The following is a 56,870-nucleotide window of genomic DNA, read 5'->3' as shown; positions in this document are numbered from 1 at the left end:
CGGCGATGGCGTTGCGCAGATGTGCGGGCGCTTCGAAACCGTAGCGACCGGGGTTGCCGATATTCAGCTTGATGATGTCGAGGCCGGCGGCCTCCAGTTCACGCGCGCGCCGGGTCAGCGCGCCGCGGATTTCATAGCGCACTTCCGCCAGGTGCGCACTGGGAATGATCGAAACCAACGCCGGCATCCTTTGATGTCCCCGCCGGCAACGTCGCCGGCCCGCCGATGCTAGCAGCGTGACGCACTGCAGCGCGAGCCGATGCGCGGTTCATCCGCGGGCAATGCAAGGGCAGGGCATAATCCACAAACCATGCAGCCAGACCGACCTCATGAGTGACGCCGCCGTAACGATCGAACGTCTGCGACGCATCGGCTGGCGTGGTGATCAACTTCCCGCAGCCGGCTTGCGCCTGGCACGCGTCGTCGCGCAGCATCGCGCCGGTTACGAATTGCACGATGGCGAAACCCTGTTCGGCGCGCAGCCGGATGGACGCTTTCTCAAACGCGGCATCGATCCGGCGGAGCGGCCGGTCGTCGGCGATTTCGTCGAAGTGGAAAGCGGTACGCCGCCGCACATCGTCACCGTGGCGCCGAGGCGCAGCGTGCTTTCTCGCGCTGCCGCGGGCGAACGTTACGAAAGGCAACTGATCGCCACCAACATCGACTACGTGCTGGTGCTCACCGGCCTCGACGGCGATTTCAATCCCGCGCGCATCGAACGCTATCTCTCGCTCACCGAGGATTCCGGCGCGCAGCCGGTCGTGTTGCTCGGCAAACTCGACACGCGCGACGACACGGAAGAACAGATCGCCGCGCTGCGCGAGCGGCTGCCGAACGGCACGCCGATCCATCCGCTCAACAGCAAAGACCCGGCGAGCGTTGCCTTGCTCGCGCAGTATCTGCAGCCGGGCGACAGCGCGGTGCTGGTGGGTTCGTCCGGTGCCGGCAAGTCGACGCTGACCAACACGCTGCTCGGCACCGCGCGCATGGCGACCGCCGAAGTGCGCAGCCACGACAGTCGCGGCCGCCACACCACGACGCATCGCGCGCTGCTGCAATTGCCCAGCGGCGGTTGCCTGATCGACACGCCGGGCATGCGCGAACTCAAACTCACCGGCGAGGAAAATCTCGATCTCTTCGCCGACATCGAACTGCTCGCCGAGCAATGTCGTTTCGCCGATTGCGGCCATGGCAGCGAACCCGGTTGCGCCGTGCAGGTGGCGCTGGATACCGGCGAGCTCACGCCGGGCCGCTGGCGCAATTATCTCAAGCTGCACGACGAGCGTGAGGAGCAGGCGGCCACACTGGAAGCGCGACTGCGCAGGCAGCGCGGCGGCCGGCCGATCGAACGGCCGCATGGTCATCGCGGACAGCGCGAACGCGACTGAGCCTTGCCGCTTCTTCGGCGGTACGGACGATACGGCGCAAAACATCTAGTATCCCGATATCGTCGCTGCGGAGCGCAGACATGCGTCGGCTGTCCTCGTTGTCTACATTTTTCTACAAGCGGGTATTTCCGTTTTTGTGGTTCGGTTTTCTGCTGATTTTTTTCGCCATCGCTTTCTGGGGAACGCAACACGCACGCGTGCCGGTCGATCCGCAGCAGATGTTGCCGATGCTGGCGATGCCGCTACTCATGGGCGCTGTGGGCTACTTCATTTTTCGCAAGCTGATCGCCGACCTCGTCGATGAGGTGTGGCTCGATGGCGACATGCTGGTCGTGAAGAATCGCGGTGAACAACGCCGCGTGTCGCTCACCGATGTAATGAACATCAACGCCACCACCATGAGCAACCCGCGCCGCATTACCGTGATGTTGCGCACCGATACGCGTTACGGGCGCAGCTTCAGTTTCATACCTGCCAGCCCGCGCGGTTTCATGAGCGTATTCCAGCCCGATCCGATCGCAGCCGAACTCATCGAGCGCGTCGATGCGCTTCGCGGCACGCGGCGATGAACATCGAGGCCATCGCGCCGGAGCTTCAGCGCTACGCGTCACTTGATCAGCGTCTGTTGGCGGCAGTTCGAGGTATCCACATTCTCGCGAGCGTCGCTTGGCCGGCCTCGCTCGAAAGCCGCATGATCGAGTCCTACAGCAAGAGCCAGTTCGCCTTGCCGGAAGTGACTTACGCGCGGCCTGATCTGTCCGCCGCGCGCACCGAACTGGCGGCGATCGAAGCCGCGGCGGGCGGCAGCGATCCGAATGACATCGATCCACTTGGTGACTACTTGCGACGCACGGCCGAGTCGTGGCGCATCGCTGCGGAAATGCTCGAAGCTGTTGGCACCGCGGGTGTGACCGCGCCGTCGATCGCGCTGTATGGACGACCCGGTGATTCGATTCCCGGCAGCCGCCACAGCAACCTGGATGCTGCGCGCTATTTCGTCGAACTCTCCGACGAACTGGGTGCCGATTTATTGGCCGACGATAGCAGCGTGAACATTCCCGCCGATGTCTTGCGCGCGGATCTGGCGCAAACCCTCGACGCGTTTTTCGGCGACGGCGTGATCAGCGTGGAAGTGGATCCCGAACTCACCGCGAAAGCGGCCGCCGGTGCCACGCGCATTCGTCTGCGCGGTGGCACCACGTTCAGTGAATACGATCGTCACCAGTTGCTCGCGCACGAGGCGTTCGTGCACTCGCTCACCGCGTTGAACGGTCGCCGACAGACCTTGCTGACATCGCTCGCGCGTACCTCGCCGCGAGTTACTGCCACGCAGGAAGGTCTGGCCGTTTTCGCAGAGCTGATGTCCGGCGCGATCGACATCACGCGGCTCAAACGCATCAGCCTGCGCATCCTGGCGATCGACATGGCGCTCAATGGCGCGGACTTCGTCGAGGTCTACAAATACTTCAGCGCCTGCGGGCAGAACGCCGCGGACAGTTTCCATTCGGCGCAACGCGTGTTTCGTGGCGTGCCGCTCGGCGGCGGCGCGGCGTTCGCCAAGGACAACGTCTATCTGGCCGGCCTGCTCACCGTGCACACGTTCTTTCGCTGGGCGATGAAGGAGCGCCGCATGGATCTGCTGCGACATCTGTTCGCCGGCAAGCTCGCGCTGCACGACGTGATCGCGCTGCAGCCGTATTTCGAATCCGGCGCGATCCTGCCGCCGCGCTGGCTGCCACCGTGGATGCAGCATGTGCACGGGCTCGCGGGCAAGCTGGCGTTCTCCGTCTTCGTCAACGGTATCCACATGCAGCGCGTGCAGGGCGAAGAGTTGTCGCTGGGTTTGTAGACGGCCGCCGCGGCGGCTTTCCCGGTCAGCGGCCGGCGTGGATGCCGGTGATACCATCGCGCTTCCCTGTTTGCGATCTGGCCATCCCATCCATGTCAAACCTTCCCGAGGAACTCAAGCAGGCGGCGCTCGACTACCACCGCCATCCTCGTCCCGGAAAAATCAGGGTCAGCGCGACCAAGCCGATGGTGACTCAGCGCGATCTCGCGCTCGCGTACTCGCCCGGCGTGGCGTATGCCTGCGAGGCGATCGTCGAAGATCCCAACGCTGCCAGCGAGCTCACCGCACGCGGCAACCTAGTCGCGGTGATCACCAACGGCACCGCGGTGCTCGGGCTCGGTGACATCGGTCCGCTCGCGGGCAAACCGGTGATGGAAGGCAAAGGCGTGCTGTTCCAGAAATTCGCCGGCATCGACGTGTTCGACATCGAAATCGACGAGCGAGACCCGGACAAGCTGGTCGACATCATCGCCTCGCTGGAGCCGACTTTCGGCGGCATCAACCTGGAAGACATCAAGGCGCCGGAATGTTTCATCGTGGAGCGCAAGCTGCGCGAGCGGATGAAGATTCCGGTATTCCACGACGACCAGCACGGCACCGCGATCATCGTCGGCGCTGCCGTGCTCAACGCGCTGGAAGTCACCGGAAAGAAGATTGCGGACGTGCGTCTGGCGACGACCGGCATGGGCGCGGCGGGCATTTCCTGCGTCAACATGCTGGTGGCGCTGGGGCTCAGGCCGGAAAACATTCTTGCGTTCGATCGTGATGGCGTGCTGCATACCGGCCGCACTGATCTCGATCCGGACAAGCAGCGCTACGCGCGCGAAACCGACAAGCGCACGCTGGCCGAGATCGTCGATGGCGCAGATATTTTCCTCGGCCTTTCCGCTGGCGGCATTCTCAAGCCGGAGATGGTCGCGACGATGGCGGCGCAGCCGATCATTTTTGCGCTGGCCAATCCGCGCCCGGAAATTACCCCGGAAGATGCCAAGGCCGTGTGCCCGGACTGCATCATGGCGACGGGTCGCTCGGATTATCCGAACCAGGTCAACAACGCGCTGTGTTTCCCGTATCTGTTCCGCGGTGCGCTCGATGTCGGTGCCACGGTGATCAACGAGGCGATGAAGCTCGCCTGCGTGCATGCCATCGCCGACCTTGCGCGGATGGAGGCGGGCGATCTCGCCAGCGCCTATGCGGGCGAAGTGCCGACGTTCGGCCCCGAGTATCTGATCCCGCGTCCGTTCGACCCACGCCTGCTGGTGATGCTGTCGTCGGCAGTGGCGCAGGCGGCGATGGATTCCGGCGTGGCGCAGCGTCCGCTGGCCGACATGGATGCGTATCGCGAGCGGCTCTCGCAATTCATCTATCGCACCAGCCTGCTGATGAAGCCGGTGTACGAGCGCGCGCGCGCCGATCGCAAACGCGTGGTGTATGGCGAGGCGGAAGAAGAGGTTGTACTGCGCGCGGTGCAGACGGTGATTGACGAAAAGCTGGCTTACCCGATTCTGATTGGCCGTCCGGATGTGATCCAGACGCGTATCGATCGGCTCGGCCTGCGCATGCGCGAAGGCGTCGATTTCGAAATAACCAACATCGACAACGACCCGCGTTTCAACGAGTACTGGCAGCAATATCACGCGCTCACCGAACGTCGCGGTGTGTCGCCCGCCGCTGCGAAAAACCTGCTGCGTTCGCGCTCCACATTGATCGCTGCGCTGATGGTCGAACGCGGCGAAGCCGATGCGCTGATCTGCGGCCTGGTCGGACGCTTCCACAAGAAGCTTGGCTATCTGCGCAGCGTGTTCGATCTCGATCCCGGCGTGCAGTGCACGTCGGCGATGACCGGCGTGATCAACGACAAGGGCGCATGGTTTTTCCTCGACACGCACGTGCAGGTCGACCCGACCGCCGAGCAGATTGCCGAAGCTACGTTGCAGGCGACGTATCGGCTCAAGCTGTTCGGCATCGAGCCGAAGGTGGCATTGCTGTCGCACTCCAACTATGGCAGCCACGACAATCCGAGCGCGGGCAAGATGCGCAAGGTGTGGCAGATCCTCAAGGCGCGCATGCCGAAGCTGGACATGGATGGCGAAATGCAGGCGGACACTGCCTGGGACGAGGCATTGCGCCTGCGCACATTTCCAAACACCACGCTCAGCGGTCGCGCCAACCTGTTCGTCATGCCCAACCTGGACGCCGCCAACATCACCTACAACATGGTGCGGGTGATGACCGACGGCGTGGCGATCGGGCCGATCCTGATGGGTCTGGACAAACCGGCGCACATCCTCACGCCGGCCTCGACGGTGCGCCGCGTGGTCAACATGACGGCCGTTGCGGTGGTCGATGCGCAGATCCGCGCGGCGCAGAGCGAACGCCGCAGCGGCTGACCCGGAATGGTGCGCCCGCGTGACAGCGGGCCGGTGAACCGGACGTCGATGCGCAGGCGCATGGCCGTTTTTTGATTGGCGGCTTCACGGCGGCCGGCTAGAATCGGGGATGGCTCGCCATTCCGGTGACGTCCGGCCTCCCGCAGACAGACACTCCTGCCTGCCCGATGCCGGTGTTCGCGCCCATGGTGCCGCCGCTTCCGTCGCATCCCCGGCGACGTGAATCCCCACACAGGCATGCGCCGCCCGGCGACGCGGAGAAGTTCATGGACCAGCTCGACGACATCCTCAACCAGGACATCGACCCCACCGAAACCCGGGAATGGATGGATTCGCTTGATGCGGTCATCAGCCACGACGGCACCGAGCGCGCGCATTTCCTGCTTGAGCGGATGGTCGATTCCACCCGTCGTTCGGGCGGCTACCTGCCGTTCGATCCGACCACCGAATATGTGAACACTATCGCCTCCGCCAACGAGGCGAAGATGCCCGGTGACGGCGCGATGGAATGGCGCATCCGCACGCTGATCCGCTGGAACGCGATGGCGATGGTGGTGCGCGCCAACCGCAAGCCGGGCGAGCTGGGTGGACACATTGCCAGTTTCGCCTCGTCGGCCACGCTGTACGACGTGGGCTTCAATCATTTCTGGCGTGCGCCCAGCGCCGACCATCCGGGTGACCTGGTGTTCCATCAGGGGCATTCGAGTCCGGGCGTGTATGCGCGTTCGTTCCTCGAAGGCCGCATCGGCGAAGAGCAGATGGATCTGTTCCGCATGGAAGTGGAAGGCAAAGGGCGGGGGCTTTCCTCGTATCCGCATCCGTGGCTGATGCCGGACTACTGGCAGGTGCCGACGGTATCGATGGGCCTGGGCCCGATCCAGGCGATCTATCAGGCGCAGTTCTTCAAATACCTCGAACATCGCGGGCTGATTCCCAAGAGCGATCGCAAGGTCTGGTGTTTCCTCGGTGACGGCGAAACGGACGAGCCGGAGTCGCTCGGTGCGATCTCGCTGGCCGGTCGCGAAGGGCTGGACAATCTGATCTTCGTGGTCAACTGCAACCTGCAGCGCCTCGATGGCCCGGTGCGCGGCAACGGCAAGATCATCCAGGAACTCGAAGGCGTGTTCCGCGGCGCCGGCTGGAATGCGATCAAGCTGGTCTGGGGCAGCTACTGGGATCCGCTCCTCGCGCGCGACACCAAGGGTGTGCTGCGCAAGCTGATGATGGAAACCGTCGACGGCGAATACCAGGCATGCAAGGCGTTTGGCGGCGCGTATACGCGCGAGCATTTCTTCGGCAAGTATCCGGAGACGCGCGAGATGGTCGCCAACCTCAGCGACGATGACATCTGGCGCCTCAACCGCGGCGGCCACGATCCGCACAAGGTGTACGCGGCGTACCACGCGGCCTCCAACACCAAGGGCATGCCCACGGTGATCCTAGCCAAGACGGTCAAGGGTTATGGCATGGGTGCGGCTGGCGAGTCGCAGAATCCGACCCATCAGCAGAAGAAGCTGGACGAAGAGGCGGTGAAGCATTTCCGCGATCGTTTCCAGATTCCGATTTCCGACGACAAGCTCAAGGACGTGCCGTACTTCCATCCCGGCAAGGACTCGGCGGAAGTGCAGTACATGCTGGAACGCCGCAAGGCGCTTGGCGGCGCGCTGCCGCAGCGTCGGCGCAAGGCCGAGGAGCAGCTCAAGGCGCCTGATCTTTCCGCGTTCGAGCAGATCACCAAAGGCACCGGCGAACGCGAGATCTCCACCACGATGGCATTGGTGCGCGGCATGAACCTGCTGCTGCGCGACAAGTCGCTCGGCCAGCGCGTCGTGCCGATCGTCGCCGACGAGGCGCGCACCTTCGGCATGGAAGGCATGTTCCGCCAGATCGGTATCTACGCCCCGTTCGGCCAGAAGTACAAGCCGCAGGATTCCGATCAGCTGCTTTACTACCGCGAAGACCAGAAGGGCCAGGTGCTGCAGCAAGGCATCAGCGAAGCCGGCGGCATGGCGTCGTGGATGGCCGCGGCCAGCAGTTACTCGAACAGCAACTACGCGATGCTGCCGTTCTTCATCTACTACTCGATGTTCGGTTTCCAGCGCATCGGCGATCTGTGCTGGGCTGCCGGCGACATGCGTTCGCGCGGCTTCCTGATCGGCGGCACCGCCGGTCGCACCACGCTCAACGGCGAAGGCCTGCAGCACGAAGACGGCCACTCGCACCTGATGTCCGGTGCGATTCCCAACGTGAAGTCGTTCGACCCGACCTTCTCGTACGAGGTCGCGGTGATCCTGCAGGACGGCACGCGCCGGATGATGCAGGAGCAGGAAGACATCTACTACTACCTCACCGTGATGAACGAAAACTACAGCCATCCGGACATGCCGGCGGGCTGCGAGGAAGGCATCATCAAGGGCATGTACCTGTTCAAGGACGGCGGCAAGGCGAAGAAGGGCGAAGCGCGCGTGCAATTGCTCGGCTCCGGCACGATTCTTCGCGAAGTGATCGCGGCAGCCGAATTGCTGGAGAAGGATTTTGGCGTCAAGTCGGATATCTGGTCGGTGCCGAGCTTCATCGAAGTGCGTCGTGACGGTTTCGATGCGGAGCGCTGGAACCGCCTGCATCCGGAAGCCGAACAGCGCGTGCCGTACATCACCGGTCTGTTGAACGATCGCCAGGGTCCGGCCATCGCCGCGACCGATTACGTGCGCGAATTCGCCGATCAGGTTCGCGCGTTCATGCCGGACACGATGCGCTACACCGTGCTCGGCACCGACGGCTTCGGCCGTTCGGACACGCGCGCGCATTTGCGCGAGTTCTTCGAAGTGGATCGTCGCTGGATCGCGCATGCCGCCGTCGCTGCGCTGGCGAAGGAAGGCAAGTTGAGCGCCAAGGATGTTAGCCGCGCGATCAAGGAATACAAGCTCGATCAGGACAAGCCGAACCCGCAAACGGTGTAATGCCTTTCAGCGACTCGACGTATGGACGTCCAAACAAAAGCCCGCCGTTCGGCGGGTTTTTGTTTGGCTTGCGTAGCCGGCTGAAACGGTCTGTCGCGATCGACCCAATCAATCGTCGTCGCCGCTGCGAAATATCTGACGCAGCAGGAAAAACGCACCAATGGTTCCGGCGACGATGGCGACGGTGGCCGCTGGATGACGACTCACCTGGCGACGCAGCCGACGGTAGTGGTAGTTCGCTTCGTCCGCGAAATCCTCGGCGGCATTGGAAAGACGGCGGCCATATTGGTTACCGCGGTTGCTGAAGCGGTCGCTCCATTTGCGGCCACGGTCATACAGGTTCTGCGCGCGACCGGCAGCGTCTCCCGCATAGTGGCGAACCTGTTCACCGGCGCGGTCGCCAGCGTCGCGGATCTGTCGCTCGATATCACGGTTGCGCATGGTAGTTCTCCTTGTCGTCAGGCTGGCAGTCTTCCAGTGCGGCCGTGAGCGACACGTAAACACGCGCATTGCGGGCTATCGTTCGTTCAGCGAACGAGTCAGCCCAGTTTGTATTCGCCGCCTTGCTGCAACGCCCGTTCATAAGCGGGACGCGCGTGAATGCGCTGCAGGAACGACGACAGCCGTGGGTAATGTTCATCGAGGCCGCCACGCGCGGCGAAGGCTTCCAGCGGAAAACTCAGCTGGATATCCGCCACGCTGAAGGCGTCACCGGCAAACCACTCACTGGCGCCGAGCTGGCCTTCCAGATAATCCAGATGCAGTTTCAGCTGCGGATCGACGAAATCGTTCTGCACCTTGTGCGCAATGCCCTTGGCCACCGGCTTGACGAAGAACGGCACCGGCGCACTTTCCACGCGCTTGAACACCAGCTTCAGCAGCAGTGGCGGCATCGCCGACCCTTCGGCGTAGTGCAGCCAGTAGGTCTGGCGCAGTCGCTCGGCCGTTCCCGCTTTCGCCAGCAGCTGGCCGTCGCCATGATGATCGGCAAGGTATTCGATGATCGCACCGGATTCCGCCAGGGTGAGGTCGCCTTCGGTGATCACCGGCGACTTGCCCAGCGGATGAACCGCGCGCAATGCCAGCGGCGCCAGCATCGTCTTCGGATCGCGCTGGTAGCATCTGAGCTCGTAAGGCACACCGAGTTCCTCGAGCAGCCATAGGATGCGCTGCGAGCGCGAGTTGTTGAGGTGATGGACGACGATCACGGCAGGCTTCCTGTTGGCGTGGCGAGCGGTGGCTGAAATTCGCGACGGATCGCGGCGCTGTGCAGTCGCCGGATGATCCAGGCAAAGAGTGCGATGAAACCCAGCGATATCACCAGGCTGAAGATGCGCATCACCGACATCATGCCGTCCATGATCTGCATGCTCTGCGCGAAATCCGCCGACTGCGCCTGAGGCGCGTCCTGCATCTGCGCCTGCATCATCTGCATCATCGGATTGATCATCCACCATTGCAGCGCGACGGAAGCCAGCTGGTAGACGCAGTCGAACACCAGCACGCCGATGAACAGCATCCGGCCCCAGTTCCTGCGCAGCAACAGCGTGATGGCTGCTACCAAATGCGTGAGCGCCAGCAGCAGAAAGAATCGGAAAAACCATTCGAAGTGACCGAACATCCAGAGCATTTGCGGAGGCATGCCGGGAGGAATGTCGGGTGCTGGCTGCTGATGCATCGCCGGCACAAACAGCATCTGCAGCATGATGTTCTGCAGGATGCCGATCAGCGCCATGAAGCCGGACAGGCCGATGAAAATCCAGGCGGTCACGGTGACGAAAGTCGAACGCTTGACCGGCATCGGTGGTGGCAAGGACATCGCGCTTCTCCATCGTGAATGGCCGAGCATGGCGCAGCAGACTCGCGCATGGCAACGTCGCCATGCGACGGCGTCAGGGATCGAGCGTCATCGTCTGCGAAAGTGCGGAGACGCCGCGTTCGTCGAACGCCTCGATCGCAACGACATAGCTCACACCCTTGTTCAACGAGCGCAGTTCGAGTGTCGTCGGCTGATCGGCAAAGCGCTGGTAGGTGAAGTGCAGCCGGTCGCGCGCAAGACCCCAGCGCACGTTGTATCCAACGGCGCCGCGCACGGGCTTCCACGCGATCCGCGCATCGCGCGTGTCCGGCAGGCGTTTTGCGGAAACCAGCACCGGCGCGGCAGGCGCAGGGCCATCGGCGTTGCCGAACACGCGCAGGTCGGAAATCGCCAGCGTGTGCGCACCGACATGGCCGTGCACGTATCGCACGTAGCGAATGTTCGCGGGTTGCGCGAGTTCGATATAGGCGTTCGGGCGGTCGCGCGTTTCGTGCGAGAGATCGGCCAGTACGTTCCAGCGTCGGCCGTCGAGTGAACCGAGCAGCTTGAACTGCGCCACGATGTCGGGCGCATCGCCGTAACGAGCGGATTTGAAATCCGCATAGTTCACCTGCACGGCGCGCACGGTGCGCGCACCGCCGAGATCGATCGTGAGCATTTCGCCGGCAACGTTGCGCGTGGCCCAGAACGTGCGCGGGTTTTCGTCGGTGGTTTCCATCGCGGTATGGCCGTCCATCGACGAGGATGCCGTCGCTTGCTTGCGATACGACAACAGCATCCAGCCGGTGAACGTGCTCTCGCCATTGCGCAGCGGACGATCCGGCATGCGCTGCGGAAAATCACCGAAGCGCGTGTCCACCCACATCTGGCCGTCGTCGTGGAAGCCGGCGGGAAACAGGTCGATGCGTCGCTCGAAACGCCAGTTCTGCCCGACCCACATCGTCCCGGTGTTCCAGAAATTTCCATGTGCGTCTTCGAATGTCGAGCCGTGGCCCGCGCCGGTGGCGAAACCGCCCGGCTTGTATCCGACCGGGTTGTACGGTGCGTAGGTGAAAGGACCAAGCGGACTCGTACCGACGTAAACGCCAGTCGCGTACACGTTGAACTCGGTGCCGGGTGCGGCATATTGCAGGTAGTAGCGATCGCCGTGACGATTCATCCAGGCGCCTTCGACAAACGGCGCAATCGACTCGTCGGTGTGATCGAGCCCGAAGCGTTCCCAGCCATGTTCGGATGGATGCAGGCTGAGCAGTGCTTCAGGCTTGCTGACGAACGCGAGTCGTTTGGCTTCGCCCTCATCGCTGCGCAGCTTCAGGTCGATCTGCGCGCCGTACAACGGAAAAACATTCGACGAGCCCCAGTAGAGATACGTCTTGCCGTCGTTGTCACGGAACAGGCCCGGGTCCCAAGGTCCGGGAGGCAGGTCGCCCGCTTTCATCTCGCTCTCGTGCCCGCTCCACACCGCGTGCGGCACCGGCGGCAGCAGGCGTGTCCAGAAATTCCAGTGGCCATGCGCGGGATCAACGGAATAAAGCAGCGGCTTCGGTTCCATCGCCGCCTGCATCAAAAACAGTTTGCCGTCGGCCACCAATGTTGCCGGTGCCACCGGTCCGTCGAACGGCCAGCGATCGGGTTTGACGAAATGCCAGTGCACCAGATCGGTCGAGCGCCAGTAGCCATCGGCCAGCGTCTGGAAAAGAAAGTACGCGTCACCGAAACGCACGATTGCCGGATCCGCGCCGGTGCGATATGACACGCCTTCGTTCATCTGCTCGTAGTTGTAGCGGTAGTCGATGTCGATCGGATTGGCGAACGTTCGACCGACAGTCGCGAGCTGCGCCGAAGTCGTCGAGGCCGCCGTGGCGATCACGATGGAGATGGCGAATCGAACGACAGGAGATGCCATGGAGAGACGGCCGAAGTGTGCGGATTTTCGAGAGTGCCGACGTAACGTGTAACGCGCAATGCGATGCCGCATGCGTCGCGCAATGAATCAGAAAATTTCCGCCACGCAACAACGCAAACTGCCGCCGGCCTTCTCGATTTCATCCAGCACGACCGAACCGATCTCGAAACCTTCAAGCGCCAGTAGTGCGCGCTGCCCGCCGGTGAGCGATGCCGCAGCCACCGCGCTCATCCACACGCGATGTTCGCCAAGCGTGATCGCGTTGCCCGCGAAGGCCTGCTTCTGCGCTGGCGAAAGATGGATCACGCGTTCGGCGTAAGCCGTGGCGATCGCCAGCGGCACCGACGGATCGCGAAAACCGTCCGCCGCGATGATCGCTGCGCGGCCGGCCAGGATCGCGAGCACCACGTTGGTGTGATATTCCGACGCGGTCAGTTCGAAACAGAACATCAGCCGCAGGCCAAAGGCCTCGAATATCGCGCGTGCGCCAGCCATGTCGCAGCGTTCGCTCAATCCGCAGAAGCCCACGCCGCGGCGATGATCGATGATCAGCGATCCGGTGAGTTCGGCGACCAGATCGTCGCGAGTGGAGAGATCTGTTTCCGTGTAACCGAGCAGGTCGCCGAAGAACGCGCGAATGTCCTCTCGCTGCGCCTCGCGCTGGCGCACGGGATGACGCATGCGACCGACGATCAGCCGCCCCGGCGCGGTGGCGAACACGTTATTGGGAAAAATCGCATCCGGTGTCGAGGGATCGCCAGGAAAAACAATCACCGGACAATCCGCGCGCAATGCCTGTGCCAGTTCCGCATGTTGCGCGAGCGCCTTCAACGGATCGACCGATCGATCCATATCCATGTAGCGGTTGTCGCGCGCCGATTCCTCTGCCAGCGAAAAATCGGCCGGCGCAATCAGGAACGCCGCGCGTGCGGTGGTGGCAACATCGGGCCTCGTTTCGAGTGCGGCAAAAGCTTTGAGAAACTCGGCGGGCGAGGTGGTGATCACGGATGTCGCGCTCAGTAACGCCAGCTTTTCAAGTCGGCGCCCGCGGGTGCATGGCCATCGATGTACGTGGTGATCGTGTCGAACAGGTCCTTGCCGCCCAGTCCCCAGCAATGCGGTGCCATCGGCTGATAGGTCACGCTGCCGCCGAAGCTCGGGTTGCGCGCGCTTTTCAGGAAGGCATCCATTTCGCGCACGCCCATGTTGAGGTTGTACGTATCGGCATCACCAACATAGATGTGCAGTTTGTCGGCGAGTTGCGGGCCCAGCGTCGGCCACTGCGTCTGCACGATGTTGCGCAGGTCGAAGTGCTGTTTCCAGTAGGCGGCCACGGAGTGATCGATTACGCCGCTGTGCTTGTCCCAGAGGCGTTGCGGATAGCCGTCCGAACCGATCGGTCCGAACGCGGCTTCCCAGATATCCCACTGGCCGCCCGAACGCGAGTGGTCGCCCACCGCCAGCTCGTACCAGTTCTCGTCCTTCATCATCGCCTCGATGTTGCCGTCGGGCTGGCGCGTGTCCGAGCGCTCCACTTTCACCCAACCCTTGTCGAGCCAGTACGCATTGGCATCGTCATAGATGTCCACCACCTGGTGGTGACGGAAGTCCAGCGAGTCGGGGCACGAGGCGAAGCTGCCACCGTAAAACTGTGGATGGAATACCTGCTGCGCCACCGCGATCCAGCCGCCGGTGGAACCGCCAGTGAGGATGCGCGCCCATGCCGCGCGTTCGACGCGAAAGCGCGTCTCCACCTGCGGCAGCAATTCCTGCTGGATCGCATCATCGAACGGGCCTTCGTTGACGGAATTCACCGCGTAGGAGTCGTCGTAATAAGGCGAGGGATGCTGCAGCGTGACCATGATGTAGCGCGGTGTGCCGTCGGCCAGCCAGTAATCGCGAAACTTCGACTTCGCAAGATCGAACCCGCCGGGCGCGTCGGTCGAGAAGTGACCTTGCTCGTAGATCACCGGATAGCGCACGTCGGGATGTTTGTCGTAATCCTTCGGCAGCAGCACGGTGGCGCCGAGGTAGATCGGATGTCCCCAGAACGCACTGAGCTTGTGGCTCTTGATACGGAAGCGTTTGACGTAATCGCTATCTTTCGGGAACGCGATCGGTGCGATGGCCTGATCGGCAACGAGCGCGATCGGCGTGCCGGACGTCGGATCGAAATGCACCTTCACGGGTTTGCCATAGAGATTGCCGGGTGAATGTTTCCAGTCCTGGCCTTCCCACTGGTCCATGTGCATCCACAACGTATGGCCGTCCGAACGCTTGAACTGCGTGTAGACATTGACGAAGGGCTGCATCCAGTAATCGCCGGCGGGCAAGTCACGCAGGCTGGCCAGCGGTGCGCCGAAATCGCTGGCGTCGAGGGCGGCCGCTTGTCCCGGTTTCAATGCCGTCACGTCGTGGCCGAACAACGGTACGCCGGTGATGTCGGTCTGCTCGATCGGTGTCTTGTCGTTGCCGCGGCTGATCGCCACGTAGACGCGTCCGGTGATCGGCTGCGCGTGCGCGGCGGACGCGAAACTTACCGTGATGTGTGGGCCATCGACGGTACCGGCGGCGAATAACGGAGTGATGGAAAGCGCGGCGACGATTGTCGCGGCACCGGCATGGCGAAGGATGCGAAGGGGAATGCTCATCCACGCATACTAGCGAGCGGTGCCGATGCGCGACTACTGCCGCGTACGAATGCCCAAATGGTTCGGCCGTCCAGCCGGCCGTCGCATCAAAGCGAATCGCTGGCTGGCTCGGCGGACTCCGCCGGCTCCATCTGCAGCCGCTGCCGACGCCGCAGGCTGGGGAACATCGCCATCCACAGACCCACCACGATCAACGTGCCGACGCCGCCGAGCACGGTGGCGTTCACCGCGCCCATCCACGCGGCCAGCATGCCCGACTCGAATTCGCCGAGCTGGTTGGAGGTGTTGATGAAGATCGCATTGACCGCGCTGACCCGGCCGCGCATGTCATCCGGCGTATCCAGCTGCACCAGTGCGCCGCGGATCACCATGCTGACCATGTCGAAAGCGCCGAGCGCGAACAACGCAATCAGCGAAAGCCACAGCGTGGTCGAGACCGCGAATACCAGCGTGGCCACACCGAAACCCGCCACCGCGGCAAACATGATCGGCCCCACGTGTTTCTGCAGATTGTTGCGCGCCAGCCACAGCGACATCAGCAGCGCTCCGACCGCAGGCGCAGCGCGCAGCAGGCCCAGTCCCCACGGTCCGGTATGCAGAATGTCCTTGGCGAACACCGGCAACAACGCCGTAGCGCCGCCGAGAAGCACGGCGAAAAGATCCAGCGAGATGACGCCGAGCACATCGGGCCGACGGCGGATGAAATGCACGCCGGCGAATACGGTTTTCAGCGTGGCCGGCTCGCGGCGTATCACCGGCCGCGTATAGCGCAGCCGCATCAGCAGCACGATCGACACCAGATAAAGCACCGCCGCGACCGAATACACGACGCCGGGTCCCGCGACATAAAGGAACCCGCCGAGCGCAGGACCCATGATCATCGCCGCCTGCCCGGCCGAACTGTTCACCGCCATCGCGCGCGACAGGATGTTCGCAGGTACCAGCGACGGCAGCATCGATTGCAGCGCGGGAAATTCGAACGCCTTCGCCACGCCGAGCACGAACACCAGCAGCAGGATGCCGATTTCATGGATGCCATGCGCAAGGCTCATCGCGGCCAGTAGTGCGATCGCCACCCACTCCACGATCTGGCCGATCAACACGATGCGCCGGCGTTCGAACTGGTCAGCGACATGACCGGCCGGCAGCGCCAGCACGACCGATGGCACGAACTGCACCAGGCCGATGAGGCCGAGGTCGAATGCGCGACCGGTGATGGCGTAGATCTGCCAGCCAACCGCGACGGAGAGCATCTGGAAACCGAAACTCGATGCGATCCGGGCAAACCAGAAAGCGACAAAAGCGCGATGTTGCAGCAGCGAATCCGCTGGCTGCGCAGGAGACGGGGGCATGAGGCGTCCTTCGAAGGCAGCCATTATCCCGTGACCGGCACGTGAGGCAAAGGCCACGGGACGTTCAGCTGCGAGACGGCGAAAATTGACGCGCTCTTGCCGGATGCGCCGATACGGTCAAGTCCAACGCACATCGGAGTGCAAGTTCATGGGTCGTCTCGCAGAACACGTCTATACCGATCAGACAAGCATCCGTCAGATCAAGTCGCTGATCGAGGAACTGCCCGCCAACGGGCATGTGGTGTTGCTGATGAAAGATGGGAGCAGTTGGGATGGCATCGTTTGCACGCGCCCCAACGTGCAGCTCTTTCGAGATCCCGACGAGCGCGAGGGCATCAATGCCGAAGTGCAGCTGGAGCGCCCCGACGTTCCGGAATGGCGCTACAAGATATGGCTCGACGAAATTGCGCGCGTCGAACATCTCGATTCGGCGATGGCCGGCGAGAACTGAAGTCACGCGAGATCGTCGACCAACTGTTGCGGAGTTGTTCCCGCAATGGACCGTGAAGGCAACGCATTCAATCCAAACATTGGTCGCAGCCAGCGCGTGCGGCGGATCACGAATTCGTGCAGCACCGCGCAGCCGCCAATGGTGCCCAGCAGGATAAGTGTGGGCTCGGCAATCGGCCCCAAGCCCAGCGGTAGCCATTGCCAGGCGAAGAACAACAACAGGCTCTGGTGCAGTACGTACCACGGGTACACCGCGTCGCACGCATACGGCAGCCAGCGGAACGGACGATCGAGCAGTGCGTGTCCCCAGCCGAGGATTGCCGTGATCGCGATCCATGTGTAGCTGTAGTGCAGCCAGACCGTGAGCAGCTTGACGACGATCAAGGCCGCGCGCGCATGAAAAAACTGGCCCCCGAACCGATCGAGGCACAGATACCCCGCGAAACAAGCCAGCGCCAGCGGCAGGGTGGCGTGTCGCAGACGCGACAGTTCTGCCCACACGCCGCTGTCGGTACCCACCAGATAGCCGTACAAAAACATCGTTGCGTACAGCGCCAGCGCATACCAGTCGCCGACCAGCGCATGCGTTTCCGGATAACGCCACGACATCAGCACGCCATACGCGAACAGCGGCAGCACCGGATGCACGAGCAGGCTCGTGCCGCGCAACCGCACGCAACCCGCGCGCAGGCGCTGGCCGAGGCGTGATTCCAGCAGCGGCAACAACGGCAACAGCAGCATCGTGAAAAGCCACAGATAGGGCAGGTACCACAAATGCGCCCAGGTCAATCCGTAGTCCCTGTAGCCATGTGTCCAGTAGTGCAGCAGGAACCTTCCGAAGCCCGGCGCGATCATGTGGTCGGTCAGCCCAGCCACATAAGACTGGATCGGGATCACCACCAGCATGCCGAACACCAACGGCAGCAACAGGCGCAGCGTGCGCTTCCACGCCAGCCCGGCCAGCCCGATCCTGCCGCGCATGAAATGCACTGCCAGGCCGGAGATCAGGAAAAGCAGTTCCATCCGCCAGCGATTCACGAACAGCATCGGGTACTGCAACCACGTCGCGAGGTAGTGGCTATGCAATGGTAGGCCTTGCCAATCAGCCACAGGTGCCACGTAGAGCATGCCGGCGTGATAGAGAATCAGCAGGCCAAAGGCGAGTACGCGTAGCGCGTCGATATCATGGCGGCGAGTCATGCTGGAAGCTCCGGAGAAAGTGCCGTCATGCTGGTGCGCTTTCGTCACGCCCTCCTGCGTCAAGTGACTGATGGGTGGGTGATAGTGACGAACGGTGGGCAGCCGGGACGAAGCCCGGAGCAATCTGCAGCGATGCCCGTAGAATCGCCGCATGACGAATCACGTGACGTTCGACTACCGGAACTTTCAGCGCTGGCGCCGGCCGATCGAGGTCGGCTTCTGGATCGTTCTCTATGCCGTCAACACGATTTTCAACAGTCTGACTTCGCGCGTCGATCATCCAGGTATCGCGGCATGGATGCCGTGGTCGTGGGAAATCAGCAGTGCGGTGACGATGCTCTTGCTGGTGCCGGTGATCATCGCGGCGATGGATCGCTGGCCGCTGCGCGACTGGCGTCGAAATCTGCCGACCCATTTGCTGGCCAGCGTTGTCGTAAGCCTTGCCCATGTCGTCGGCATGATTGGTTTGCGCGAATTGGCGTATGCAGCAGCCGGTCTTCGCTACGACTTCGGCGCGTGGTGGTTCAACTTCGGCTACGAATATCTCAAGGACGTGCGCACCTATTTCGGGGTGATCGCCACGGTGGCGCTGTATCGCCTGTGGCTGATGCGCTGGCAGGGCGAGGCGCGTCTGCTTGGCGAACCGGACGAAGGTCCCGCGGTGGAGCCGATCGAGCGACCGGAGCGTTTCCTGGTGCGCAAGCTCGGTCGCGAATTCCTGATCAACGCCAGCGACATCGAATGGCTGCAGGCGTCCGGCAATTACGTGAACCTGCATGTGCGTGGTCGCGATTACCCGTTGCGCGCGACGATGGCGGGGATCGAGGAACGACTCGATCCGGCGCGCTTCGTGCGCGTGCATCGCAGCTATTTCGTCAACCTCGACTATCTCGCCGAGATCGAACCGATGGACAGCGGCGACGCCCGCCTCACGTTGCGCGATGGCGCCAGCATCGCCTGCAGTCGTCGTTATCGCGCGGCGTTGCGCGAAAGGTTTGGCGCGCCGGATTGACCAGCGCGACTTGCGCTGCGGGCGTGGCTCGTTCCAAGCTAGCTCTCCGTTTCCTCCGGATATGTCGCCGATGAACAACGTCCGCCGTCACCCCGTCGTTTTCGCCCTGATCGGCGTGCTCGCGCTCGTCGGTTGTTCGCAGCAAGGCAGTGCGCCTGCGCCCACCGCGGCACAGCAGCAGGTGAAAGTCAGCGACGCCGACGCGACGCGCGACCTAGATACCTATCGACAACTGCTGCGCATCCATAACGACGAGATGGCCGTGTCACTTGGAAAGGACATCGTCAGTCATTACCCGACCAGCGCGGCCGCGAAGGAAGTGCAGCAGACATTGCCGGACATCGAAAAGCGTTATACCGAAAACAGCGAAAAGAACCGGCTCGCCGCGATGTGGATCTACCAGGTGTCGCCGATGGCGGGCGGCACACAATCCACTGCCACCATCTACGCGCCGGGCAGCGATCGCGTGCAACTGGTTTTGCGTCGCCACACGAGCTGGGGACAAAGTGCGTTTCTTTATGGCAATGGCAAGTTCGTCTGTCGCGGCAGCGGTTGCGCAATCGCCGCCACCGTCGACGGCAAGCCGACGCACATCAAGGTGTTCGCGCCGCCGACCGGCGAGCCGGCCTTGATGATGCGCGACGACAGCGCCTTCATCGCGATGCTCAAGCATGCAAAAAAGATCAGCATGGACGTCACCCTGGTCAACGGCGAAAAGAAGGAAACGTTGGTTTACGAAGTGGGCGGCTTCGATCCGGCCAAGTGGGCGCCGGTCGGCAAGGGCAAGGGCAACGCAGGCAAGGGCAAGAAGAAATAGTTGGAAACCGAGCGGGTCGACGCAGGTTTCAGTGTTCTGTTTGGAGGGAGGGCGTGGGACATCGGATGTCGCTGACGTGTTACCGAAGATGTCTTATGCAGGAGAGAACACCATGTCGATGAAATCACTGATGCCGTGCTGTGCGCTGCTCGCGGTCATGCTGGCTGGATGTTCCGATATTCCGGTCGCACAACGTGAAGCCCAGCGTCAGGCCGCCTATGCCAAGGCAGCGGGCCCCTCTGTGCGCAGCTTCCGTTTTTTCAACACCCTCTACTCGTGGGAGCCGCTGGGCAACGGGCAATTGGCCGTCTATACAAGGCCAAACGAAGCATGGCTGCTCGATCTCGGTGGCGGCTGTCCGAACCTGGATTTCGCCAATGCGATCGGACTGACCTCGCAGCTCAACCAGGTGTCGGTCGGATTCGACAAAGTGCTGACGGGACGCCCAGACCGCGGCAACTACCCGTGCACGATCACCGCGATCCGTCCCGTCGATGTGTCGCGACTGAAGCTCGAGCAACAGGCGCAGCGCAAGATCAATGCGGAGCAGCGCGAAGCGGCGAAGAGTCCAGCAGCGCAGTAGTTACCGCATTCGCGTCGGGCCCAACGCGACGCCGTGCGATCAGCGAAGCAACAGCCGCTCGGTGATGCGTGCCAGCGGCTTTTCCAGCGCGTTCTGCAGTTTTGCCGGCAGGTCCAGCGGCTTCAGCAGCATCTTCACCGTCATCTCGGCGGGAATGTGTCGACGCAACAACCCCTGCGCGCGATCGCTGATGCGCCGGAAGGCTTTCTCGTCGCCAACCTGATGCGGATAGCACTGATTGAACACGTGGCGCAGCGCGATGTCGCTGTCCTCGCTCTTGATCTCGTTGACCCGTCGCAGGATCGCGCGGAACACGCGGTAGCGGCCGAAGCCCTCGCGTTCGCGATACAGCCGGTAGTGCTGGTAGAAGTGCTTGAAGTGGCGGACTTCGTCGCTCTTGATGTGGTTGGTGAGCTGCTTCAGCACCGGCTCGTCGGTGATGTCGTTCAACGCGCGATACAGGCTCGCAGTGCCGGTTTCCACCACGCAACGCGCGGCCAGTTCCAGCCCGCGGCATGATTCGAGTTGCTCGGCCGTGCACACGGCGCCGTATTCGGTCCAGAAGGCTTTGAAGCCGGCCTCCCAGTCGAACTCCGGCCATACCGTGCGCACATAAGTGGACAGCGCGCGACCGTGCTGCAATTCCTCGTGTTCCCAGTGCTGGCTGAGCCAGGTCTGCAACTCCTGGTCGCCGGCGAAGTGATCGACAAGGTTCTGCGTGTACAGATCCGAGCCGCTCTCGACGAACGACGAGCTGCACAAGAGAAAAAACAGATCCTCGTTATGCCGGATGCGTGCGAGGTCGATGCGCGTGAAGTCGAGGCTCTCGAGCGTCCAGGGCAGTGAATCGGCGTAGCTCAACGTGGGCTTCCCGTGCTGATGCGAACAATGGTTTTGTCGTGACATGACAAATGGATGACCGACAGCATAAAGCCTCGGCCTCGCATTGGATTAACACCGGCCCACCTAGGATGAGTGGTTGTCACCACCGTCGCGACCGCGTCGCGCATCTTTCTTCACCTTCGCCTGGAGCTCCGCATGATTCCCACCCTGAGCTATGCCGCCGCCGCTGCCCGCGCGCCGCTGGCACCGTACCGTTTCGAACGCCGCGAGCCGCGCGACAAGGACGTGGTCATCGAAATTCTTTTCTGTGGCGTGTGCCATTCCGACCTGCACACCGTTCGCGACGAATGGGGCAAGGGGAGCTATCCGATCGTGCCGGGCCACGAGATCGTCGGTCGTGTCACGCGGGTCGGCAAAGACGTGAAGAAGTTCAAGGCCGGCGATCTTGCGGGCGTGGGTTGCATGGTCGATTCCTGCCGCGAATGTGCCAATTGCAAGGACGATCTTGAACAGTTCTGCATGAAGGGCGCCACGTTTACTTATGCCGGCAAGGACCGCCACGACGACACGCCGACGCAGGGCGGCTATTCGAGCCAGATCGTGGTGGACGAGGCTTTCGTGCTGAGCATTTCCGACAAGCTCGACCTCGCCGCCGTGGCACCGCTGCTGTGCGCGGGCATCACGACGTATTCGCCGCTCAAGCACTGGAAAGTGGGCAAGGGCAGCAAGGTTGGCGTGGTTGGCCTGGGCGGGCTCGGTCACATGGCGCTGAAGCTGGCGCATGCTTTTGGTGCGACGGTAGTGCAGTTCACCACGTCCGAATCCAAGCGCGCCGATGCGTTGCGTCTGGGCGCGGATGAAGTCGTGCTCTCCAACGACGAGGCACAGATGCAGGCGCATGCGGGCACGTTCGATTTCATCCTCGATACGGTGTCCGCGCCGCATGACGTGAATGCGTTCCTGCAGATGATCAAGCGTGACGGCACTATGGTGCTGGTCGGTGTGCCCGATGTACCGCCGACGATTCCGGCCGGCTCGCTGATCTTCGGTCGCAAATCGCTGGCCGGCTCGCTGATCGGCGGCATTGCCGAGACGCAGGAGATGCTCGATTTCTGCGCCGAGCACGGCATCGTGTCCGACATCGAGAAAATCGACATCAAGGACATCAACGAAGCTTACGAGCGGATGCTGAAAAGCGACGTCAAGTATCGCTTCGTGATCGACATGGCGTCGTTGAACAAGGCCGCCTGATTCAGTTGCGCCTGACGTAAAGGCGGTGGTGCGCGCGACTCAGCGCACCACCGTCACCGGCACGTGCGAACGCGCCAGTACATCACTGGAAACGGAACCCACCAGCCAGCGCGCGAGTGCGCCGCGTTCGGTATGGCCGATCGCCACGTGATCGATGTTGTGCTGCTGTACTTGCGCCAGCAACACGTCGCCCGGGCTTCCGTGAGTGAGCTCGATATCCACCAGCGCATCAGCGTCGGGCACCATGGCGCGGAGTTCGTCGAGCAGTTCGCGGGATCGGTTGGCGCCGTTGTCGGTCATCATCAGCGCCACGGCATCGGCACCGCCTTCGGTCACTTGCAGCACCGACACCACGCGTACCCGACCGCCACCGCAACGTGCGAGATCGACGGCAAACTGAAACGCACGTCGGGAAGATTCCGATCCGTCATACCCCACCAGCGAATACTTGATCATCGTCGAATCCTGCTGCACGCGGTGCGGCGATTATGCTGCCAGTCGATCCGGCAATTGCTACGAATGCGTTCAGCGGTGCACGTCATGGCAACGGCGTTCGATGTGATAGCCGGCATGGTTGTCCTGGTTGTTTTTCTGCACGCGGTTGCCAACGTAGCCACCGGCAACGGCGCCGCCCACGGTCGCCAGCGTCTTGCCTTTGCCGCCGCCGACCTGATGACCCAGCAATCCGCCAGCCACGGCGCCGATGGCGGTGCCTGCGATGCGATGATTGTCCCGCGGTCGATCCTGCACGCGCACGTCGTGGCATACCTGACGAACGTGGTGGTAGTTCTGCGCATGGATCGCGCTCGTTCCGGATGCCAGCAACAGCACGGCGAAGGCAGCGTTGCAGATCGTTCGATGCGTCATGGTCGGCTCCAAATGAATGTGGAGGCAGTGTTGCCAGCGATCCGTGAGACGCAGGTAAAGGCAGCTGACGACCTCGCCGGTTTGCAAACTTCTGGCTGAACGGATGGCGTATCTGACGCCGCTTGTGCACATCTTCCTCACGCCATCGTGCCCATTCTGAACGAGCTTTCGGACCGCGCCTCACAAGGCGCCTGGTGATCCGCAGCATCCAACTGAACAGGGAGAAATCAACATGATCAAACGCACTCTTGGAATGGCGGCTCTGGTACTTGCGTGTGCAACCGCAACGACCGTATTGCCGGTGTCCACCGCGCAAGCCAAGGACGCCGCAGTGAAGTGTCACATGCGCTTCAACCTCGCTGGCTGGTCGCTTATCTACAAGCATGCCGAAGGCAGCGGCACCATTCGCTGCGACAACGGCCAAATGGGCCGGGTCAAGATCACGGTGGTCGGTGGCGGCATCACGGCCGGCAAGTACCGCATCAATGACGGCAAGGGCGAGATCAGCAACGTGCACGGTCTGCGTGAGGTCTACGGCGACTATGCGCAGGCTGGCGCCGAGGCAGGCGTGGTCAAGAGCTCGAACGCGCAAGTGCTGAGCAAGGGCACTGTGTCGCTGGCTCTGGCTGGCACCGGCGAAGGCATCAACCTCGGTGTGTCGGCGGGCAAGTTCACCATCAGCCCACGCTGATGTCCGCCTGACATCACTTGCATGCACACGCGAAGGGCGCCCTATGGCGTCCTTCGTTTTTTGCGTACGCGTAAACTTCGCCGGTTCAAATCCTCTTTCGATGTTGGAAAACCGATGCGCCACTTTTCTTTCCCGCCGGCGTCGCACTCGCCGGTCGATCCGATGAAGGCTCGGTGATGCCCACGATCATGCGAACACAGACATCGCCGACACGTCGTTTCGCTTTATGGAGCGTCGGTCCTTGGATCCTCTTCCTGCTCGCCGCACTCGCATGCCTGCAATATTTCCAGCATGGTGAACGCGTGTATCTGGTCGGCGCAGTCGTGGTCATGCTGATCAGCGGCGGTGCCATCCTGCGACTGGCCTGGGCGAGACCGAGCCTGCAAATCCTGGCGGTGCTGCTGGCGATCTGGTCATTGGCGACAGCTGTGCTGATGTTTAGTCAGTGGCATGGATTCGCACTGGCCCGACAGCAAGCCCTCACGGAACCGCAGTTCAGCGAACTGGCCGTCTGGCTGGTCGATCGCGCACAGCGGACGTGGGAAGTGGGACTGGGGCTGAAAATCGTCGCGATACCCCTTCTGTTGTGGCTGGCCTGGCAATTGGGGCGGCCGGCCGTGCGTGCACAGTTCAAGGCCAGACGCTGACAACTTGGCGCGCGTGCAGACGTAGAATGGGGAACGTAGTCCACAACGAGGTGCAGGGATGAAGCGCTGGCTGATCGTTAGTTTGTGTCTGGCCTGGTCAGTGGCGGCACTTGCCGCTGAGAACGAATCGGCAGACAAGCAGTTGCAATCGAGCATGCTGGTCACTGGCTCGATCGTACTGGCACCCAACGGCACTACGCAAAGTTACACACTCGATCATCGCGACAAGCTTCCATCGTTCGTCGCCGATCTGATCGACAAGGGTGCGCATGTATGGCGCTTCGAGCCGATTCTGCTTGATGGCAAGCCGGTGGCAGCGAAAGCCGACATGAGCCTGCGCATCGTTGCCCGTCGCATCGACAAGGACCACATCTCGGTTCGAATCGCCGGCGCACAATTTGGTCAGGAGGCGGGGCCCGGCGCTGCTGGTGAAGCCATCAGCATGAAGAGACGCACTCCGATCGTGTATCCGCAGATGGCCCAAAGAGATCATGTATCCGGAGTCGTCTATTTGCTGCTGCGCGTAGGACGAGATGGTTTGGTGTCCGATGCCGTAACGCAGCAGGTCAACCTGCGAGCGATAGGTGGTGCAGGGGAAATGAACCGCTGGCGCCGAACGCTTGCCGACGCGGCGCTTCGCTCCGCGCGCAACTGGACCTTCAACACGCCGACGCATGGCAAGCATGCCGGCGACAAGTACTGGCTCGCGCGGGTGCCGATTAATTTCAATTTAAACGTCATGGGCGCGCCAAAGCATTCCGACTACGGCGAATGGGATACCTACGTTCCCGGTCCGATCGAACCGGTCATGTGGCCCGATCCTGATGGCATGATTTCCAGCAATATTGATGCGCAACCCGAAGATGGCTTGTATCAGCCCGATCGTGCTTTGCGTCTGGTCACGCCATTGAACGGCGCATAAAGCGTCATTCGATATCAATCGGCGAAAAGCTGCACCTAACCGGGGCGTGCGGAACGAGGACATTCAGCACCGGTTGGCGCGCTTGCAGGTATCGCTGTGCGACCTGATTCCGGAATCCACGCCATGCGTCATCGGTTGTTTCACTTCGTTGCACTGTCGACGTTGCTCGCGTTGCCTTGCGCACACGCGCAGGACCTGGCCGGAACCTGCCACGCCAGCAGCAGCTACGACGTGACGTTGCGGCCGGATAGTTTGTTGTTCGATCGCGCGATGCCTGCGCCGTTCCACGTAGAGATTCAGCACGGCACGTTGCGCACCGACGGCGCGAATGTTCGCCTGAGTGCGGAAGACCAGGATCGCCTCGCGTTGTTCGAACGCGAACTTCGCGCACTGGCGCCGCGCGCTCGACACGTCGCACAGAACGGTGTGGACATGGCCGTGCAGGCGATGCGCGCCGAAGCGAGCAGCGTTGGCATGAGCGATGAAACGCGCGCCGAATTCGAGCGTCGCCTGAATGCGCACGCGGTCGAGATCAAGCAGCGCATCGCGACCAGCCAGAGCACGCACGACTGGCAAGGCGATGCCACCGATCAGTATGCCAACCAGATCGCGGCCGATCTCGTGCCACTGATTGCCGGCGACATGGGCCAGCAAGCAGTGAATGCTGCGTTGAGCGGCGACATGCAGGCGGCATCGGATTTGCGCGATCGCGCCGGCACCCTCGCGTCACAACTCGAGCCGCACCTGCAGCGACGCATGCAGGCGCTGCGACCGCAGATCGAAGCGCTGTGCCCATCGATCCGGCAGCTTGCCGATCTGCAGCAGGATGTTCGAGGCAGCAACGGGCAGCCGTTGAATCTGCTGCAAGTCGATCCCTGAAAGCGGTTGCGCGGCGCTATCGGCAATCCAGTCATGTATCGCCACGGGTTTATGTTCTGCTAAGTCGGCAAGGACGACGATGACCACCGGTTCGCTTGATTGCCAGGAGGCCAGCCATGCCGCCACGCGCACCAAAATCCATCTGCAACGATCTGATACGTCGAAGCATCGATCTGCGCAACCTCTACCGGCACGCCGCTGCCGCATGCGAGCCGGGATTGCGAATGGTGCTGGGAGAAAATGTCCAGACGCTCGATTCGCTCGTGGCCGACATGCAGGCGCAAGTTGTCGCTGCGGGCGGCAAACCTCGACTACGCGGTACGAGCCTCGGGCTCGTAAAACAGCAGGTCTCGGATTTGCTGACGCGCGTCGCGACGAAGCGCGACAACGCTTGGGTGCAGGCGCTGGCGTATCACGAGAGCAGTTTGTTACATGCGTTTGAAGACGCCATTGCCGCTGCGCCGGCCGATTCAGCGCTGACCTTGCGCCGGCAGTTGCCACGCTTGCGCAACATCCATCTGGACATGCACAACCTTGGCGGCACCGCGAGGTCTTGAACAAGCCCATGTCGCCGACTGCATCCGACGTGCTGTCGTTCTGGTTCGCGAAGGAGAACGAGGCGCGCTGGTATGTGGCGGACGCCGCATTCGATCACGAGATTCAACGACGTTTCGGCGATCTTGCGAAGGAAGCTGCCGATGGTAGGCTCGATGATTGGGCGTCAACACCCGAGTCCTGGCTCGCGCTGCTGATCCTGCTCGATCAATTCAGTCGCAACCTGTATCGAAACGACGCGCGCGCCTGGGCGCAGGATGTCAAGGCGCAACGCCTTGCCTTGTCGGGTATTGCCAAGGGTAACGACCAAGCGCTGCCAGCCTTGCAGCGAGTTTTCGCCTACATGGCGCTGGAACATGCCGAGAATTTTTCCCTGCAGCAACGTTCGGTCGAGTTGTTCGAGGCATTGCGAAAAAGCGTGCCGCTCGACCTGCGTCACCGCCTGGACGAATTCCTTGCTTACGCGAAAAAGCATCGAGACGTGATCCAACGCTTCGGTCGTTTTCCGCATCGCAATGCCGCACTTGGCCGTCCGAACACCGGCGAAGAAGCGGACTATCTGGCGAAGCCAGGCTCCAGCTTCTGAGCTGTGCGTGTGCTGGACGATCGTATTATGTCGTCCGATCCCTTCGATTCGGCGCAGGCGATGTAAATATTTCAGCGCTTGAATCCCGCGTGTGCAACGGTGTGCGCCGACACCATCACAGGGATGATCAGGAAATCCGTTGCCTCAACGCGGACGACTGATGCCAAACCTGGTGGCGTATTTGATTGCCCGCGCTGGCACGATTCAGCAACGGTCATCCGAGACCGTATCGCTTGACGACCGGGCCTTCGACAAAACCCGAAGACCTTATAAAGCGATCTCTCGAAAAATCACTGACAAGGAGCACGTCATGCGCATCGCATTCATCGCTGGATTATTCGTTTTCGCTACAGCCGCCGCGCAGGCATCGAGCACGTTGCGCGTTGGGAGTCACGTACTGAGCGCCGGTGACAGCGCCGAACGCGTAAGCGAATTGCTGGGCAGGCCATCGTCCAAATCCCATCAGCACAGTTCCCGTTCCAGCCGCAGCGGGCACAGTCGTCGCAGTCGCACCGCAGACAACAACGGGCAAGCCGGCGAGCAATGGCGCTACCGGCGCGATGGTCATTCCACCGTGGTCACCATCGTCGACGGCCGTGTGACAGACATCGAAGATCGCCGACTCTGAGCGATGCGCAGCATGGGCCATGACCAATGGCGGGACATGACCACTGGCCCATGCTGCATTCGCGCGATGGGTTAAACCTTGGGAGCAGGGACCGCATCTCAGCGGTTGTGGACGTTTCGTCCGGACTCAGGGGTACATCATGCGCAACCGCATCACAGTACTGGTTCTCGCCATCGGCCTTGCATTGAGCGCCAGCGCATCCGCCGACGGCATTCACGTCGACAGCGATCACTGCGGCTTCGACACCAACTACGACGTGCAGGCCACATCTCACGGTATCGCGTTCACTCGAGCCGATGGCCGGCCAGCGAATGTCTTCATGCACGACGGACGGCTACAAGTTGATGGTCACGCACTGAACGTTTCCAGCGTGGACGCCGAGCGGCTGCGCAGCTACGAGGAAAACGTGCGCACGCTGCTACCGGAGATGGCCGGCGTGGCGCAGGAGGCGATGGGTATCGCCTTCGATTCGCTCACCACCGTGGCCGCGACGCTCGGCGGCGATGCGAGCGAACGCGACGCGCTGGTCAGGCGCCTCAACCAGACGCATCGCGAAGCAATGGTCAAGCTCGACGCCGGCATCAGTGGCGATCACTGGAACGAACGCGGTTTCGAGCAGGCCATCGAAACGCAGGTCGAAAGCGCCGCCGACGAACTCGCGACCTCGGTCAGTTCGGGTGTGCTGGCATCGCTGATCACCGGCAAAAGTAGTGAGCTTGAAGCGCGCGCCAATTCGCTCGATGCGTCGATCGACAAGGAAATGAAGGATCGCTCCGGCAAACTCGAAGCGCGCGCGAAACTTCTATGTCCGCGCATGACCGAGCTGGAGTCGTTGCAGCAGCAATTCGATTTTCGCCTGGCTGACGGATCGCGACTGCAACTGCTGACGCGCGAACATCACGATGCAAAGCATGACGACGGCGACAACCAAGTGGCCCAGCACTGAAGAGCCATCCAGCGACTGCGTAACGATCAACGCGACCGGCAGTTTGCGGGCCGCGTTTTTTTATCTGCGCACACCCGTCATGGCCAGGTGACCGCTTTACGATTGTCGCTGGAGACGCGGTCGATCAGTTCGTTGTACGGATCGATGCCTGCATCAAATGGTTTGCCATCGACCGTCACCGTGATCGTGCTGTCACCTTTCGGCAGCAACCGCTTTTCGAGATACAGCGGGGCGCCATCCTTGCCGATACTTGCAGGTGCGGCGAACACGCCGACCTCGATCGGGATGTCCGGAACAGCTTCGGTTTCCTTGCCGGTGCCGTCGACATGGATCTTGCCGACGTGCACCTTCATCGTCACTTCGTATTTGCCGTTCGGCAATTTCTTCGCGGTCGCCTCGGTGATGCGGTTGTCGAACAGGGTAATCCGCCAGAAGAAATCATCCAGCAGACCTTTCCACTTCGGATCGGTGCCTTTTGCGAGCGCTTCCATGAATTCCTGCGATGTCGTATACGGCGGCTGCTGGAAACCCTTGTCGAGAAGGAACTGTTTCAGCACCGCGTCGAGCGTGTGTTCACCGATGTAATCCTGCAGTGCGTAGAAGATCACCGAACCCTTGTTGTAGTGGATGTACTGCTGGTTTTCTACTTTCGCCAGCGGCTCCTCGGCAAGGTTCTCGGTCGCGCGTCCCGTCAGGTAATTGTCCAGCTCATACTTGAGGAACTTGCGCATCTGCGTCGCGCCGTACTTCTGCTTCATCACCATCAGCGCCGAGTACTGCGCCAGCGATTCGCTGAGCATGGTTGAGCCCTGCATGTTGGCACCGATCACGCGGTGCGCCCACCACTGATGCGCCACCTCGTGCGCGGTAACGTAATAGACGTAATCCACCTTCGTCGGATCGCGCAGGTCGGCGATGAAGCCGATCGATTCGGAAAACGGAATCGTGTTCGCGAACGACTGCGCGAAGCTCGCGTAGTTTGGAAATTCCAGGATGCGCAACTGGTGGAACTGGTAAGGCGTGTAGTTGGCGTCGTCGTAGTCCAGCGCGTCCTTTGCGCCCTCGATCATCCGGTCCACGTTCCACACGTGCGCCGGGTTGTAATACACCGAAATATCCACGCCCTTCCACAGCTCGTGCTTCACGGCGTAACGCGCCGAAACATACGAGAAGAACGGCAGCATCGGCTGGTCCATCGTGTAGTGGAAATAATGCCGGCCGTTGGCCGTCCATTCCTTCTGCAGATAGCCCGGCGCAATCGCGATCTGGTCGGCGGCGGTGGAGACCGTGGTGTCGAAGCTGATCCAGTCCGCGTCGTTGCTGATGTACGTGTTGGCGCGCGCTGCTTCGTCGCCAAGCTTGGGCATGCGCACTGCCTCGCCCTTCAGTCCATATTTCCGCCGATCGTTGCGATCGGTGATCTGCGCGTCGGCCTGATAGCCGAACTGCGGCATCACGGAGCTGTTGAAGAAGGTGCCATTGCCGGCCAGGAAGTTTCCTTCCGGACTGTTGGTGAATCCCTTCGGGGCGTACGACAGATCGAAATCGAAGCTCATCGAGGCGCCGGGCGCCAGCGGCGTCTTCAGGCGATAGATGGTGTAGCCGAGGCGCTTGTCCTCGCTCACGGTGTCGTGCGCGGGGAAGTCGAGCGACTTCACCGTGAAGTCATCGACGAAGTTCACATGCAGCTCGCTGATCGGTTCCGCGTGCTTGTTGGTCAGCGTGTAGTGGCCGCGAATCTCGAGCGTGCGCCGGTACGGATCGATGTCCACATTGGCCTGCACCGCGGTGATGCGTGGTTGCGGGAGGTCCTTGTACTTCGCGTATTTCTTTTCGTAGTCCGCACGCTTGATGGTCTTCGCCGTGCTGTTCTCGAAATGGTTGAGCACGTTGGTGTTGTAGTAGATCCACACGCCGCTGCCGATGAAAGCGATCAGGCCGAGCGTCAGGGCGATCTTCGCCGGAGCGTGCATGCGTGCTTTCGCTTCACGCAGACGCTCACGCCATGACTGTCCGGTGCCACGCACCCAGAACAATGCGGCCAGCACCAGCAGCACCGCCGCGCAGCTGGCCCAGTAGAAGTCGAACCACAAGGTGGCTTTCAGGAAATGGCCGAAGCCATTCATGTCCGAATACGGCGCATCGGGTGCATTGCCGTAGTTGTAGAGATTCTGTTCCCAGTGCATCAGGCCGAAACCGATGATGCTCAGCACCAGCCATACGATAGTCAGCAGATAACCAAGAAACTTGTTGTTCGACATGACCTGCAGAAACAGTGCAAGGACGGCGAGCAAAACGAACGGAATCGCATCCAATGCCAACGATCCGATATACAGGCCCGGCTCGATATGCGTGTAGCCGTGGCTGAGCTGCCAGCCAATGCCGACAAGCGCGCCGACCATCAGGAACACCGCGATGACGGCAATGAGCGTCAGCAGTTTGGCGGTCAGCAGTACCCAGTTCGGTAGTGGGAACGCGTCGCTCACTTCCGCCGAGCGGAGGCTCCGCTCACGCCAGACCAGTTCGCCAGCGTAAAACGCAAGAATGATGTAGAGCACCCACTGAAAGCCGCCGCGGATCAGCTCCAGCATCTGATGGCTGACTGGGTAGGTCGCTGTGCCGTATATCTGTCCCGATGTGGCGAGCAATACGAAAAGGTTGAGCAAGCCCAATCCCAACATGATCAGAAACGGCGCACCGCGCAATACCGTACCGGTATCGAAGGCAATCAAGGTGCGGAGTTGTAAAAGATGCGCGCGAAGATCATCACCCAGATGCACTTTGATTGATTTCGCCGTGGACTGATTCGCCTGATGAAGTTGCGGTGGATCGGCGCGGTGAGCCTTTCGCCGGTTCAACTGAAGGCCTTCGCGGTTGGCACGAAACAACGCGAACGAGGCGCCTAACATGACCAGCGCCAATCCAATCCAGAGCAGGCGATTGAAAAGCAATAATCCGCTCAGGGACGGCAGCTGCTGATTGCTCTGGCTAGCCGTCCAATAGCGGGTGACCACCCCTGCAGTGCGTCCACCAAACGGATCGATGATCGCGGCCAGCGTCAGGTTGTTTACATCACGCGTCAGCGCTCCAGCCACTGTGAAGAGCACAACGAAGGCGATGACACCGACGTATGCGGCCAGTAGCGAGCGAGTCGTGACCGCCAGCAAGAACAACAACGCAGAAAGAAACAGCATGCCCGGAACGACGAACACGCCGAAGCCCCACAGATAGCCTTGCACGCTTGCGGAGCCAAGCCGTGCCGGATCGATCCAGGGCATCGATCCTCCCAGCGCGATGCCAAGTGCCCAAACCAGCGCGATCAGCAGCACGGCAACATAGCCTGCCGCAAAACGTCCCCACAGATACGCACCTTTGGTGACCGGGGTGGCGAAATACAGTTCGGCCGTGCGCTGTTCGAAATCACGCAGTGCGGCGCCACAGATGAACACCGGTATCAGGATGATGCCGAAGATGCAGAACGAGGCAAGCAGCCGAGCAATCACGAACGGCGCATTGCGCAAAACATTGCCTGACGAGCCGCCCAAAATCACGGCATCAGTGCTAGTGAGCGCAAAGGCCAGCGAGCCAAACAGCAGAATGGCAATCCAGAACAGCGGCGCCTTCCACTGCTGGCGTAATTCAAATCGGAATATTTCAAAAAACATCATGTCCACCCTGTTGAAGACGGCCGGTCGAAGGCGCTCGGCGAGATGCCTGTTTGATCAGGCGGCCTTTGTCGTGGCCTGCATGCGCAGGCGGCCGAAATAGACGTCTTCCAGATCGGGTGCGACTGATTCGAAACCTTCCTCCGGCTTCGTGTCTGACAAAACATGCAGCAAGGTGCGGCCGCCGGAAAGGCGGGTGGAAAGAATGTTCATGCGCGCGCGATAGCCGTCCAATTGCATCTTGTCGATCGTGCGTCGCCACACGCGGCCGTCGAGGCTGCGGATCGCCTCCAGCGGTTCGCCGCTCAGCAGCACTTGCCCCTGGCCGATGATCGCCATGCGCGGGCACAGATCGGTAACGTCCTCGACGATGTGCGTGGAGAGGATCACCACCACGCGCTCGCCGATTTCCGCGAGCAGGTTGAGGAAGCGATTGCGCTCTTCCGGATCGAGGCCAGCGGTGGGCTCATCCACGATCACCAGCCGCGGGTCGCCGATCAGCGCCTGCGCGATGCCGAAGCGCTGGCGCATGCCGCCGGAAAACGTGCCGAGCTTGCGCTTGCGCACGTCCCACAGGTTTACCTGGCGCAGCAGCGCTTCGACCAATTCGCGTCGTTCGCTCGTCACCGTGACGCCCTTGAGCACGGCAAAGTGATTGAGCATCGCCTCGGCCGACACCTTCGGATACACGCCGAATTCCTGTGGCAGATAACCGAGCAGCCGACGCGTGGCCTGCTTGTCGGCCAGCAGATCCATCTCGCCGAGTTTGATCGTGCCTTCGTCCGGATCCTGCAGCGTCGCGATCGTGCGCATCAGCGACGACTTGCCTGCGCCATTCGGCCCGAGCAGGCCGAACATGCCATTGGGGATGTCCAGCGACACACCGCGCAGCGCCCGCACACCATTGGCGTAGGTTTTCGACAGATCGTGGATCGTCAGCATGATTCGTCCCTGTGCCGCGCGTGCGGCGTTGCGTTGATGGCTCAGATTAGGGGAGGGCCACGCGATTCGCGTGCGCTCAAGGTCATGCATACGCTAGCGCATGGACGCATTGACGCAAGCCAGTTCTTGCACCGCTCCATCGGATGACGCGCGATGGACGGCCGTCATCCGATGAAGGTCGAAGCACGCGTGAGCTGCGGCCCGATGACGGCCCTTGCCGGAATGACGATCAGGAAGCGGCTCATGCGCATCGAAACGGCCAGCAATGAAAACGTATTAGTGCCGGAGCGGGCGCCCGTTCGCTATGATGAAGGCCTTGTCCGCGACCGCCATCCCCGAGCGGTACGCCGCCGCCATCTGGAGCCAACATGGCCGATCTGAAAGAAGCCCGCGTCCCCGACATCGGCCACGACGATGTGCCCGTCATCGAAATTCTGGTCAAGGTCGGTGACCGAGTCGAAAAAGAGCAGAGCCTGATCACGCTCGAATCGGACAAGGCGACGATGGAAGTGCCCGCGCCGTTCGCCGGCACGGTGAAGGAACTGAAATTGAAGGTGGGCGACACGGTGTCCGAGGGCGCGGTGATCGCGCTGATCGACGCCGATGGCGCTGCCGCGGCACCCGCACCCGCCGCAGAAAAGGCTGCTCCCGCGCCGGCGCCCGCGCCCGTTGCGGCCGAGGCCAGCGAGCCGGCGAAGTCGGCGCCTGCGGCCAGCGGCGGCGTGGTCATCAAGGAAGCGCACGTGCCGGACATCGGCAGCAGCGACGTGCCGGTCATCGAGATTCTGGTCAAGGTCGGCGACACCGTGGCGAAAGATCAGAGCCTGATCACGCTGGAGTCGGACAAGGCGACCATGGAAGTGCCCGCGCCCTTCGGCGGCGTGGTGAAAGAGATCAAGGTGAAGATTGGCGATGAACTCTCCGAAGGCGCGGTGATCGCGCTGATCGAAACCAGCGACGGTGTTGCCGCTGCACCGGCTCCCGCGCCCGCATCAGCACCAGCGCCCGCTGCGGCGGCGGTGTCGGAAAAGCCCGCGCCGATCGGTGGCCGCGCCGTGCTTCCCGGCAATGTGCCCGAAGGCGATGCGTTGCCGCAGGCGCGTCCGCCCGTCGATGCACGACTGGTGATGCCCGGCGATGCGCCTTACGCGAGTCCGGCGATTCGTGCGTTCGCGCGCGAACTCGGCGTCGATGTCGCGCAGGTGAAAGGCAGCGGTCGTGGCGGCCGCATCCAGCGCGAGGACATCAGCGCGTACGTGAAACACGCGCTTGCTTCCGGTGCGCGACCGGTCGGCGGCGGCGCGTCGGCTTCGCTCGGCGGGCTCAACCTGTTGCCATGGCCGAAAGTGGATTTCGCCAAGTTCGGCGACATCGAAGAGAAGCCGCTCTCGCGCATCCAGAAGATTTCCGGGGCCAACCTCGCGCGCAACTGGGCGATGATCCCGCACGTCACGCAGAACGACGAGGCCGACATCACCGAGCTCGAAGCCTTCCGCAAGAAACTCGGCGAAGAGAACAAGGATCTGAAAGTCACACCGCTGGTGTTCCAGATCAAGGCCGTCGTCGCTGCGCTGAAGGCGTTCCCGCAGTTCAACGCCTCGCTCGACGAGTCGGGCGAAAAATTGATCCTGAAGAAATATTTCCACATCGGCATCGCGGTCGACACACCCGATGGCCTGGTGGTGCCGGTGCTGCGCGACTGCGACAAGAAAGGCCTGCTGGACCTCGCGCGTGAACTCGGCGAAATCTCCAAGAAGGCGCGCGACAAGAAGCTCGGTCCGGCGGAAATGTCCGGCGGCTGTTTCTCGATCAGCTCGCTCGGCGGTATCGGCGGCACCGGCTTCACGCCGATCGTCAACGCGCCGGAAGTGGCCATCCTCGGCGTCTCCAAGGCGGCGATGAAGCCGGTATGGAACGGCAAGGAATTCGCGCCGCGCCTGATGCTGCCGCTGTCGCTGTCGTACGACCATCGCGTGATCGATGGCGCGCTGGCGGCACGCTTCGCCGCGTTCCTCGCCACGCAGCTGGGCGATATCCGCCGGTTGCTGCTCTGACGTTTCACACCTCTTCCTTCGGGAAGAGGGCTGCAGCGAGGCCTCGGTGCCCACCGATCCTCGCCACTGAATTCCAGGCGCCGCGCGTGCCGCGAGCCGACCCATCAAAGGACTCCCCATGGCCAGCACCATCGAAATCAAGGTTCCCGACATCGGCGGCCACGACAGCGTGCCCGTCATCGAAGTGCTGGTGAAAGCCGGCGACACCGTGGCGAAGGAACAAAGCCTGATCACGCTCGAGTCGGACAAGGCGACGATGGAGATTCCATCCAGCGCTGCCGGCGTGATCAAGGAGCTCAAGCTCAAGGTCGGCGACGAAGTGTCCGAAGGCACACTGATCGCGATTCTCGAAACCAGCGAGGAAGCCGCAGCGCCTGCGCCCGCCGCCAAAGCCGAGGCACCGAAAGCTGCTGCGCCTGCACCGGCGCCAGCGGCCCCTGCGGCCCCCGCGCCGAAAGCCGCCGGCACCTCCGGCCGCAAGGCGGATATCGAGTGCAGGCTGGTCGTGCTCGGCTCCGGTCCCGGCGGCTACACGGCGGCGTTCCGCGCTGCCGACCTCGGCGTCGATACCGTGCTGGTCGAGCGTTACACCAGCCTCGGCGGCGTCTGCCTCAACGTCGGCTGCATTCCGTCGAAGGCGCTGTTGCACGCCGCCGCCGTGATCGACGAAGCCGCCTCGATGGCCGCGCACGGCGTCACCTTCGGCGCGCCGAAGATCGACATCGACAAGTTGCGCAGCTTCAAGACCAAGGTGGTCAACCAGCTCACCGGTGGCCTCGCCGGCATGGCCAAACAACGCAAGGTGCGCACTGTCGAAGGCGTCGGCGCGTTCGTGTCGCCGAACGAAATGGAAGTCCAGACCAAGGACGGCGTGAAGCTGATCCGTTTCGACAACGCGATCATCGCCGCCGGTTCGCAGTCGGTGAAACTGCCCTCGTTCCCGTGGGACGACGAGCGCATCGTCGATTCCACCGGCGCCCTGGAACTCAAGGACGTGCCGAACAAATTGCTGGTCGTCGGCGGCGGCATCATCGGCCTGGAAATGGCGACGGTGTATGCCGCGCTGGGCAGCGAAGTGACCGTGGTCGAATTCATGGACCAGCTGATTCCCGGCGCGGATGCCGACCTGATCAAACCGCTGTCGCAGCGCCTCGGCAGGCGACTCAAGGGCATTCACCTCAAGACCAAGGTGGTGGATGCCAAGACCACCAAGAAAGGCATCGAGGTTCGCTACGAAGGTGACAGCATTCCCGAGACCACGCTGTTCGATCGCGTGCTGGTGTCGGTCGGCCGCTCGCCCAACGGTGGCAAGATCGGCGCGGACAAGGCCGGCGTCGCGGTGACCGATCGCGGCTTCATCAACGTCGATACGCAGATGCGCACCAATGTGCCGCACATCTTCGCCATCGGTGACCTGGTCGGCCAACCGATGCTGGCGCACAAGGCCACGCACGAGGCGAAGGTCGCGGCCGAAGTGGTCGCCGGCCACAAGAGCCATTTCGACGCGCGGGTGATTCCTTCGGTGGCGTACACCGATCCGGAAATCGCCTGGGTCGGTGTGACCGAGCGCGAGGCGAAGGAGAAAGGCCTGAAAATCGGCGTGGGCAAATTCCCGTGGGCGGCGAGCGGTCGCGCGATCGGCATCGATCGCACCGAAGGCTTCACCAAGCTGATCTTCGACGAAGAGACGCATCGCATCGTCGGTGGCGGCATCGTCGGCGTGCACGCGGGCGATCTGATTTCCGAACTCGCGCTGGCGATCGAGATGGGCAGCGAGGCGGCGGACATCGGCCTCACCATTCACCCGCATCCCACGCTCAGCGAATCGATCGGCATGGCGGCGGAAGTGTACGAAGGCACCATCACCGACCTGTACATGCCAAAGAAAAAATAATCCCATCGGCCACCTCGCGTGGCCGATGTTGTTTTTGATCGGCGCTTTTGTGTGCAGCTCAGGGACGAACCGGGAAGGTCGCAGCGGACGCCTGCTCCGATGAGCTGCATCGGCGTTGCCACGCTGTCGACCAGGGGAATCCCGATGAAGATAAGAACCAGGCTTGCTGTTGCAACGTTCTTGCTGACCTCGTTGGGGGCAACGGCGAATGCCCAATCCGAGATCGGTCGCGGCGATCGCTACTCCGGCCACACCTGGGCATCGCGTTCGCCGGTGCTCGCGCAACACGGCATGGCGGCGACCGAACAGCCGCTGGCTTCGCAGGTGGCCATCGACATCCTCAAGAAAGGCGGCAGCGCGGTGGACGCGGCCATCGCCGCGAACGCCACGCTCGGGTTGATGGAGCCGGTGTTGAACGGCGTCGGCGGCGATTGCTTCGTGATCGTGTGGGATCCGAAAACGCACAAGCTCTACGGTTACAACGGCTCCGGCCCGTCGGCCAAGGGTCGCGATCTTGCCAAGATGAAAGCGGAAGTCAACGCTGCGTACATCAAGGCCCGACGCAAACCACAGGATCACATTCCCGCCGTCGGCTCATTGCCGATCACCGTCCCCGGCACCGTCGACGCGTGGGGCGCGCTGCACGATCGCTTCGGGAAACTTTCGCTGGCGGATGATCTGGCGCCGACGATCAGCTATGCGAACAACGGCTTCCCCGTCACGCAACTGGTGGCCGACTACTGGCAGGGCAACATGAAAGCGTTCGATCGCCTGCACGGCCTGATCGAGGAAAGCGCCAACGCGCGCGCCACCTATCTCATCAACGGCCACGCGCCGGCCGAAGGCGATGTGTTCCGCAATCCCGATCTCGCGCGCACGCTCAAGGCGGTGGCGCAAGGCGGTCGCGACGCGTTCTACAAAGGCGCGATCGCCCACACCATCGACGCGTATTTCAGGCGCATCGGCGGCGATCTGCGCTACGAGGATTTCGCCGGTTATCACGGCGAGTGGGTCACGCCGCAATCGGTGAACTATCACGGCTACGACATCTACGAATTGCCGCCGAACGGGCAGGGCTTCGCCGCGCTCGAAATGCTGCAGCTGTTGAAAGGCTTTGACCTGAAGAAGATGGGCGTGGGCAGTGCCGATGCGCTGACCGTCATGCTCGAGGCCAAACGCCTGGCGTATGAGGACCTGGCCAAGTTCTACGCCGATCCGCGCTTCGTCGACGTGCCGATGAAAGGCTTGCTCTCCGACGCGTATGCGGACCAGCGGCGCAAACTGATCCACACCGATCGCGCCAATCCCGATCTCGGCCCCGGCGATCCGCAACTCTTCAACGGCGATACCACCTATTTCACCACCGCCGACAAGGACGGCATGATGGTCTCGATCATCCAGTCCAACTATCGCGGCATGGGCTCGGGCCTGGTCGCCGACCACCTGGGCTTCATGTTCCAGGATCGTGGCGAGCTCTATTCGCTCAAGGATGGCGCCGCCAATGTGTACGCCGCCGGCAAGCGTCCGTTCCACACCATCATCCCCGGCTTCGTGATGAAAGACGGCCAGCCGTGGATGTCGTTCGGCCTGATGGGCGGCGACATGCAGCCGCAGGGGCACATCCAGGTGCTGACCAACATGATCGACTACGGCATGAACGTACAGGACGCCGGCGACGCCGCGCGCTGGCGCCACTACGGCAACGCCGAACCCACCGGCGAAAAATCGCAGGGCATCGGCACGGTGGAAATGGAATCCGGTTTCGATCCCGCGGTGAAGGCCGAGTTGGCGAAACGCGGCTACAAGATCGTGCCGGGCACCGGCAACTTCGGTGGCTACGAAGCGATCATGTTCGACGCCGCCCAACACGTGTACTGGGGTGCCACCGAAATGCGCAAGGACGGCGAAGTCGTCGGGTATTGATCAACGCAGGGACATTGCGACATGGAAAAATCGAGAGCATTGCTGGCAATTCTGTTTCTTTGTTGCGTGTCCGTGTCACCGCTCGGTGCATCGGATGCGGACGACGCGCAACTTGCAAAGCGCTGTCCGGAATTCATGGCCTGGCAAAGCGCGCATCCGGAATTTTCGAACAAGGTCGAGCTGCAGCGCCTGAAGACAAGACCGCCGACGAAGCCGAAACTTCGTGCGCAGTTGCTGCGGATGGTCAAGGCTGACCAATCGGTTCGGGACGCCTGGATAAAAGTCGGCATGACCACGGGTCCGGCAAGTCAGGATGCAATCAAGAACCTGCAGGCGGTCGACGCGGCCAATCTGAAAAAATTCAAGCCGATCATTCTTCGACAGGGATTTCCCGGCCCCGCGCAAGTCGGTGTGGATGGCGTGGAGGCTGCATTCCTGCTGGTGCAGCATGCGGATCGTGATCCGGCATTCCAGTCTCGGGTGCTGCCGCAGCTGGCCGCGCTGCATAAGCGAGGCTTGATCAGCGGGCAGGATCTAGGCCTGCTGACCGATCGTACCTTGCGAGCCAGAGACAAGCCGCAACGCTATGGCACCCAGTATCGATCCGACAATGCGCACCCGGAAATGCGGATGCAGCCAGTCGAAGACATCGCTTCCCTCGACGCGCGTCGCGCATCCATGGGAATGCCTCCGGTCAAAGCCTATGCGTGCGTGCTATCCGTGATGTATCACAAGCCGGTGGTCACCGAGCCCTGAAGTGAAGCGTGCGGCACAATGCAACGATCGATGCGAACGCCGTATCAGTACGGCGTGCCGCTCAGTCGCTCGCGTCGCAACGCACGCGCATGCCAGAAGAATTCGTCGAGGAAGCGATCGAGCACGCGCGTGATGTGGTCGTCCAGCGCTACGCCATCTTCGTCGAGCGCCTTGCCGATGCGCGGGATCGCACACTCGCTGGGGATCGCCGACATGCCCAGTTCCGCCAGGGTTGCACGCAACGCCATCGCAGCGCGCACGCCGCCGTACTGGCCGGCGGAGTAGCAGACGATGCCGGACGGACGCCAGAAATATTCCTCGAGAAAATGATCGAGCAGATTTTTCATCGCGGGCGGAATGCCATGGTTGTATTCGCCGCTGACGATGAGAAAGCCATCGACGCGGCGATACAGCGTGGCGAGTTTCTCCAGCACAGTCGGCGCGGTTCCCGTCGCGTATTCCTTGTACATGCGATCAAGCAGCGGCAGTTGCACTTCCATCGGATCGACCAGCACGGCCTCGTGGCCGCGCGCTTCGAGTGCACGCATCACCATGCGCGCTGCGCGAATGCCGAGACGGTCGTGGCGCACCGAGCCGAGCAATACGGCGATCGACAACGGCTGGGTTTCGCTGGTCATGTTCGATTCCATGGATGAGGTCCGCGACATCTTGCCGGGTCGAGACTACTCTCCATCTTCCTTGCGAAACACGGAGTCGCCATGTCATTGAACGTTTGCGTTGCCGGCGCCACCGGCTGGGCCGGATCCGAACTCTCGCGTGGCATCGCCGCGGCCGATGATCTTTCACTCGTCGCCGCGGTAGCGCGCAAGCACGCCGGACAGCATCTCGGTGACGTACTCGGTGAGTCGCGCCTGCGCGCAATGATTTTCGCCAGCGCGTCCGAAGCGTTGGCGCAAGGCTGCGACGTGTTCGTCGAATACACGAAACCTGAGAGCGCCAAGGCAAACATCCTCGCTGCGCTGGAGCGCGGTGCGCATGTCGTGGTCGGCACGTCGGGCTTGAGCGACGGTGATTACGCGCAGATCGACGCGTTCGCGCGCGAGCGCCAGCGTGGCGTGCTTGCCTGCGGCAACTTCGCTTTGACCATGGTGCTGCTGCAGAAATTCGCCGAGATGGCGGCGAAATACATTCCGCACTGGGAAATCATCGACTACGCGTACCAAGGCAAACCCGATGCGCCCAGCGGCACCGTCAATGAACTCGCCGGGCGATTGGGCAAGGTGCGTGCACCGCAACTCGATGTCGCGATTGACAGCATCGTCGGCGTACGCGAAACGCGTGGCGGCAGCGTGCACGGTACGCAAGTGCACGCGGTGCGCTTGCCGGGTTTCGTGCTCGGCGCCGAAGTCATCTTCGGCATGCCGGACCAGACGCTCACGCTGCGCCATAGCGCAGGCGGCAGCGCAAAGCCTTATGTCGATGGTGCGTTGCTGGCGATACGCAAGGTGTCCGGCCTGATCGGCGTGCATCGCGGACTGGACGCGGTGCTCGATCTCTAGGAAGCGCCGTCGGCGCGAGGCGTTTTCGACAGCGCGCCCTCGATCACTGCCTGCGCCTGCGAAAGCTGCGATTGGGTTTCGTTCATCGTCGAAATCATCTGTCGCAGCATGCTGTCGAACTCCACCGGGTCTACCGGCACGTCGAGTTCGAGCTCGGTCTGCAGCGCGACTTCGCGCGGTGCATTGAGTGCCACGGTGCTGTCGTGTGACATCCAGTTCGACGCATCGCGTTGCGCGGCGTAGGCCGATGAATAATGGCGCAGGTCATCCGCCTTCATCCACGTGGCCGACTGGTTGGCGATCGCCACATCCCAGGCCTGCGTGTTGAATGTCGGCCAGCTCATGCTCAACATGAACTGTTTTTTCATTGCCTGGATATGCTGGTTGATCGTGGCGTTCGGCAAGCCGGCGCGGATGTCCTCGCTGATCATCTCGTTGAACTGCTGAAGCGGCTTGAGTTTCGTCGCGTTGGTCTCACGCGCATGTTGCAGGTCGACGAGATTCGCACGCAATTCCGCTTCGATCTGCTGGCTGGCCGTAGCTGCCGCGGATGTGTGTTGCACACGCGTGATCCACGCCTCCAGACCAAGCGCGGTAAGGATGCTGAGCACGATCATCAGGTAGTCCTTGGCGAAATCCCTGAAGTTCGCCAGTGGACGTTTGGGTACTTCGAAATGCATGGATCACCCCGCTGCGAGAGCCACGAACGCGGAGCGTACTCGATCCGCATTCGCGCGGCAGCGGACGATCAGTGTTTTCTTGCGGACGGCCGAACGCGCGCCAGCAATCCGGTAAAAACGATGCACGCCACGAACGGGAGCAGCAGATGCCACGAAGCAACGATCGGTTGCGACAGAGCAAACATCGGGCTCAGCCAGTTGCTTCCATAAAGCATCGTCACCACGATCAAACCGACGACCAACGCGATGCCCGGCAGGACGATGAGAGCGAGCTCAATGCGCGCATCGGATGACGCCCGTCGAACCGGCCCGACCTGCACCGCAAGTTGTCGCGCGAAATCCGGCGGCAGATTTTCCTCCGGTGCCTGTCGCAGCGCGCGCGCGAGCATGCGATAGCGTTGCGTGCGCGCATCGTCGTGGTGCGGATCGAGATGCAGTCGCTCGCGCCGCATCGCGGTTTCCTGCGCCAGCCACTCGCGTTCTCGCGCGGCGTCGTCGAAAGGCTGCACGGGTTCGTCGTTCATGTCGTGGATCATGCTGCAACTCCGGTTCCGGTTTCGAGTGCGCCACGCAAGCGCAACCGTGAGCGAAACAAGTGGCTCTTGATGGTGCCGCCGGCCAGCCCGGTGACGCGACTGATCTCGGGAATCGGCATTTCCTCGAGATAATACAAAGTCAGCAACGTGCGCTGCACCGGCGGCAGCGATTCGATGGCCGCATGCAGATGGCGCACGGCTTCCTCATCGGCACACGCGGTTTCGAGATCGAATCCGTCGCCGATGGTTTCGATCAACGCCTCGTCCATGTCGCCATCGGCCGACTCCATCAACGGAATGCGTTTGTGCTGCAGGTGGCGCAGCGCGATGGTGTACGCGATGCGACCGATCCAGGATTTCAGCGCGCTCTCGTAGCGATATTGATGCAGGCATTGATGCACGCGCAGAAAAGTTTCCTGGCAAAGATCGCGCGCGTCTTCCGGATGACGCACCATGCGCTGGATGATGTGCCAGCACAGACCCTGATATTCGCGCACCAGCCGCTCGAACGCGCCCGGCCGATTGGCCAGCACGGCGTCGACCAGTTCGCGGTCGGGGCTGCTGCGGATGTCATCCATGCTGCAAGGGATACGCGCAGGTGCCATCCGGTTGCAAGTGTGTTTGCAACCGTCCAGGTGCGATCGGTATCTACAGCCTTGACGACTATCCGTCCCGATGAAACACCGCGAGGAATCGATCCATGGAAAAAGGCATTCTGGTACCCATCTTCCTGTTCGCATGCATCGTCTACGCGATCAAGATCGTGGTGGATGCACTGATGCGGCGGCGCATGCTCAACAGCGGCACCACGCCGGAGCAGGTCAGCGCGCTGCTGCTGGCGGAAGATCAACGCCGAAATCAGTCGTCCTTGCGCTGGGGCATCGTGCTGGTTGCGCTGGCCATCGGCTTCGGCATCATCCAGTGGACCGGCTGGACCGAACTCAATGCCGGCATGATCGCCGTGCTGGCCGGTGTCACCGGCCTGGGCAACCTGGCCTTCTACGCGATTGCTCGCCGTTTCGGCTGAGTGATAACGCAAGCCGCGCATCGACTTGTCGAGCGTGGCGCTATGCCCGAGAGTTCGAACACCTCGTTGGCAGGAACGTTACTTTGAATTCCAGATTGCTGTTGGCTCTGCTCTTGTCGTTCACATGCTTCAGTTCGACGTGCGCGATCGCGCAGACGTCGTCATTCCGGTTTCTGGAAAAATCGGGACCGTACGAGGTAGGTCTCAAAGTGGTCGATCGATATGATCACTCGCGCAGTTTTCCTGTGTCACCGGGAAACGATGTGAAGGCGCCGGCGAAGAAAGGTGCGCGTCCGTTACAGACCTTGATTTGGTATCCCTCCGTTGCGAGCACGTCTGCGCCAATGACGGTGGGCGACTATGCCCAACTCGCCGATACCGAGATCAATTTCGATGTGCCGGACCACACCAACAGATGGCGTTCGATCTTGGCCTCCTCGTCGAATACCTCGCTGCGTGCCGTACGCAATGCGCAGGCGATACGCGGCCACTTCCCCATCGTCATCTATGCGCCGGGCGATTCGTCGGTGTCGTGGGACAACGCCGATCTCTGCGAATACCTTGCCAGCCATGGCTATGTGGTCTTGGCCAGTGCGTCGATGGGCGCATCGACGCGCGACATGACGGACGACCTCGAAGGCATCAACACCGAAGCGCGCGACATATCCTTCCTCATCGATGACGCCGGAAAGTTGCCTGATGCCGATAGTTCGAAAGTGGCCGTGGCCGCGTGGAGCTGGGGCGGATTGTCGAGTCTGTTTGCCGCAGCGCGCGATCACCGTATCGGCGCGCTGGTGAATCTCGAAGGCAGCATCCGCTATTACCCCGGACTGGTGCAGAGGGTCGCCGATGTAAAGCCCGATCGAATGACCTTGCCGATGATGTTCTTCACTCGCGGTGATCTAAGTCTCGAGGATTGGGACGGTTTCAACGACGACGGCAAGATCGGGCCAAACGTTCTCAACCAATGGATTCACGGCGATCTGTTGACCGTGCACATGCTGGGCATGTCACACCCCGAGTTCAGCGCCATGACGGAACGCAAGCACGATGCCAAACACTTTGCGGAAAACCAGCAGGCTGATTACGACAGGAACGACGTCAATACGAGCTATGCGTGGGTTGCGCGCTATACCGTGAAATTCCTGGACGCGTATCTGAAACACGATAACGCGGCGGCCGCTTTTCTGAAGAAAACACCGGCGGAAAACGGTGTGCCGAAACACTTCATGGCCATAAGCTTTCGCGCCGCAAAAAGGGAAGTGTCGCCGCCCCATGCGAGTACGGTGTCAGGCCACTGACGAGCTGCGCGTGGAAGACCTGTCGTACGCAGATATATATAGTGTCGGCATAGACGTCTGCGACCGATCGTCGTCAACGCCACAGGAAAACGACATGCACGCTCATGGCAGCTTTGAAGTGAAGATGACCGCGCAACATGCGGAAGAAAACGTGGGCGATGCGAGCATTGGCCACATGGCGCTGGACAAGCGCTATCACGGCGATCTCGATGCCAAGGGCTTGGGCCAGATGCTCGCCACGCGAACGGCTGTCGATGGCTCCGCCGGTTACGTCGCGATGGAGCGAGTCAGCGGCACGCTGGGTGGTCGCCACGGCGCGTTCAATCTCTTGCACAGCGGCACGATGACACGTGGCGCGCCAAGCCTGAGCATCAGCGTGGTGCCCGATTCCGGTACGGAAGAGCTGGAAGGTCTTGCCGGCACGCTCACGATCACGATCGCCGATGGCAAGCACTTCTACGATCTGGAATACACGCTGTCCGACGCGGGTTGAGCACACGCGCTGCTGCGCGCTTTGCCAGGACACGCAGTGCCCGAGAAGTCGCGACTTCAGAGCCTGCAGCAACATGCGGCGGTAGTGCATCGACGCCGCCGTCGGTCATGTTTGCGACGCCGCGTGCGCATGCTACGGTTTCGCCGAGGGGCCTGCCGGCCCGATTTCCGGGGGAACGGAAGCCATGTCATCACCGACCGTCAGCGTCGACGCCGTCATCAAGCGCTTTGCCGGGCACACCGCCGTCAACCGTCTTTCGCTGGAGGTTTCTCCCGGCGGCATCTTCGGATTGCTCGGCCCCAACGGCGCGGGCAAGTCCACCACGATCCGTCTGATCATGGGCATCCTGGAACCGGACGAGGGCACGATTTCGCTGTTCGGTTCGCGCGAAGGCAGCCGCAAGCTGTCCGCGCGCATCGGCTATCTGCCAGAAGAGCGCGGGCTGTACAAGAAGATGAAAGTGCTCGATCACCTGATCTTTCTTGGCGAGACCAAGGGCATCAGCCGGTCGGATGCACGCAAGCGCGCGCACGCTTGGCTGGAACGGCTCGGTCTCAGCGATTGGGCGTTGAAGAAAGTCGAGGACCTGTCCAAGGGCATGCAACAGAAGGTGCAGTTTGCCGGCGCGCTGCTGCACGACCCCGAGCTGGTGATTCTCGATGAACCGTTTTCCGGTCTCGATCCGGTCAACGCGCAGGGCATGAAGGACATCGTGGTGGAACTGGCGGCGGCCGGTCGCACCGTGCTGTTTTCCACCCACGTGATGGAGCAGGCCGAGCGCATGTGCGATCGCATCGCGATCATCGCGCGTGGCGAAAAAGTGGTGAGCGGCACGGTGGCGCAAGTGAAGGCGGACTTTGGTGGCCGCCATGTCGCGCTCGGTTTCACGCACGACAAGCAGCGCGCGGAGAAGATCCTCGCCGACCGTTCGCTCGTTGCCAGCATGGACGACTACGGCGCGTCCGCGGAACTGCAGATGGCCGAAGGCGCCGACCCCGAGCAACTGCTGGCACTGCTGGTGCGCGAGGGCGTGGGACTGCGCCGGTTCGAGATCGTGGAGCCGTCGTTGAATGCCATCTTCATCGCCAAGGTGGGCGCCACTGCCGCCACGGCGGTGGCGAATCCCGGAGTCGCCGCATGAACAAGATCCTTGCCGTGGTCCGTCGCGAGTTCGTCGAACGCGTTCGCACCCGGGCCTTTCTGATTTCCACCATCATGTTGCCCGTGTTCATCGTGCTGATGACGGTGTTGCCTGCGCTGATGATGAGCGGCTCTGAGCACACCAGCCGCATCGCGGTCGTGGATGGCAGCACCGGTGGCCTGGGCGCCAAGGTGAGCCGGGCATTGCTCGGCGAGAAGCTCACGGATGCGCCGGACGCGCAGGCGCGCTACAGCGTGCAGGTGTTTCCGGCGTCCGGTGGTCAGGTGGCCGACGTGCGCGATTCGCTGATCGCCAAAACCGGTTTCTCCCGGCGCGGTCATGCCGATGCATGGAACGGTGTGCTGGTACTCACCGACGAATCGCTTCAAGACGGCAAGGTCCCCTATTACGGCGATGACGTGGGCGCCACCCAATCGATGTCGAAGATCCAGCGCACGCTGTCGCAGGTGCTGGCGACCGTGCGGTTGGGCAAGTCCGGCGTCGATCCGGGCGTGGTGGTGCATGCGATGGCTCCGGCCGACCTGCAGACCACCAAGGTGTCCGACGGCAAACTCACCGGTCAAAGTGGTGAGGAGTCCTTCGCCGTGGCGTACTTCATGGGCTTCATCCTCTATCTGTCGATCCTGATCTACGGCCAGCAGACGATGACCTCGGTGATCGAGGAGAAAACCTCGCGCATCATGGAGGTGCTGGCCTCGTCGCTCACGCCGTTCCAGATGCTGCTCGGCAAGGTGCTGGGCGTTGGCTCGGCGGGCCTTGCGCAAATGGCGATCTGGGGCGGCTCGGTGTTCGTCGTGGGCAGTCAGCGCGCGCATCTTGCCAGCCTGTTCGGCATGAGCAGCGATGCGATGCAGGGCTTTCCGGTACCGACGATGGCACCGGATCTGCTGGTGGTTTTCCTGCTGTATTTCATGCTCGGGTTTCTGCTTTACGGCGCGCTGTATGCGGCGATCGGCGCGATGTGCAACACGATCCAGGAGACCCAGCAGTACGCGGTGTTCATCACCATCGTCATCATGATCGGCTTCTTTGCCGTGTTCAGCCTGATCAAGGATCCGACCGGCGACCTGGGCAGGACCATGTCGTTCATCCCGTTCTTCGCGCCGTTCGTGATGCCGGTGCGCTGGTCGATGACCTCGGTGCCACCGATGGAACTGGCGCTGTCGCTGGGCCTGATGGTGGCTACGTTGCTGGCCTGCGTGTGGCTGGCCGGACGCATCTACCGCACCGGCATCCTGATGTACGGCAAGAAGCCGTCGTGGAAGGAAGTGCTGCGCTGGATCCGCGCCTGATCACAATGATCGCGCGGCGTCGGTGGCCTTACTTCGCCGGTGCGTCGAACAGGTCGCTCTGGGCGCGATAGCTGTCCTGATCAACGAATCCCGACAGGCCGACGCCGACGAGGCGATAGCGGCTGTCGGCCGGTCGCTCGACACGCTCTCGCAACGCGCACGCGATGTCGCCTAGATCGTTTGCGGATGACGGCCGTTGCGACGGTGTGTAGCTGCGCGTGAGCGTGTGGAAATCCGAGGTTTTCAGTTTGAGCACGACCGTGCGCGCGATTCTCCCGGTCTCCCGCTGATGACCGGCCCAGGCTTTTTCCGCCAGTCGACGGATATGCGGCTCGAGTTCTTCCAGCAGCAGGTCGCTTTCAAACGTGTCCTCCGCTGATACCTGCAGGGTGAGTCGTTCGGATTGCACCGCATGATCATCGATGCCGTGCGAAAGCTCGTGCAGCCGGCGACCCCAGCGTCCGAATCGCTGTTCCAGTTCGGCCAGCAGCAAACCGCGCAGATCGCCCACGGTGGCGATGCCGAGTACCGCGAGCTTCGCTTCCATCACCTTGCCGACACCCGGCAGTCGGCCGACAGGCAGCGGCGTGAGAAACGCTTCGACCTGATGCGGACGAACCACGTACAAGCCGTCGGGCTTGTTGAAATCCGAGGCGATCTTCGCGAGAAATTTGTTCGGCGCCACGCCGGCCGATGCGGTGAGATGGGTCTCTTCGCGGATCGCGTTGCGGATCGCCTCGGCGGTGGCGGTGGCCGAAGGCAAGCCGGTCTTGGTTTCGGAGACGTCGAGATACGCTTCGTCCAGCGACAACGGCTCGATCAGATCGGTATGCCGCTCGAAGATCTCGCGCACCTGCCGTGACACCGCCTTGTAACGCACGAAATCCGGCGGCACGAAAATCAGTTGCGGGCACAATCGCTCGGCGCGTATGGCGGGCATCGCCGAACGCACGCCAAACACGCGCGCCTCGTAGCTCGCCGCGCACACCACCGATCGCGCACCGCGCCACGCCACCGCCACCGGCTTGCCGCGCAACGACGGATCGTCACGCTGCTCAACCGACGCGTAAAACGCATCCATGTCGATGTGGAGAATCTTGCGGGACACAGAAATCACAAAGCGATTGAGATGACGAAGCTTCGATTCTAGAGCCTGCGCCCGCCTGCGTTGCGCAATGGGCACAGGCATCCCTCGCTACGCGTCGTCGTTATCAGCCCGTACGTAAACCCAGGCACGCCGACCGGAGGCAAGCGTGACGTCGACGCGCCGATAGTCGTCGACCTCGTACGCGTCCGCTTGCGCCAGCTCGTCTTGCGTGATGCGCAACGCAGCGCCTTTCACTGCATGAGTCGGGTCGCCCGTGTGATGGACGACAGGGTGGTTCGTGATACCGCTGGTGGCGATGACTTGCGCGTCGCGAATCTCAAGCAACGTGCATTGGTAGCCATGAAGCTCATCCGGCTCGCCCTGCAACAGACGTCCGAACGTGACGCGTTGCACGGACTCGCTCTGCAGCGTGCCGTAGGAAAACAGGCAGATTTCGGTTGCCGATGATTCCAGCATCAGAAGTCTCCGAGGGCCGATTCGATGTCTCGCACGCGGGAGCCGTCCAGCTGCGCGACAATCACTGTCGCAAGGCGTTCTGCAGCTTGTGGGCGCACACCGAAATGCAGGAACGGTTCGATCAGCTCCAGCTCCATGATCAGAAATTCGCCCGCGCAGATCACGCCGTCGACGCGCACGTAGACTTGATCGCGATGGCCGATCTCGGCGACCGCGGCCAGTGCGCGTTCGGCGGCAGCGAGCGTGGCGGCGCTCGGCGCTATCGGTTCCACGCTTCCGCCGTACTCGGTCTGCACGCGGTAGTCACCGGACGCCGGTCGCTTGATGACGGCGTGACTGAATTCGCCGCCGAAATACAGCAGCGACCATTCGCCGTCGCTGACGACTTCCGGCACGAACGGCTGCACGAGGTAGTCGTGTTCGAGTGGCAACGGGGCGACTGAGCGAGCGAAGTCTTCTTCGCCAGCAACACCGCGCACCGTGTGCCACGCGCCGCCGCTGATGGTGGGCTTGATCACGACCTGCTGCCCGGCCATTGCTGCCAGCACGTCGGACAGTTGGTGTGCCGTGGCGAGTTGCGTAGGAATGGTCGCGACGCCGTGCTGCGCAAGCTCGAACAGGTAGCGCTTGTCGGCGTTCCAGCGCAGCAGCCGACTGTCGTTGATGGTGGACACGCCGAGTTCATCGAGCCGATCCAGCCAGCGCATGAACAACGCGTAGTGCTTGAAGTAATCCCAGACGGTGCGGATGAGCACGGCATCGAAGCTCGACCAGTCGACGTCGGGATCATTCCAGACACAGACGATCGGTTCGATGCCGAGGCGTTCCAGCGATGCGACAAGGCCGACATCGTCGGGCTGGACGCACGGGTAATCCGCGGATGTGGCAAGGGCGAGCCGACGAGCGGCAACGTGGGCAGACATGACGACACCTCCAATCATCGGAAAGGGCGCCCTTGCCATGGAGCCGCATGCCGAGCGTGGCGGACGGGTGTCCGCTGCAGCACCCCTCGGCAGCGTGTCGCAGCGAACATCGCTGCGCAGTCATCGGCAGCCAGATGCACTGCCGATGACAGTGTTCCAGCACGGCGGATGGTTGTCACTAGCCCGAAGGTCCTGGTTTTCTCTTCGAACGATGAGTCGCGAGCATGCGCGCGCGACGGGCCTCGCCATCGTTCAAGCAACCGCTGCGGCGGTCGCCGATATTTCTTCACTCGTCGTCAATGCGTATCGCAATGGATTGCTTTTTTCGACGTCGCAGAATTTCGAAAACCAGGAACGCAGCGCTGGTCAGCACAAACGGCAGCGCGGTGTAGGTCAGTCGATAGCACATCATCGCGGCGAGCAGATCGGCGCGTGCTTCCGGCGGAAACGACGCCAGCATGATCGTTTCGAACACACCGAGCCCGCCGGGCGAATGACTGACGATGCCCGCGACCACCGCGCCCACGTAGATCGGCAGGAAATCCACGAACGGTGGCGCCGCACTCGCCGGCAGCAACACGTAGAGCGCGCTCATCGCCGCCAGCATTTCCACGCCGCCGATCAGCATCTGCGCGCCGGCCATGCCCGCGCTCGGCCAGGCCAGCGTCCAGCGCCCCAGGACAAGCGTGCGCGGACGAGCGAGCCACACCAGCAGCGCGATCAGCAGCAGCAGCAGCGCGCCACCGGGCCAGCGACCCCAACCTTGCGTGATCACCGGTTGCCAACACAGCGCGCCGGCAACCACCGTGACAAACCCGAGCCCGACACCAAGACCGGCCAGACCCACGATGCGTGCGACGTCCGCTGCGGCCAAACCTTTCGATGCATAGATGCGATAGCGCACCGCGCTGCCGGTCACTGCCTGAAAACCCAGTGCGTTCGAAATGCCGTGCGTCAGCACGCCGGCAAACGCAGCCATCCGAGCCGACACGCGATCGCGCGCAACCACCCGCACCGCCAGCACATCGAACAGCGCCAGCATGCCGAAACTGACCACCATCGCGAGCAACGATTCACCGATGCGCGACGCCGGCAACTGCATCCAAGCCGTCACCACGTCGCGCCACGTGATGTGCCTGATATAGCGATGCGTCACCCATACCGCGATCCCGATCGCCACCAGTGAGGCAATCCACGACAGGATTTTCCATCGCCGCGGCGGATCGTTCGCGACAGCGGGCGCAAGAGGAGAAGACATGCGCGAATGGTCAGGGCTGTGTGCGGGATTGTCCAGAATCGCTAGGCGGGACTGGCCGTGAAGGCATGGCAATGGCAAGGTAGCGGGCATGCTGACCGAACCTGCCAATGCTTATGCCCGTCGCCTGAATACCTGGGACGCCGCGATGATCGTCATCGGCGGCGTGATCGGGGCCGGCATCTTCATCACGCCGGCCACGGTGGCCCAGAACACATCGTCGGGTACGCAGGTGCTGGTGCTGTGGGCGATCGGCGGATTGCTCACGCTGGCCGGCGTGCTTTGCTACGCCGAACTCGGCGCGCGGCGGCCGCAGGCGGGCGGCATCTATGTGTATCTGCGCGAAGCGTTCGGTTTGCTGCCGGCGTTCCTGTTCGGCTGGACCATGGCGCTGATCAACTACCCCGGCAGCGTGGCCGCGGTGGCAACCAAGTTCGCGGTGTATTTCTGCCGGGCGCTGGGCATGAGCCGGCTCTACGAAACACCGATGGCCGTGGGCGCGATCGTGTTCATCGTCGGCATCAACCTGTTCGGCATCCGTGCCGGCGCGTGGATGCAGAACATCTTCACTGTGCTCAAGATGGTGGCGATTGCGTTGCTGGTGATCACTGGCTTGATCGTTGCGCACGAGCACCTCGGCCTTCCGCTCGTTCCAGAGGTGGCGCATCCGGTGTCGTCATGGGCATTCGCCGGCGCGCTGCTGCCGGTGCTGTTCGCGTACGGTGGTTTTCATTACCTCAACGATTTGGCCGGCGAAGTGCGCAACCCGCAACGCACCTTGCCGCGGGCGCTGGGCATGGGCATGGCCGGCGTGGTGGTGTGCTATCTGCTGGTCAACTTTGCATATCTCGCCGGGCTCGGTCACGCCGGCCTTGCAGCGAGCCTCGCGCCCGCAGCGGATTTGATGCAGCGTTTGTTCGGCGTGCATGGCGCCACCGTGATCGAGGTCGGCATCGCATGTTCCACTTTCGGTTATTGCAGCATCGCGATCGCCGGCGGCGCACGCGTATTGCAGACGATGGGCGCGGACGGCGTGTTCTTCCGCGCGACGGCTCGCGTCGACACACGCACGCGCGCACCACAGATCGCACTCGTCGTCCTCGGTGGCTGGGCGGTGGTGCTGACGTTATCGGGCACGTTCAACCAGTTGCTCAACTACACCACCGTCGGCGAATGGCTGGGGCATGTGTTCGGTATCGCCACGCTGTTCTGGTATCGCAAGCATTTCATCGATCAGCCGGCGCCGTATCGCGTGCCGTTCTATCCCTTGCTGCCGCTGGTATTCGTGATCACGGTGTTCGGCGTGATCGTCGCCAGCGCCATCCACGATCCCGGCGACGCCGGCATGAGCCTGTTGATCATCGCGATAGGCTTGCCGGTGTACTACGGCTGGCGCGCGTGGACGCGTCGTCATCCGAACGTGCCGATCCAATGAAAGTCGCAGCATGAATGGGGAGTTCTGCATGAAATATCGCGCGCACTTGTCTGGCCTTGTCCTGATCGCCCTTTGTGGTTGCAGCGCCGCAACGACACCCGGCGTCACCGATCTCTCCGCGAAACCCGACGCGGCGATTCACGTCGAACTCGATCAGGTGCAGCGCAGCGATGTGGTGGAGAAAACTGCCGACGGCATCGCCCAGGGACGTTACGCATTCCAGCCCGGCGCGCATCCGCAGATCGTTATCGCCCCCGCGAACGCAGCATGGGACTGGACGAAACAGGGCGAGCTGCATCTGCGCGTGCAGAACGCGATGCCGTGGGCGGTGACGTTGACGATCGAGATAGACGGTGCCGATGCGCAGCACGCGTTGCAGGCGACGGTGGGTGTCCCTGCCGGTCCGCCGCAAACCGTGGTTGTTCCACTGCACGCAACATCATCACGCACGCAAGGCATGCAGGTCGGACCGACGACGCCGTTCGACGATCATGGTCAATCGATGTTGCTTGCCACCACGGTGAAGGGCGCGCTGGATTTGCACGCGGTGCATGCGATCCGCCTCGGCATGCCGGCGCCGCAGGCTGCGCAGACTTTGCTGCTCGGTCGTATCGATGCAGTGCAGGGCGATCCGATCACGCGCGAGGCGTACACCGGCATCGTCGATCAATACGGTCAATACACCCACGGCAACTGGCCAGAGCGCATCGCATCGGATACCGCGTTGAAGTCCGCTCACGCCGGCGAGCAGATGGCGCTGGCGGCAGCGCCTTCGAACCCGGGCGAACTCGACGTGTACGGCGGGCACACGGATATCCAGGGCTTGCAGAAAACCGGCTGGTTCCACACACAGAAACTCGATGGTCACTGGCGCCTGGTCACCCCCGAGGGCCACGCATTTTTCTCGCTCGGCGTCAACGCCATCGTGTCCGACGACAGCCGCACGTACGTCGAAGGTCGCGGCTTCATGTTCAACGATCTCCCGCCCGACAGCGGCGAATGGACGTCCTTCTACGGCACTGGCGACAGCCGTCAACCGGGCCGGGCCGCCAGCAGCAACATGGGCTACAACCATGGCCGCTGGTTCGATTTCTACGGCGCCAACCTCTATCGCGTCGATGGCAAGAACTGGTTGGCGACATGGCGCCAGCGCACGCTCGATCGTCTGCAACACTGGGGCTTCAACACCATCGGCAACTGGAGCGACAGTGCGCTCGCCAAGGCACATCGCCTGCCGTACACGCGGCTGCTCAACATCAATGGCCATTTCGGCAGCGTCTCCAGCGGCTACGATTATTGGGGTCGCATGCCCGATCCCTTCGATCCCGGTTTTGCTCCCGCCGCCGAAGCGGCCGCGACGAAAGCGAGCGCGGAATTTCGCGATGATCCATGGCTGCTCGGCTACTTCGTCGACAACGAACTGGCGTGGGCAGGCCAGGGTCCGCAAGGACACTGGGGACTTGCCGTCGGCACGCTGCGCGGCGACGCGAAGAGCCCGGCCAAGCAGGCGTTCATCGCCGCGCTGCGCGCCAAATACGCGACGCCGGAAAAACTCGCGGCCGCGTGGGGCATCGCGCTCAAGTCATGGGATGCGTTGAACGCCACCAACTTCGCCGCACCCGCCCCCAATGAGGCGCATCCCGCCATCGCCACCGACTACAGCGCGTGGTTGAGCCAGTATGCGGAAACCTATTTCCGCGTGGCGGCCGACGCCATCCATCGGCACGACACGCATCATCTTTTTCTCGGCGGTCGCTTCGCAGTGAAGACGCCCGAAGCCATCGCCGCCTGCGCGAAGTATTGCGACGTGGTGAGCTTCAACGTCTACGCAGACCTCCCGCAGCACGGTTACGATGCCGCGGCGATGCACGCCTTGAACAAACCGGTGATGATCACCGAATTCCATTTCGGCTCGAACGATCGCGGTCCGTTCGGCAATGGCGTCGTGTCAGTGGAAAACGAACAGCAGCGCGGCGTGGCCTATGCGCGATACGTCAACGCCGCCGTCAACGATCCCGACATCGTCGGCACCCACTGGTTCAACTACTCCGACCAACCTGTCACGGGGCGCATACTCGACGGCGAAAATTCGCACATCGGTCTGGTTGGCATCACCGACATTCCGTTTGCTGGGTTTGTTGAAGCGGTACGTCGGGCGAATCGGAGTGCGGGTGGCGCGGCAGCGGATAAATGACCTGCCGGCTCAAGCCAATGCGCGCAGCGATTGCGCGTAGCGAAATACAAGGTGTGGAACGAGACATATACGACGAAAGCAATAGAGACGGAAAAGCGATCCACCAACGCGCTGTTTTTGTCTTCGGGCAAATTGCTTCGACACCAGGCATTCGAAGGCTCCCCATTCGGACGCCTGACGCTTGAGTCAAGCGGCGGCGAAGCCGTCCGCCTTGAACGCATTGTTAGCCATGCGCGTCAGGCGCTGCAAAAAACCATATCAGAGACCCTACTAAAAGTAGTGGCGGCGCGAGAAGCGCGCCAATGGCGTGACCACGATCGATTCCTTGAACTGAAGCCCAGTCATGGTATTGGTCGACTTGAAGCATTGCGTATGAGCTCATAACAGGAATAAGTGAGGCAATCCGCAAATAGTTTGGAAGTTTATCGAAGTCTTGGTAAGCCCATAAAACAAGCGCTCCACCACAGATAAGCAGCGCGACTCCGGCCCGAAAAATGATGTCTCGTGTTCTTTGGCTTATGGCGCTCATGAGGGCTAACGCTGGAGTTAAGCGGCGGCGTAGCTGTCCGCCTCGAATGAGTTGTTAGGCATACTGCACATGGGCCGAATTAGATGCCAGCTCCTTCTTCGTCGAGGAAATGGAACTTTCCGTCCTGATGTCTCTCCCAGTAATCAACCTCAACGCGCAATGTCTTCATGGTGAGATCTAGAGCTTGTAGTGCGTCAACGCCGTGCATTCCGAACGCCTTAACTCTAGAGTCCGTGCGAAGCTCATAGGGACAATACCAAGTCTCATCTTCGATCTTAACGGGCAATCCAACCCGCAACGATGCCGCTTCTCGCTCGCCGGTGCTCCGTACAAAGAACATGATTCGCTCGGCGATGACTTGTTCGATTTCCATTCTAGAAGCCATATTCAATCTTGTGCCTAACGCTGGAGTTAAGCGGCGGCGAAGCCGTCCGCCTTGAACGAGATGTTAGCTGCCTGCCTTGAGGTTTGGAGACTGGTGAGAAAAATACTGGCCGTAAGCGCCGCGAGACACGAACTCAGATGGCGTCAAG

55 protein-coding genes and 1 riboswitch (1 of these 56 cut by a window edge) are annotated in these 56,870 nt (G+C 62.0%); of the genes, 32 read left to right on the top strand and 23 right to left on the bottom strand.

Translation table 11 applies throughout. The features are described 5' to 3' along the window. On the bottom strand, window positions 1-187 hold the beginning of the coding sequence (locus tag GSQ73_RS01990) for an aminotransferase class I/II-fold pyridoxal phosphate-dependent enzyme (protein ID WP_174236041.1). The gene continues 1,070 nt to the left of window position 1, outside the view; the window shows 187 of its 1,257 coding nt (coding positions 1-187); the start codon lies at window positions 185-187; the stop codon falls past the left edge of the window. A gap of 142 nt (window positions 188-329) precedes the next feature. Between GSQ73_RS01990 and rsgA the strand changes: the two genes are divergently transcribed. From rsgA to aceE, 5 genes are all read left to right on the top strand, one after another. Then, window positions 330-1,388 carry a ribosome small subunit-dependent GTPase A gene (rsgA, locus tag GSQ73_RS01985; protein ID WP_158880482.1) on the top strand — a complete coding sequence of 353 codons (1,059 nt, stop codon included), beginning with the start codon at window positions 330-332 and terminating at the stop codon, window positions 1,386-1,388. Window positions 1,389-1,468: 80 nt separating this feature from the next. Then, entirely contained in the window at window positions 1,469-1,957 is a 489-nt protein-coding gene (locus tag GSQ73_RS01980; RefSeq protein ID WP_158880480.1) for a hypothetical protein, read from the top strand. Further along, window positions 1,954-3,237 carry a flavohemoglobin expression-modulating QEGLA motif protein gene (locus tag GSQ73_RS01975; RefSeq protein ID WP_158880478.1) on the top strand — a complete coding sequence of 428 codons (1,284 nt, stop codon included), beginning with the start codon at window positions 1,954-1,956 and terminating at the stop codon, window positions 3,235-3,237. Before GSQ73_RS01980 ends, GSQ73_RS01975 begins: the two co-directional genes overlap by 4 nt. 92 nt (window positions 3,238-3,329) lie before the next feature. Beyond that, a complete protein-coding gene (locus GSQ73_RS01970; protein WP_158880476.1) occupies window positions 3,330-5,627 on the top strand; it encodes an NADP-dependent malic enzyme in 2,298 nt (765 codons plus the stop codon). A gap of 266 nt (window positions 5,628-5,893) precedes the next feature. Continuing rightward, entirely contained in the window at window positions 5,894-8,587 is a 2,694-nt protein-coding gene (gene aceE, locus GSQ73_RS01965) for a pyruvate dehydrogenase (acetyl-transferring), homodimeric type (RefSeq protein ID WP_158880474.1), read from the top strand. A gap of 108 nt (window positions 8,588-8,695) precedes the next feature. Here the strand turns inward: aceE and GSQ73_RS01960 are convergent, their stop codons facing one another. The 7 genes from GSQ73_RS01960 to GSQ73_RS01930 all read right to left on the bottom strand — a co-directional run bounded on the left by GSQ73_RS01960 (window position 8,696) and on the right by GSQ73_RS01930 (window position 16,315). Further along, entirely contained in the window at window positions 8,696-9,028 is a 333-nt protein-coding gene (locus GSQ73_RS01960) for a hypothetical protein (RefSeq protein ID WP_158880472.1), read from the bottom strand. 98 nt (window positions 9,029-9,126) lie between these two features. Next, window positions 9,127-9,795, bottom strand: a complete 669-nt coding sequence (locus tag GSQ73_RS01955; protein ID WP_158880470.1) for a glutathione S-transferase — start codon at window positions 9,793-9,795, stop codon at window positions 9,127-9,129. Continuing rightward, window positions 9,792-10,406, bottom strand: a complete 615-nt coding sequence (locus GSQ73_RS01950) for a hypothetical protein (protein WP_158880468.1) — start codon at window positions 10,404-10,406, stop codon at window positions 9,792-9,794. The genes GSQ73_RS01955 and GSQ73_RS01950 overlap by 4 nt, the downstream gene beginning before the upstream one ends. Window positions 10,407-10,479: 73 nt before the next feature. Then, entirely contained in the window at window positions 10,480-12,312 is a 1,833-nt protein-coding gene (locus GSQ73_RS01945; protein ID WP_158880466.1) for a family 43 glycosylhydrolase, read from the bottom strand. Between the two features lie 87 nt (window positions 12,313-12,399). Next, the gene (locus GSQ73_RS01940; protein ID WP_158880463.1) at window positions 12,400-13,317 is read right to left on the bottom strand and encodes an arginine deiminase-related protein; all 918 of its coding nucleotides are present in this window, start codon (window positions 13,315-13,317) and stop codon (window positions 12,400-12,402) included. 11 nt (window positions 13,318-13,328) lie between these two features. After that, window positions 13,329-14,963 carry an alpha/beta hydrolase-fold protein gene (locus GSQ73_RS01935; protein ID WP_158880461.1) on the bottom strand — a complete coding sequence of 545 codons (1,635 nt, stop codon included), beginning with the start codon at window positions 14,961-14,963 and terminating at the stop codon, window positions 13,329-13,331. Window positions 14,964-15,049: 86 nt separating this feature from the next. Beyond that, a complete protein-coding gene (locus GSQ73_RS01930) occupies window positions 15,050-16,315 on the bottom strand; it encodes an MFS transporter (RefSeq protein WP_158880459.1) in 1,266 nt (421 codons plus the stop codon). A 148-nt stretch (window positions 16,316-16,463) separates the two neighbouring features. Here GSQ73_RS01930 and GSQ73_RS01925 point away from each other — a divergent pair, with 148 nt between their 5' ends. Then, window positions 16,464-16,766 carry a DUF3247 family protein gene (locus GSQ73_RS01925; protein ID WP_158880457.1) on the top strand — a complete coding sequence of 101 codons (303 nt, stop codon included), beginning with the start codon at window positions 16,464-16,466 and terminating at the stop codon, window positions 16,764-16,766. 2 nt (window positions 16,767-16,768) lie between these two features. Here the strand turns inward: GSQ73_RS01925 and GSQ73_RS01920 are convergent, their stop codons facing one another. After that, complete coding sequence (locus tag GSQ73_RS01920) at window positions 16,769-17,965, bottom strand: acyltransferase (RefSeq protein ID WP_158880455.1); 1,197 nt, start codon at window positions 17,963-17,965, stop codon at window positions 16,769-16,771. Window positions 17,966-18,116: 151 nt separating this feature from the next. Here GSQ73_RS01920 and GSQ73_RS01915 point away from each other — a divergent pair, with 151 nt between their 5' ends. The 3 genes from GSQ73_RS01915 (at window position 18,117) to GSQ73_RS01905 (ending at window position 20,377) form a co-directional block, all read left to right on the top strand. Then, a complete protein-coding gene (locus tag GSQ73_RS01915) occupies window positions 18,117-18,977 on the top strand; it encodes a LytTR family DNA-binding domain-containing protein (protein WP_158880453.1) in 861 nt (286 codons plus the stop codon). Between the two features lie 70 nt (window positions 18,978-19,047). After that, window positions 19,048-19,794, top strand: coding sequence for a hypothetical protein (locus GSQ73_RS01910; protein ID WP_158880451.1), 747 nt, complete (start codon window positions 19,048-19,050; stop codon window positions 19,792-19,794). Between the two features lie 112 nt (window positions 19,795-19,906). Continuing rightward, window positions 19,907-20,377, top strand: a complete 471-nt coding sequence (locus tag GSQ73_RS01905; protein ID WP_158880449.1) for a DUF6491 family protein — start codon at window positions 19,907-19,909, stop codon at window positions 20,375-20,377. 39 nt (window positions 20,378-20,416) lie between these two features. Here GSQ73_RS01905 and GSQ73_RS01900 read toward each other — a convergent pair whose 3' ends face one another. Next, window positions 20,417-21,238: a ferritin-like domain-containing protein gene (locus GSQ73_RS01900; RefSeq protein WP_158880447.1), complete on the bottom strand. Its 822-nt coding sequence runs from the start codon at window positions 21,236-21,238 to the stop codon at window positions 20,417-20,419. A 177-nt stretch (window positions 21,239-21,415) separates the two neighbouring features. Between GSQ73_RS01900 and GSQ73_RS01895 the strand changes: the two genes are divergently transcribed. Beyond that, window positions 21,416-22,471, top strand: coding sequence for an NAD(P)-dependent alcohol dehydrogenase (locus GSQ73_RS01895; RefSeq protein WP_158880445.1), 1,056 nt, complete (start codon window positions 21,416-21,418; stop codon window positions 22,469-22,471). Between the two features lie 39 nt (window positions 22,472-22,510). Here the strand turns inward: GSQ73_RS01895 and GSQ73_RS01890 are convergent, their stop codons facing one another. Next, a complete protein-coding gene (locus GSQ73_RS01890) occupies window positions 22,511-22,927 on the bottom strand; it encodes a universal stress protein (protein ID WP_158880443.1) in 417 nt (138 codons plus the stop codon). 69 nt (window positions 22,928-22,996) lie between these two features. Next, window positions 22,997-23,338 carry a glycine zipper 2TM domain-containing protein gene (locus GSQ73_RS18095; RefSeq protein ID WP_158880441.1) on the bottom strand — a complete coding sequence of 114 codons (342 nt, stop codon included), beginning with the start codon at window positions 23,336-23,338 and terminating at the stop codon, window positions 22,997-22,999. 232 nt (window positions 23,339-23,570) lie between these two features. Here GSQ73_RS18095 and GSQ73_RS01880 point away from each other — a divergent pair, with 232 nt between their 5' ends. The 8 genes from GSQ73_RS01880 (at window position 23,571) to GSQ73_RS01845 (ending at window position 29,192) form a co-directional block, all read left to right on the top strand. Continuing rightward, window positions 23,571-24,029, top strand: a complete 459-nt coding sequence (locus GSQ73_RS01880; protein WP_158880439.1) for a hypothetical protein — start codon at window positions 23,571-23,573, stop codon at window positions 24,027-24,029. A gap of 176 nt (window positions 24,030-24,205) precedes the next feature. Continuing rightward, window positions 24,206-24,676, top strand: a complete 471-nt coding sequence (locus GSQ73_RS01875; RefSeq protein WP_158880437.1) for a hypothetical protein — start codon at window positions 24,206-24,208, stop codon at window positions 24,674-24,676. A gap of 58 nt (window positions 24,677-24,734) precedes the next feature. Next, a complete protein-coding gene (locus GSQ73_RS01870) occupies window positions 24,735-25,598 on the top strand; it encodes an energy transducer TonB (RefSeq protein WP_158880435.1) in 864 nt (287 codons plus the stop codon). Window positions 25,599-25,721: 123 nt separating this feature from the next. After that, window positions 25,722-26,477 carry a DUF2884 family protein gene (locus GSQ73_RS01865; protein ID WP_158880433.1) on the top strand — a complete coding sequence of 252 codons (756 nt, stop codon included), beginning with the start codon at window positions 25,722-25,724 and terminating at the stop codon, window positions 26,475-26,477. 116 nt (window positions 26,478-26,593) lie between these two features. Continuing rightward, window positions 26,594-27,034, top strand: coding sequence for a PA2169 family four-helix-bundle protein (locus GSQ73_RS01860; protein ID WP_158880431.1), 441 nt, complete (start codon window positions 26,594-26,596; stop codon window positions 27,032-27,034). Between the two features lie 8 nt (window positions 27,035-27,042). Next, window positions 27,043-27,618, top strand: coding sequence for a DUF924 family protein (locus tag GSQ73_RS01855; protein ID WP_158880429.1), 576 nt, complete (start codon window positions 27,043-27,045; stop codon window positions 27,616-27,618). A gap of 310 nt (window positions 27,619-27,928) precedes the next feature. Then, on the top strand, window positions 27,929-28,246 hold the full coding sequence (locus GSQ73_RS01850; protein WP_158880427.1) for a DUF2845 domain-containing protein: 318 nt from the start codon (window positions 27,929-27,931) through the stop codon (window positions 28,244-28,246). A 139-nt stretch (window positions 28,247-28,385) separates the two neighbouring features. Beyond that, window positions 28,386-29,192: a DUF2884 family protein gene (locus tag GSQ73_RS01845; RefSeq protein ID WP_158880425.1), complete on the top strand. Its 807-nt coding sequence runs from the start codon at window positions 28,386-28,388 to the stop codon at window positions 29,190-29,192. A 77-nt stretch (window positions 29,193-29,269) separates the two neighbouring features. Here the strand turns inward: GSQ73_RS01845 and GSQ73_RS01840 are convergent, their stop codons facing one another. Beyond that, window positions 29,270-32,857: a M1 family aminopeptidase gene (locus GSQ73_RS01840; protein ID WP_158880423.1), complete on the bottom strand. Its 3,588-nt coding sequence runs from the start codon at window positions 32,855-32,857 to the stop codon at window positions 29,270-29,272. Window positions 32,858-32,914: 57 nt separating this feature from the next. Continuing rightward, on the bottom strand, window positions 32,915-33,799 hold the full coding sequence (locus tag GSQ73_RS01835) for an ABC transporter ATP-binding protein (protein WP_158880421.1): 885 nt from the start codon (window positions 33,797-33,799) through the stop codon (window positions 32,915-32,917). A gap of 153 nt (window positions 33,800-33,952) precedes the next feature. Here GSQ73_RS01835 and GSQ73_RS01830 point away from each other — a divergent pair, with 153 nt between their 5' ends. The 5 genes from GSQ73_RS01830 (at window position 33,953) to GSQ73_RS01810 (ending at window position 40,426) form a co-directional block, all read left to right on the top strand. Next, the gene (locus tag GSQ73_RS01830) at window positions 33,953-34,180 is read left to right on the top strand and encodes a hypothetical protein (RefSeq protein WP_158880419.1); all 228 of its coding nucleotides are present in this window, start codon (window positions 33,953-33,955) and stop codon (window positions 34,178-34,180) included. Then, a complete protein-coding gene (gene aceF / locus GSQ73_RS01825; RefSeq protein WP_158880417.1) occupies window positions 34,168-35,853 on the top strand; it encodes a dihydrolipoyllysine-residue acetyltransferase in 1,686 nt (561 codons plus the stop codon). The genes GSQ73_RS01830 and aceF overlap by 13 nt, the downstream gene beginning before the upstream one ends. A gap of 118 nt (window positions 35,854-35,971) precedes the next feature. After that, window positions 35,972-37,747, top strand: a complete 1,776-nt coding sequence (lpdA, locus tag GSQ73_RS01820) for a dihydrolipoyl dehydrogenase (protein ID WP_158880415.1) — start codon at window positions 35,972-35,974, stop codon at window positions 37,745-37,747. A 144-nt stretch (window positions 37,748-37,891) separates the two neighbouring features. Beyond that, window positions 37,892-39,670, top strand: a complete 1,779-nt coding sequence (gene ggt / locus GSQ73_RS01815; RefSeq protein WP_158880413.1) for a gamma-glutamyltransferase — start codon at window positions 37,892-37,894, stop codon at window positions 39,668-39,670. A 21-nt stretch (window positions 39,671-39,691) separates the two neighbouring features. Further along, entirely contained in the window at window positions 39,692-40,426 is a 735-nt protein-coding gene (locus GSQ73_RS01810; protein WP_158880411.1) for a DUF6624 domain-containing protein, read from the top strand. Window positions 40,427-40,470: 44 nt separating this feature from the next. Here the strand turns inward: GSQ73_RS01810 and GSQ73_RS01805 are convergent, their stop codons facing one another. After that, complete coding sequence (locus GSQ73_RS01805; RefSeq protein ID WP_158880409.1) at window positions 40,471-41,064, bottom strand: NADPH-dependent FMN reductase; 594 nt, start codon at window positions 41,062-41,064, stop codon at window positions 40,471-40,473. An 81-nt stretch (window positions 41,065-41,145) separates the two neighbouring features. Between GSQ73_RS01805 and dapB the strand changes: the two genes are divergently transcribed. Continuing rightward, a complete protein-coding gene (gene dapB, locus GSQ73_RS01800; RefSeq protein WP_158880407.1) occupies window positions 41,146-41,946 on the top strand; it encodes a 4-hydroxy-tetrahydrodipicolinate reductase in 801 nt (266 codons plus the stop codon). Here dapB and GSQ73_RS01795 read toward each other — a convergent pair. The 3 genes from GSQ73_RS01795 to GSQ73_RS01785 form a co-directional block, all read right to left on the bottom strand. Further along, on the bottom strand, window positions 41,943-42,626 hold the full coding sequence (locus GSQ73_RS01795) for a hypothetical protein (protein ID WP_158880405.1): 684 nt from the start codon (window positions 42,624-42,626) through the stop codon (window positions 41,943-41,945). The two genes, dapB and GSQ73_RS01795, sit on opposite strands and share 4 nt — an antisense overlap. Window positions 42,627-42,694: 68 nt before the next feature. Beyond that, window positions 42,695-43,150: a hypothetical protein gene (locus tag GSQ73_RS01790; RefSeq protein WP_158880403.1), complete on the bottom strand. Its 456-nt coding sequence runs from the start codon at window positions 43,148-43,150 to the stop codon at window positions 42,695-42,697. 8 nt (window positions 43,151-43,158) lie between these two features. After that, entirely contained in the window at window positions 43,159-43,740 is a 582-nt protein-coding gene (locus GSQ73_RS01785) for a sigma-70 family RNA polymerase sigma factor (protein ID WP_158880401.1), read from the bottom strand. Between the two features lie 122 nt (window positions 43,741-43,862). Here GSQ73_RS01785 and GSQ73_RS01780 point away from each other — a divergent pair, with 122 nt between their 5' ends. The 5 genes from GSQ73_RS01780 (at window position 43,863) to GSQ73_RS01760 (ending at window position 48,437) form a co-directional block, all read left to right on the top strand. Then, window positions 43,863-44,189, top strand: coding sequence for a DUF6249 domain-containing protein (locus tag GSQ73_RS01780; protein WP_158880399.1), 327 nt, complete (start codon window positions 43,863-43,865; stop codon window positions 44,187-44,189). A gap of 263 nt (window positions 44,190-44,452) precedes the next feature. Then, on the top strand, window positions 44,453-45,490 hold the full coding sequence (locus GSQ73_RS01775; RefSeq protein WP_158880397.1) for a hypothetical protein: 1,038 nt from the start codon (window positions 44,453-44,455) through the stop codon (window positions 45,488-45,490). A gap of 94 nt (window positions 45,491-45,584) precedes the next feature. Further along, window positions 45,585-45,983 (top strand): DUF3224 domain-containing protein, encoded by a 399-nt coding sequence (locus GSQ73_RS01770; protein WP_158880395.1) that lies wholly within the window; start codon window positions 45,585-45,587, stop codon window positions 45,981-45,983. Window positions 45,984-46,167: 184 nt separating this feature from the next. After that, window positions 46,168-47,124, top strand: coding sequence for an ATP-binding cassette domain-containing protein (locus tag GSQ73_RS01765; RefSeq protein WP_158880393.1), 957 nt, complete (start codon window positions 46,168-46,170; stop codon window positions 47,122-47,124). Next, window positions 47,121-48,437, top strand: a complete 1,317-nt coding sequence (locus GSQ73_RS01760; protein WP_158880391.1) for an ABC transporter permease — start codon at window positions 47,121-47,123, stop codon at window positions 48,435-48,437. The genes GSQ73_RS01765 and GSQ73_RS01760 overlap by 4 nt, the downstream gene beginning before the upstream one ends. A 28-nt stretch (window positions 48,438-48,465) precedes the next feature. Here the strand turns inward: GSQ73_RS01760 and dinB are convergent, their stop codons facing one another. The 4 genes from dinB to GSQ73_RS01740 form a co-directional block, all read right to left on the bottom strand. Then, window positions 48,466-49,551 (bottom strand): DNA polymerase IV, encoded by a 1,086-nt coding sequence (dinB, locus tag GSQ73_RS01755; protein ID WP_158881659.1) that lies wholly within the window; start codon window positions 49,549-49,551, stop codon window positions 48,466-48,468. Window positions 49,552-49,632: 81 nt separating this feature from the next. Beyond that, window positions 49,633-50,001 carry a gamma-glutamylcyclotransferase family protein gene (locus tag GSQ73_RS01750; protein ID WP_158880389.1) on the bottom strand — a complete coding sequence of 123 codons (369 nt, stop codon included), beginning with the start codon at window positions 49,999-50,001 and terminating at the stop codon, window positions 49,633-49,635. Then, on the bottom strand, window positions 50,001-50,924 hold the full coding sequence (locus GSQ73_RS01745) for a hypothetical protein (RefSeq protein WP_158880387.1): 924 nt from the start codon (window positions 50,922-50,924) through the stop codon (window positions 50,001-50,003). Before GSQ73_RS01745 ends, GSQ73_RS01750 begins: the two co-directional genes overlap by 1 nt. Window positions 50,925-50,941: 17 nt before the next feature. Next, window positions 50,942-51,018, bottom strand: a riboswitch (S-adenosyl-L-homocysteine riboswitch). A 192-nt stretch (window positions 51,019-51,210) separates the two neighbouring features. Next, window positions 51,211-52,182 (bottom strand): UPF0104 family protein, encoded by a 972-nt coding sequence (locus tag GSQ73_RS01740; RefSeq protein ID WP_254063236.1) that lies wholly within the window; start codon window positions 52,180-52,182, stop codon window positions 51,211-51,213. Window positions 52,183-52,270: 88 nt separating this feature from the next. Here GSQ73_RS01740 and GSQ73_RS01735 point away from each other — a divergent pair, with 88 nt between their 5' ends. From GSQ73_RS01735 to GSQ73_RS01725, 3 genes are read left to right on the top strand one after another with little or no spacing between them, the layout of a single operon-like run. Further along, window positions 52,271-53,614, top strand: a complete 1,344-nt coding sequence (locus GSQ73_RS01735; protein ID WP_158880385.1) for an amino acid permease — start codon at window positions 52,271-52,273, stop codon at window positions 53,612-53,614. 28 nt (window positions 53,615-53,642) lie between these two features. Then, window positions 53,643-55,808 carry a beta-galactosidase gene (locus GSQ73_RS01730; protein ID WP_158880383.1) on the top strand — a complete coding sequence of 722 codons (2,166 nt, stop codon included), beginning with the start codon at window positions 53,643-53,645 and terminating at the stop codon, window positions 55,806-55,808. 51 nt (window positions 55,809-55,859) lie between these two features. Then, window positions 55,860-56,192, top strand: a complete 333-nt coding sequence (locus GSQ73_RS01725) for a hypothetical protein (protein WP_158880381.1) — start codon at window positions 55,860-55,862, stop codon at window positions 56,190-56,192. A 224-nt stretch (window positions 56,193-56,416) separates the two neighbouring features. Here GSQ73_RS01725 and GSQ73_RS01720 read toward each other — a convergent pair whose 3' ends face one another. After that, on the bottom strand, window positions 56,417-56,710 hold the full coding sequence (locus GSQ73_RS01720; RefSeq protein WP_158880379.1) for a hypothetical protein: 294 nt from the start codon (window positions 56,708-56,710) through the stop codon (window positions 56,417-56,419). Between the last annotated feature and the right edge of the window lie 160 nt (window positions 56,711-56,870).

This window comes from Rhodanobacter sp. L36, assembly GCF_009765755.1.
Lineage (GTDB): Bacteria > Pseudomonadota > Gammaproteobacteria > Xanthomonadales > Rhodanobacteraceae > Rhodanobacter.
Note: the sequence above shows the minus strand (reverse complement) of the source record. Positions and strands in the feature narration are given on the sequence as shown.

Bases quoted from the DNA above. Each gene is read 5' to 3' on its own strand.
- GSQ73_RS01770 (WP_158880395.1), top strand. From the start codon at position 45,585: ATGCACGCTCATGGCAGCTTTGAAGTGAAGATGACCGCGCAACATGCG.
- GSQ73_RS01765 (WP_158880393.1), top strand. From the start codon at position 46,168: ATGTCATCACCGACCGTCAGCGTCGACGCCGTCATCAAGCGCTTTGCC.
- GSQ73_RS01835 (WP_158880421.1), bottom strand. From the start codon at position 33,799: ATGCTGACGATCCACGATCTGTCGAAAACCTACGCCAATGGTGTGCGG.
- GSQ73_RS01735 (WP_158880385.1), top strand. From the start codon at position 52,271: ATGCTGACCGAACCTGCCAATGCTTATGCCCGTCGCCTGAATACCTGG.
- GSQ73_RS01935 (WP_158880461.1), bottom strand. From the start codon at position 14,963: ATGAGCATTCCCCTTCGCATCCTTCGCCATGCCGGTGCCGCGACAATC.
- GSQ73_RS01740 (WP_254063236.1), bottom strand. From the start codon at position 52,182: ATGTCTTCTCCTCTTGCGCCCGCTGTCGCGAACGATCCGCCGCGGCGA.
- GSQ73_RS01905 (WP_158880449.1), top strand. From the start codon at position 19,907: ATGTCGATGAAATCACTGATGCCGTGCTGTGCGCTGCTCGCGGTCATG.
- GSQ73_RS01945 (WP_158880466.1), bottom strand. From the start codon at position 12,312: ATGGCATCTCCTGTCGTTCGATTCGCCATCTCCATCGTGATCGCCACG.
- GSQ73_RS01840 (WP_158880423.1), bottom strand. From the start codon at position 32,857: ATGTTTTTTGAAATATTCCGATTTGAATTACGCCAGCAGTGGAAGGCG.
- GSQ73_RS01845 (WP_158880425.1), top strand. From the start codon at position 28,386: ATGCGCAACCGCATCACAGTACTGGTTCTCGCCATCGGCCTTGCATTG.
- GSQ73_RS01975 (WP_158880478.1), top strand. From the start codon at position 1,954: ATGAACATCGAGGCCATCGCGCCGGAGCTTCAGCGCTACGCGTCACTT.
- GSQ73_RS01805 (WP_158880409.1), bottom strand. From the start codon at position 41,064: ATGACCAGCGAAACCCAGCCGTTGTCGATCGCCGTATTGCTCGGCTCG.
- ggt (WP_158880413.1), top strand. From the start codon at position 37,892: ATGAAGATAAGAACCAGGCTTGCTGTTGCAACGTTCTTGCTGACCTCG.
- GSQ73_RS01980 (WP_158880480.1), top strand. From the start codon at position 1,469: ATGCGTCGGCTGTCCTCGTTGTCTACATTTTTCTACAAGCGGGTATTT.
- GSQ73_RS01860 (WP_158880431.1), top strand. From the start codon at position 26,594: ATGCCGCCACGCGCACCAAAATCCATCTGCAACGATCTGATACGTCGA.
- aceE (WP_158880474.1), top strand. From the start codon at position 5,894: ATGGACCAGCTCGACGACATCCTCAACCAGGACATCGACCCCACCGAA.
- GSQ73_RS01855 (WP_158880429.1), top strand. From the start codon at position 27,043: ATGTCGCCGACTGCATCCGACGTGCTGTCGTTCTGGTTCGCGAAGGAG.
- GSQ73_RS01910 (WP_158880451.1), top strand. From the start codon at position 19,048: ATGAACAACGTCCGCCGTCACCCCGTCGTTTTCGCCCTGATCGGCGTG.
- GSQ73_RS01960 (WP_158880472.1), bottom strand. From the start codon at position 9,028: ATGCGCAACCGTGATATCGAGCGACAGATCCGCGACGCTGGCGACCGC.
- GSQ73_RS01785 (WP_158880401.1), bottom strand. From the start codon at position 43,740: ATGGATGACATCCGCAGCAGCCCCGACCGCGAACTGGTCGACGCCGTG.
- dapB (WP_158880407.1), top strand. From the start codon at position 41,146: ATGTCATTGAACGTTTGCGTTGCCGGCGCCACCGGCTGGGCCGGATCC.
- GSQ73_RS01950 (WP_158880468.1), bottom strand. From the start codon at position 10,406: ATGTCCTTGCCACCACCGATGCCGGTCAAGCGTTCGACTTTCGTCACC.
- GSQ73_RS01970 (WP_158880476.1), top strand. From the start codon at position 3,330: ATGTCAAACCTTCCCGAGGAACTCAAGCAGGCGGCGCTCGACTACCAC.
- GSQ73_RS01810 (WP_158880411.1), top strand. From the start codon at position 39,692: ATGGAAAAATCGAGAGCATTGCTGGCAATTCTGTTTCTTTGTTGCGTG.
- GSQ73_RS01875 (WP_158880437.1), top strand. From the start codon at position 24,206: ATGCCCACGATCATGCGAACACAGACATCGCCGACACGTCGTTTCGCT.
- GSQ73_RS18095 (WP_158880441.1), bottom strand. From the start codon at position 23,338: ATGACGCATCGAACGATCTGCAACGCTGCCTTCGCCGTGCTGTTGCTG.
- GSQ73_RS01895 (WP_158880445.1), top strand. From the start codon at position 21,416: ATGATTCCCACCCTGAGCTATGCCGCCGCCGCTGCCCGCGCGCCGCTG.
- GSQ73_RS01850 (WP_158880427.1), top strand. From the start codon at position 27,929: ATGCGCATCGCATTCATCGCTGGATTATTCGTTTTCGCTACAGCCGCC.
- GSQ73_RS01790 (WP_158880403.1), bottom strand. From the start codon at position 43,150: ATGAACGACGAACCCGTGCAGCCTTTCGACGACGCCGCGCGAGAACGC.
- GSQ73_RS01880 (WP_158880439.1), top strand. From the start codon at position 23,571: ATGATCAAACGCACTCTTGGAATGGCGGCTCTGGTACTTGCGTGTGCA.
- GSQ73_RS01745 (WP_158880387.1), bottom strand. From the start codon at position 50,924: ATGTCTGCCCACGTTGCCGCTCGTCGGCTCGCCCTTGCCACATCCGCG.
- GSQ73_RS01920 (WP_158880455.1), bottom strand. From the start codon at position 17,965: ATGACTCGCCGCCATGATATCGACGCGCTACGCGTACTCGCCTTTGGC.
- GSQ73_RS01925 (WP_158880457.1), top strand. From the start codon at position 16,464: ATGGGTCGTCTCGCAGAACACGTCTATACCGATCAGACAAGCATCCGT.
- GSQ73_RS01780 (WP_158880399.1), top strand. From the start codon at position 43,863: ATGGAAAAAGGCATTCTGGTACCCATCTTCCTGTTCGCATGCATCGTC.
- GSQ73_RS01930 (WP_158880459.1), bottom strand. From the start codon at position 16,315: ATGCCCCCGTCTCCTGCGCAGCCAGCGGATTCGCTGCTGCAACATCGC.
- GSQ73_RS01865 (WP_158880433.1), top strand. From the start codon at position 25,722: ATGCGTCATCGGTTGTTTCACTTCGTTGCACTGTCGACGTTGCTCGCG.
- GSQ73_RS01915 (WP_158880453.1), top strand. From the start codon at position 18,117: ATGACGAATCACGTGACGTTCGACTACCGGAACTTTCAGCGCTGGCGC.
- GSQ73_RS01730 (WP_158880383.1), top strand. From the start codon at position 53,643: ATGAAATATCGCGCGCACTTGTCTGGCCTTGTCCTGATCGCCCTTTGT.
- GSQ73_RS01795 (WP_158880405.1), bottom strand. From the start codon at position 42,626: ATGCATTTCGAAGTACCCAAACGTCCACTGGCGAACTTCAGGGATTTC.
- GSQ73_RS01870 (WP_158880435.1), top strand. From the start codon at position 24,735: ATGAAGCGCTGGCTGATCGTTAGTTTGTGTCTGGCCTGGTCAGTGGCG.
- GSQ73_RS01760 (WP_158880391.1), top strand. From the start codon at position 47,121: ATGAACAAGATCCTTGCCGTGGTCCGTCGCGAGTTCGTCGAACGCGTT.
- GSQ73_RS01720 (WP_158880379.1), bottom strand. From the start codon at position 56,710: ATGGAAATCGAACAAGTCATCGCCGAGCGAATCATGTTCTTTGTACGG.
- rsgA (WP_158880482.1), top strand. From the start codon at position 330: ATGAGTGACGCCGCCGTAACGATCGAACGTCTGCGACGCATCGGCTGG.
- GSQ73_RS01750 (WP_158880389.1), bottom strand. From the start codon at position 50,001: ATGCTGGAATCATCGGCAACCGAAATCTGCCTGTTTTCCTACGGCACG.
- GSQ73_RS01890 (WP_158880443.1), bottom strand. From the start codon at position 22,927: ATGATCAAGTATTCGCTGGTGGGGTATGACGGATCGGAATCTTCCCGA.
- GSQ73_RS01830 (WP_158880419.1), top strand. From the start codon at position 33,953: ATGGACGGCCGTCATCCGATGAAGGTCGAAGCACGCGTGAGCTGCGGC.
- lpdA (WP_158880415.1), top strand. From the start codon at position 35,972: ATGGCCAGCACCATCGAAATCAAGGTTCCCGACATCGGCGGCCACGAC.
- aceF (WP_158880417.1), top strand. From the start codon at position 34,168: ATGGCCGATCTGAAAGAAGCCCGCGTCCCCGACATCGGCCACGACGAT.